Below are 57,671 nucleotides of genomic sequence, written 5' to 3' on the forward strand. Positions count from 1 at the left end.
GGATACGGTTTACGAAGGCTTATTTTGAATCGAAGGGGTCTTGATTTACCAATTTATTGAAAATTATCATAGCGGCTTCTTCCATAAAGAAGGATTCACGCGATTTTTGTCGAATGCTATCTTTAAAATATAAGACATTTTAAGTGAAGAGCTTATAGATGAGCTTATAAATGGACTTATATTTCTACGCGATGAAGGAGGCGACAGGCTATGGCTGGACCTTATATCTTCATTTTCACCGGTACTAGCGGATCTGGAAGAAAAACGATGGCTCACCGGATTGGCAAGGAACTTGGCATCAAGCATGTCAGCTCTTACACAACACGCCCTCCACGAGATTCTGAGCCGCCTGACCGCGACTATCACTATATTGAGCAAGAACGATTTGACCGGATGAACGCAAGCGGCGATTTTATTGAAACCGCCGTTATCCATAAGCATCATTATGGAATCCGCACTCATGAGCTTACTGACTTACTGAGCGAGGGCAAGCATGTGTATATGATTCTCAACAGCGATGGCGCTTCGCTGATCAAGAAGCTGTACGGCGAGCAAGTCGTCCGCATCTTCCTGTACGTAGAGAAACGCACCGTCATTGAGCGGCTGGAGGCGAAGGGGCTTCCTGCGGAGGTTATCAACAGCTACATGTCGATTTACACCGAAGAGGTCGTCTACCGCAAGCAATGTGAGCATGTGCTGGAAAATCTCGACCTGAATCGCACGATGATGAAAATTCGCGAGGCGATTCAATCGCATTTATAATTACAAAAACGGGTACTGCTCTACAATCAGAGCAGTACCCGTTATTTATTTTACTAAAAGCTGCTTCCTTCTCGATTAGTCTCCGCCCTCATGCCACAGCTCCAGCGGCAGACCGACTAGCGCTTTGCCGATCCACTCTCTTGCAATATTGTTGGAAGGCCCCATCGCAATGCCAGCTCTGGCATCTCGAAACAAACGCTCGAATACGCCTTTTTTGTAGCCATAACCTCCTGTTACATCCAATGCCGCTTTAGTCGCTTTGTTCGCCACCTCGGCCGCATGCACCTTAAATTCCACCAGCGGCAGCAGCAACTCTACCTGCGGCCTGCCCTGCGCTTGGAGCTCATCCAGCTGCTTCGCCAATGCTTGCTGCCACGGCTTAAGGCTTTCGATTAAAATTTTCACTTCGGCCAGCTGCTGGCGAATAATTTGATAATCGGCCAGCCGTTTATTGAAATCCCGGTGAACCATGCCTTTCACATAAGCGGTCGCCGCCTCCAGAGCAGCCTCTGCAACGCCCAGCCAGGTTGATCCTAGCCCAATCAGGTATACCGGAGATACGCCGCTCTCCAAAATCTCCCGGCCTTGTCCTTCGATTCCTAATTTGTCCTGAGCCTCAACCCGTACACCCTCATAAGTAATCGGGCCGCTATGGTTGCCTCGCACACCTAATGCATCCCATACGCCAGGTGTAATGCCCGGCAGCTTGCTATCTACAAGGAAAAAGCTAACATCGGTAGGGGTCTGCGCACCAGGCGTCCTCGTCTGGAACACATAAAAATCCGCCTGGCCCGAGCTGGTTGTAAACGACTTCTCGGCATTCAGTATATAATCGTCCCCATCGCGGGAAGCTTCGCTGAAGTTGAACCACCAATGACCGCCCGATGCTTTCTCGCTTGTTGAATAGGTGCCTACAAGCCCCTCGCTTACCGGCACAAGCCAGCGCTCCTTCTGATCGTCGTTACCGTACAGCGCAATCGTCTGGACGGCGCCCACATGCATCACATATACGAGCGAGGTAGAAGGGCAGCCCTTGCCGATTTCCTCAGCCGCAATCGCGAAGGCGACATGATCCAATCCGCGCCCCTTCCATTGCTCAGGGATCAGCACGCCATTCCAGCCAGCTTCAGCCAGTGCTTGCAGATTTTCTTTAGGAAAGCGGCCTTCTCTATCCGTGGTCTCCGCTCTTGGCTTAATCTCCGCTTCTACCAAGCTGCGAATTTCTTCCCTTAGCTGCTCATAGTCAGGCTTAACATGGTCTGCAGTCGATGCTATTTGTACACTCATCTTCATCTCTCCTTAAGTTTCTTATTATTGGGATGCTACGCTCAGCAACGCTGCTTCCTTCTCCCGAACGAGAGGAATCACTTTTTCGCCGAATGCTTGAATGTCTTCATCGTAATGCAGAAAGGCGGTCAGAATGAGGTCCACCCCAATGGCCTTTAGCGCGATGATCTTGTCAGCCACCTGCTCAGCCGTGCCAATGAGACCCGTCTTAAAGCCATCGTTGTACTGCACCAGATCGTTGTAATCCGAGTTCGCCCACATCCCCTCCTTCTCAGGCGAGGCTTTCCCGGCGAACTGCACTTGACTGCGGAAACCTTCTACAGCCTCGGGGTCCGAATACGCAATAATGTCCCTCAGCACCTGCCTGGCCTCTTCTTCCGTATCCCGCACGATGACAAATGCATTTGCCCCTACCCGCAGCTCACGATTATTAGCCGCCGCAGCCGCCTTAACCTCATCAATTTGCGCCTTGAAGCCGTCGATCGTATTGCCATTCATAAAATACCAATCCGATACTAGAGAGGCCATCTTTCGTGCTGCCGAGGAATTGCCACCTTGAAATACGGGTGGAATGACGCTCGGCTTCGGCTTCAGGGGTGCGGAGTTAAGGCGGTAGAAATCGCCGCGGAAGGAAGCTTCATCCTGCGACCACAGCTCTTGCAGCACGCGGATAAATTCCTCCGACCTGCGGTAGCGCTCGTCGTGATCCAGCCATGGCTCGCCATAGCCATGAAACTCTCCCTTAAACCAGCCGCTGACGATGTTAACGGCAGCCCTTCCATGGCTGATATGATCAATAGTTGAAATCATTTTGGCTACTGTCCCCGGATGCCATAAACCCGGCAATACAGCCGCAATCAATTTAATCTTTGAGGTCACTGCCGCCAGCGCAGAAGCCAGACTAATCGCCTCCAACTGATTGTCTGCTCCATAACTGGCAATGAAACGGGTCTGGAGCAGCGCAAATTCGAAGCCCGCTTCTTCTGCAATCTGCGCATATCTCGCATTATCATCGAACGACCATCCGGTTTTTTGCGGAATTTTGGAGATGACCAAGCCTCCGCTTACATTTGGCACCCAATAAGCAAATTTCAAAGTCATTTTACTCACCTCTACTGATTTTTTAGTCAAGAGGATAGCCTGCGCTATCCCTCCTTGCGGCCCAATTTTTGCGCACGAAAAAGACACCTGAAGCTTTACTTAAATCAGGTGCCTTTAGTGGTCTAATCGGCAGTTTTTGATAATGAAACGTTTTAAAAAAAAGAAAGCATTTAATTCCGATAAAATTAATCGTATTTGATATTTATAATAGCTAATCACGCTAGCAATGCAACCGCCATTTATAGCGAATTTGTTGGATATCCTACATTTAGCGTATGGAATAGCAGGGATCAAAACAATAATCCACTTTGCAGCTGAATCTGTAGTGAGCTTATTTTTGCAGCCCCATTGCCGCATACGTTCCCGAAAGGGAGAGGCGTGTAAGCTGGAGGGCAATGTAACGCGGGGAATAAATCATCCGCTGGTCAAGCCAGCTTTGGATGATGCCCATAATGGATGCGCTCATATAATCGAGCAGCAAGTCCATAGGAACCATCATCTTCTTCTCCAGGCTCATCGCTGATATTTGGGCATAGCAGCTTTCCCGAATGACATCCGCCATTTTCACCCCGAAAGCTTCGCTCGGCTTTTTAGCAAACATCGCGCTATAGAAGCTTTCATTGTCCGCAATATGCTCGAATAAAGCGAGAAAATAAGGATCAGGCGCTTCAAAACCCGGCTGCTCGCGCTCCGGCTTCGCGAGCTCATGCTCCATAAGAATGCGCAGGGCAGAAAACTTTTGTTCCACGATTTTATCCAGCAAATCATACTTATCTAAATAGTGGGCATAGAACGTTGAGCGATTCACATTGGCTTTCTCCGTAATATCCTTAATGATAATGCTTGAAAACTCCTTCTCCATCATGAGCTTCACAAATGCATCGATAATCGTCTGGCGCGTGCGTTGAATACGGCGATCAACAGAATGAGCGTTTGAATGTTCCATCTGATGAACTTCAGTCCTCCTCCGCTTAGTCCGACACATGAATTGAATATGTTGGAAAAATAGGCTATGGGCAAAGCACGGCAACATATGGCCGCTTAATGTTGGTTTAGCAATAAAACCAGGCAGATTGTTTGTTGCTGCCTTCAGGTTACTAGCTATAATAATAAATAAATCAAACTAAATCAATTGGTTTTTGCGAGATTAAAAAAGCAAGGGTTTACCCATGAAAGGAGACCAGCTTCAGTGCGGGGAGGACATTTTCTTCAAAGCTTGAATGATGGGAGAAGCGTATGGCTTGGAGGAGAGAAACTAAGTGATTTGCCTGCCCATCCAGCCTTCAAAGGCACGCTTGAGACAATCAAAACCTTATTTAATCAACTCGACGACCCGGAAGTGCGGGATAAAATCGGCTTTCAAGTTTCAGGGACCGACCGCTATGCCCACAGCTCCTTCCTTGTGCCCTATACTTCCGAGCAGCTTGCGAAACGCAGCGAGTCGTTTGCTTTCTGGTCACAGGAGACGCACGGCATGATGAGCAGGCTGTCCGACTATGCACGGTCGATGGTAACCGGCTGGTATGCGGCAAGATCCGATCTGGGTCAGCTTGATCCCCATTTCGAATCCAAAATCACCGCCTATTATGAGAAAGCGCGGGATCAGGATTTATTTTTGACTACCGCCATTATCGACCCGCAGATTGACCGATCCAGCAGTTTGGAAGACAGCCGCATCTCTGAACGTTTTCTGCATGTGGTGAAGGAGACGAGCGAAGGCATCGTCGTACGGGGTGCCAAAATGATTGCGACAGGCGCGCCCTATACCCATGATTTCCTCATTTTCTCCTTTCTTAAATTCAAGTCTGAGGAGCGCAAGCACGCTCATGTGCTGATCGTACCGGCTAACTCGCCAGGGCTGCATATTGTTTGCCGGGAATCCTTCGCGGACGGCAGAGAGCAGAATCATATTTTGAGCTCCCGTTATGACGAGATGGATGCGGTGCTATTTTTCGATGATGTGCTCATTCCTTGGGAAAGGGTGCTGCTGCACGGTGATTCCGAGAAGGTGCTCGCGCTCAGAGCGAACAAGACAGCCAATGCGCTGGCTTTCCATCAAAATGTTGTGCGCTATGTCGCCAAGCTCGAATTTGTAACCGGCATTGCATTCGCGATTGCGGAGGCGATTGGCGCCAATGGCTTTCTGCATGTGCAGGAAAAGCTCGGGGAGCTGCTGACACAAATTTCGGTCATGAAGGCGCTTGTCATCGCCTCCGAGACACAGGCCCGGCCCGATGCTGCCGGCGTGCTCGTTCCGGATATTTCCTACATTGATGCAGCTCGCAATATTGGAACGAAGTTTTACCCGCGAGCCATTGAAATTGTCCAGCAGGTCGGTGGCGGCGGGTTTGTGCAGGCACCCGCAGGCGTCGAGGACTTTTATGGCCCCATCTCGAAGCTGATGCATCTTTATTTTGAGGGTGCCTCCGTCAGCGCCGAGAAGAAGGTCCAGTTGTTCAAGCTGGCCTGGGATTTGGTCGGAAGTCCGCTCGGGTCACGGCATGAGCTGTATGAGCGTTTCTATGCCGGCGATCCCGTCCGGGCTTATGCCAACCAATATCTCGGCTTTGATAAGGAAAGCCTGACAGACCCCGTCTGGCGGCTGCTTAAGGAAAGCAGCAAGCGCTGAATGACAAGCTTGCGATAAAGCAACGATTTTAATAAAGGAGGCCACTACGGCATGGAAATATTCTGGTTTATTCCCACACATGGCGACGGGCGATATTTAGGAACACGCGAGGGAGCGCGGGCCGTCAGCTACTCCTATTGCAAGCAAATTGCCCAAGCAGCGGATGAGCTCGGCTACAGCGGCGTTTTGCTGCCGACGGGCAAATCCTGTGAGGACGCCTGGGTCGTCGCCTCCAGCCTCATCCCCGTTACAGAACGGTTGAAATTTCTGGTGGCGGTCAGGCCCGGGCTCGTATCGCCTACCCTTGCCGCACGCATGTCCGCGACGCTAGACCGCTTCTCCAACGGTCGATTGTTGATTAATGTCGTAGCGGGCGGCGATCCCGTAGAGCTGGCTGGAGACGGCCTTTTCCTCAGCCACGATGATCGGTATGCGTTGACGGACGAGTTTTTGGAGGTGTGGCGCAAGGAGCTCGAAGGGGAATCGGTGGATTTTGCAGGCGAGCATATCCGGATCGAAGGAGGCAAGGCGCTGTACCCATCGATTCAAAAGCCCTACCCTCCGCTCTATTTCGGCGGCTCCTCGGAAGCAGCCATGGAGGTCGCAGCCGAGCATGTCGATGTGTATTTAACATGGGGCGAGCCGCCTCAGCAGGTCGAGGAAAAAATCACCCGGATGCGGAAGCTCGCAGCCGCACAGGGCCGAACACTGCGGTTCGGCATTCGCCTGCATGTCATTGTCCGTTCTACTGATGAAGAAGCATGGAAGGCTGCAAATGAATTGATTCAGCATTTAGATGAAGATACGATTGCTTCTGCCCAGCAAATTTTCGCCAGAATGGACTCTGAGGGCCAGAAGAGGATGGCGCAGCTGCACGCCGGCGACCGCTCCAAGCTGGAGATCAGCCCTAATCTGTGGGCGGGCATCGGACTTGTTCGCGGCGGCGCAGGTACGGCCCTGGTCGGAAGCCCGGACAGCGTAGCTGCACGCATGAAAGAATACGCGGAGCTGGGCATTGAAACGTTTATTTTGTCAGGCTATCCGCATCTGGAGGAAGCTTACCGAACAGCCGAGCTGCTCTTTCCGAAGCTGCCCTTAAACCTTAGGGATACCGAAAGCAACCCTTCCTTCATCAGCCCGTTCGGCGAAATGATCGCCAACAATGAAATACCGGGCGGGGAGAAGCTGTCGGCGAAGCGATGAAATGACGAAATAGCCTTCGTTTCAGAAGTAGAAATCCTGAGTCTGAATGAAAAAGAAGCTTGCCCCGGCAATCTATGCCAGAGCAAGCTTCTTTCTGATTTCAAGTGCTGCTTATATTCAAGTTCTACTTAATAAAACCAAGCAGCATTTCGCGAATGACCTTCGCCGCAACGATTTGCGTTTGCTCCGTCGGGTCGTAAGCTGGCGCTACCTCGACAAGGTCGCAGCCCACAACGTTCACACCGGAAGCCGCGATAGCGTGAACCGCTTCGATCAGCTCTTTCGATGTGATGCCGCCTGCTTCTGCTGTGCCCGTGCCCGGCGCTGCCGAAGGATCAAGCACATCGATGTCGATCGTCAAGTAAACCGGACGTCCTGCCAGCTCCGGAAGCACTTTTTTCAAAGGCTCCAGCACCTCGAACGGGTGGAAATTAATGTTCTCGCGAGCATATTGGAACTCCTCGCGCGAGCCCGAACGAATACCGAATTGGTAAATGTTTTTGCCGCCAAGCAGTCCTGCTGCTTTGCGCAGCGGCGTGGAGTGCGACAAAGGCTCGCCTTCGTAGCTTTCACGCAGATCCGCATGCGCATCAAAATGAATGATCGCAAGATCCGGATATTTCGCATACACCTCTTGGAAAATCGGCCAAGATACGAGATGCTCGCCGCCCATTCCGACTGGCATTTTGCCATCGTTCAGTACGCCGCGCACAAATTCGCCGATGATTTCAAGGCTGCGTGCCGCGTTGCCGAATGGCAGCAGCAGGTCGCCTGCATCGAAGTATTCAATCTCTTCGAGGCTGCGGTCAAGATACGGGCTGTATTCTTCCAGGCCAATCGATACTTCGCGAATGCGCGGAGGGCCGAAGCGCGAGCCTGGACGGAAGCTGACGGTGAAATCCATCGGCATGCCGTAGATGACTGCTTTGGAAGCCGCATAATCCTCAGAGCTCAGGATGAAGACGTTGCCGGAATATTTTTGATCGAGTTTCATGAGGGCTTGTCCTCGCTTTCTGTACGTTTGCTTATTTAATCAGGTCTTCCACAAATTTAGGCAGCACGAATGCCGCTTTGTGAAGGCGCGGAGTGTAATATTTCGTTTCGATCTCGGCGATTGACGCTTCGTCAACCTCAAGCGGATCGTATTTTTTGCTGCCCAGCGTAAATGTCCACAGGCCGCTTGGATACGTAGGAATGTTCGCACCGTATACACGCACGATTGGGAACACTTCTTTCACATCCTTGTTGACGCTTTGGATCAGGTCCGCTTTAAACCAAGGGTTGTCCGTCTGAGCAACGAAAATGCCATCTTCCTTCAGCGCTTCGTAAATGCCTTGATAGAAGCCGCGTGTGAACAGGTTGGCTGCAGGGCCAACTGGCTCTGTGGAGTCAACCATAATGACATCATACGTGTTTTTGTGATCGTGGATATGCATGAAGCCATCATTCACGATTACTTCTACGCGCGGGTTGTCCAGCTCGCCAGCAATAGTCGGCAAATATTTTTTCGAATATTCGATAACTTTGCCGTCGATGTCAACGAGGACTGCTTTTTTCACCTTAGGGTGTTTCATGATTTCGCGAATAACGCCGCCGTCGCCGCCGCCCACGACGAGCACATGCTCAGGGTTCGGGTGCGTGAACAGGATCGGGTGAGCAACCATCTCGTGGTAAACGAACTCATCCTTCACTGTCGTCATAACCATGCCATCCAATACGAGCATCGTTCCGAATTCTTCCGTCTCAATCATATCGAGCTTTTGAAAGTCTGTTTGTTCCGTAACATAAGTTTCTTTAATCTTCGCCGTAATGCCGAAGCTGTCAGTTTGTTTCTCCGTGTACCACAATTCCATAGCGTGATATCCCTTCTTTCCGTCAATGGTTCAATCTGTATTATAGTAGAACGAGGTCAAAAAGCAACCTTTTAAACCATATCCGCCCAAAAAATTAACACTCCGCTAACATAGGATGAATATAGCCTCCCTGCTTTTTCCATACTAATGAGGAATGATCGTTCATCCGAAGGGAGCACGCTCCATGAACAAGCACAAAATCAAGCCCGCCAAGCCGTCCTTAAGACGCAAGCTTTCTGCGTTTTCTGAACGGTTTTTCCCTAGACTCCACCAGCGTCCAAACTTGAACCGAAACCGGCGCACACAAGCGGCCCCAGCATCCGCACAGCAAGCATCCCGGCATCAGACGCCCCAGCATCAGGTACCCGGAATGGTCCAGCAGCCTACAGCCTTTTATCGATTTAAAAAATGGGCGGGGCGGCTCGCCGCGCTGTTTCTGCTGCTGACCGCCTGCTTTGTCGGTGCACTGCTGTATTTAAGCATGCAGTCGCTGCCTGCGGCATCCATAAGCCAAACTTCCCAAATGCTCGACCTGCATGGCCAGGTTATCGATACATTCCATACGGGCGAAAATCGCCGTTCCGTCCCGCTCGATCAAATATCCCCCAATCTGGTGAAGGCGACCATTGCAATTGAAGACAGGCGCTTCTACGACCACCCTGGCTTCGACATCAAAGGGCTGGGACGCGCCATCGTGGCGAATACCGTTTCGTTATCAGCCAAGCAAGGCGCCAGCACGCTGACGCAGCAGCTCGCCCGCAATTTGTATTTAACGCATGAGAAAACGTGGCAGCGCAAATTCAAAGAAGCGATCTATACGATTCAGCTGGAGATGCATTATTCCAAGGACGAAATTTTGGGCCTCTATTTGAACCAAATCTATTACGGGCATGGCGCGTATGGCATTGAGGCGGCAGCGTCGTTGTATTTTAATAAGAAAGCATCGGAATTGACGCTCGCCGAAAGCGCCATGCTGGCCGGCATTCCGAAGGGTCCCAAATACTATTCCCCATACATGGATATGAAAAACGCCAAGGACAGGCAGCTTACCATTTTGTCCATTATGGCCGAGGATGGTGTGATTTCGAAGATGGAAGCGGGTAAGGCTTATAAAGAGGTGCTGCAATTCCAGCCGCTCGGAGCCGGCAACCAGACCGGATTCGCACCGTATTTTCGCGATTATGTGAAATATTTAGCCGTAGACAAGCTCGGCATCAACGAGCAGCTGCTGAACGAAGGCGGCATTACGATTTATACAACCCTTGATCCTGTGGCGCAAAATGCTGCCGAAGCCGCCGTCGACAAGGAGCTGGCGGACAGTGACGGTCAGCAAGCAGCGCTCATCTCGCTTGATCCGCGCAATGGCTACATTAAAGCCATGGTTGGCGGGAGGGATTACAAGAACAATCAATTTAACCGCGTATTTGCGGATACACGCCAGCCCGGCTCTTCTTTCAAGCCGATTGTTTATTTAACCGCGCTCCAAAACGGGCTGTTGACGCCCATTTCACGCTTCAAAAGCGAGCCGACCTCCTTCATCTATGATGAGGGACGCAAAGTGTATAAGCCGAGCAATTACAATGACAAGTACACCAATGACTTTATTACGATGCGGCAGGCGATTGCCAGCTCCGATAACATTTACGCTGTAGATACGATTATGGCGGTCGGCGCGGACAAAGTCATTGAGACGGCGCGCAAGCTGGGCATAACCAGCCCGATGAGCCCGCTGCCATCGCTCGCGCTGGGCACCTTCCCGGTCAGCCCCTACCAGATGGCTTCGGCTTTCGCTGTGCTGGCTAACGGCGGCAAACGGGTAGAACCGATCGCTATTACAAGAATAGAGGATCGCAGCGGACACATCTTATATGAAGCGAAGCAACAAGCCGAGCAGGTTGTCGATCCCGCAAATGCGTTCGTATTGACCAGCCTGATGGAGAGTGTCTTCGATACCGGAGGTACAGGAAATCGGGTAGCGGCCATGATTAAACGGCCTGTCGCTGGCAAAACAGGCACGACCGCTAATGATGCTTGGCTCGTTGGCTATACGCCAGAGCTGGCTACAGCAGTCTGGACGGGCTTTGACAAAGGCCGCAAGCTGACCGTTGCCGAGGCGCACCGCGCAGCGCCGATTTTCGCCGCCTATACCGAACAGGCGCTGTCGGCGGTTCCGCCGAAAATTTTTCCGATACCGGAGGATGTCGTCAGCGTCTACGTCGATCCCGCCAGCGGCAAGCTGGCAGAAGCCACCTGCTCGGCGAAGCAGCTCGAATATTTCGTCAAAGGCACAGAACCTGTCGAAGTATGCGGCGAAGCATCGGGAGAGCCCGGGGACACCTCCGTTCAGGGAACAGGAGAGAGCAAAGCTGCCGAGGAGCGAAAATCCTGGTGGAATGATTTGAAGCGCTGGTGGCAGCACGACTAATACAAAAACCTAAAAGTAAAGGCACTTCCCCTAATTTTGTCGGAAATTTGATCAAATCGTGAATTTTCTTTGAACATTTCGCATAAAGTGTGTTATAATGAGTGCAAGAAAGCACTTACAAGTAAACGGGGTGTTTATAATGACAACGAAAACAGCAACAATCAGCGACGTTAAATCTGCAACTGCAGCTAGTGTGAAACGTTTAGTAACCGCAATGACCATCATCGCTTGGACCGTTCTCTCAGTAGGCGTAGTCCTTTGCTTAATAAATCTCAGCCACTTCAGCGATAAGAACGTATGGCTTATGGTCGGGCTCGGATTTATGGTAGGCAGCGTATTTATCTACACCATTGGCACTGCCATTGGCCTTGTGCATGCAAGACGGGCCCAGCAGGCTGAAGAAGAACAGAAGTAACCGTGCTGAAGCAGCACAGCCATTGAGAACGTACAATTTAAAGCCTCACCGTCGATTTGACAGTGAGGCTTTTTATTTTTTTCAACCTATTTAATGCAGCCATAATTATGACGATAGGATTCATGCAGCAGGACAAGCCTTAGCCCGCGCAAACCGCCAAAGGACGGAGATATCCGTTTCACCTTAGATAAAGCCGGAGCTTTTTAGAGAGCCCGACAAAGACAATTGTCGAACTGGTGAACTTTCTATTACAAAAAAAAGACGAATTGTTGACGTAATTGTTAAGTCAGCAGTTATTCTCCGTAACTTCTGCTAATGTTAAGGCTAAGAGTATATCCAAGGAGTTGAACCATTTGAGACGTTATATTCGTGTATTGACACCCCTGCTCATCATGCTGATGGCCGTTCTTCTCTCTGGCTGCGGCGAGCAGTATCTGGTGCTCGATCCAAAAGGGCCAATTGGCGAGAGCCAGAAGGATTTGATTTATTTTTCAACGATCCTCTGTCTGGTTATTGTCGTGCCCGTTCTGATCTTGACCGGCTACATCGTATGGCGCTACCGTGACAAAAAAGGCAACAACGCTCCCTACCAGCCGAACTGGAATCACAGCACGAAGCTGGAGATTATTTGGTGGAGTATTCCAATTGTAGTTATCGCTATTCTGGCAATCGTAACGGTCAAGTATTCGTATGAGCTGGAGCCATCCAAGCCGATTGCTTCCGCGAAAGCACCGATAACGATTGAAGTGACCTCGCTGGATTGGAAATGGCTGTTCACGTACCCGGAAGAGGGCATATCTACAGTCAACTACCTTCAAATTCCAGAGGGCACTCCGATTCAGTTCAGACTGACTTCGGATACGGCGATGAATTCGTTCTGGATTCCGCAGCTGGGCGGCCAAATTTATACGATGTCCGGCATGGCTATGACGCTTTATCTGCAAGCAGATGAGATTGGCAATTATTATGGCTCGGGCGCCAACTTCACTGGGGAGCATTTTGCCCAAATGACCTTTAATGTGAAGGCAACTTCCGAGGATGATTATAAAGCGTGGGTTCAAGAGGTGAAGACAACCGCTCCAGCGCTGACACAAGAAGGCTTTGAGAAGCTTACTGAGCCAAGCGTTGAGACGGTGCAATCGTTCTCCTCCTTCCCTGAAGGACTGTTCCAGAAAGTCGTGATGCAATACATTGGCGAAGGCGGCTCTGCCCATCATCATGGCGGCTCCACAGCTACAGAAGAAGACACCAACAAGGATCACGACATGGATATGAGTGATATGGACATGAAAGATATGGACGGCATGGATATGAATCATGACCAAGAATCTTCAACGAACGAGCATTCACACTAAACACAAGACGAAAGGAGACGCCGCATGTTTCAGAATCTAATCGATTTCTTGCTCAATGATTTTTTCATCACTGGCGACCCGCTCATACTTGGAGCACAGGTATCCATCGGCTTGTCCATGGTTGCCGTCGTTTTCGCCCTATCGTATTTCAAAAAATGGCGCTGGCTATGGACGGAATGGCTGACCACCGTCGATCATAAACGGATCGGCATTATGTATATTATCGCGTCGATTCTCATGCTTTTCCGTGGTGGCGTCGATGCCCTGCTGATGCGGGTGCAGCTCGCTGTGCCGCAGGTAGAGTTCCTCCACGCCGATCACTATAATGCGATCTTTACAACGCACGGCGTTATTATGATTTTATTTATGGCGATGCCACTTATGTTCGGCTTATTCAATATCGTTGTGCCGCTGCAAATCGGCGCGCGCGACGTCGCCTACCCGTTCCTGAACTCGCTCAGCTTTTGGATGTTTTTCTTTGGCGCCATGCTGTTTAACGTTTCCTTCGTTATCGGCGGTTCGCCGGATGCAGGCTGGCTGGCCTATCCACCGCTTTCCGAGCTGTCAGGAAGCCCGGGTCTAGGACAGGATTTCTATATTTGGGGCATTCAGATTTCCGGTATTGGCTCCTTAGCCACCGGTATTAACTTTGTCGTAACGATTTTGAAAATGCGCGCACCAGGCATGAAGCTGATGAAAATGCCGATGTTTGTCTGGTCCGTACTTTCCTCGTGTATTACAATTATGTTTGCTTTCCCAATCTTGACCGTTACTTTGTTCCTGCTGTTTATTGACCGCTACTTCGGCGCTCACTTCTTTACGCTCGATGGCGGCGGCAACCCGATGATGTATATCAACCTCATCTGGATGTGGGGACATCCCGAAGTATATATCGTTATTTTGCCGGCGTTCGGTATTTTCTCCGAAGTCGTATCGGCTTTCTCGAAGAAAAAGCTGTTCGGTTACAAATCCATGGTATTCGCCCTGATGTCGATTAGCTTCTTCTCGTTCTTTACATGGGCGCATCACTTCTTCACCATGGGTTCCGGCGCGAACGTCAATGCTTTCTTCGCCGTAACGACGATGCTGATTGCCATTCCTACAGGGGTTAAAGTATTTAACTGGCTGTTTACGATGTACCGAGGCAAGCTGACGTTCCCAACGCCGATGCTTTGGACGATCGCCTTTATTCCTTGCTTTATCGTCGGCGGTATGACCGGGGTTATGCTCTCTGTCGCGCCTGCTGACTTCCAGTTCCACAACAGTTACTTCCTGATTGCCCACTTCCACCAAGTGCTGATCGGGGGCGTCGTATTCGGTTACTTCGCCGGACTTTACTACTGGTGGCCTAAGATGTTCGGCTTCAAGCTGCATGAAGGCCTTGGAAAATGGGCATTCTGGCTGTGGAACATCGGTTTCTACGTTTGTTTCATGCCGCAGTACGCGCTTGGCTTGATGGGGATGACCCGTCGTTTCAACGAATACAACTTTGATATGGGCTGGCAGCCGCTTAACATCGTCTCTACTGTCGGCGCGTTTATTATGGGTCTGGCGTTCCTGTTCCAAGTATGGCAAATCGCGCACAGCATCAAGTTTTACAAAAAAGAGCCAACCGGCGATTCATGGGATGGCCGTACGCTGGAATGGTCGATTCCATCTCCTGCACCGCTTTATAACTTTGCAAGAGTTCCGGTTGTAGACAGCGAGGATGCTTGGTGGGAAGAGAAGCAGCGTTTGGCAAATGGCGGAAAGCCTAAGCCGCTTGCTCCACTTGAACCGATTCATATGCCGAAAAACTCTGCCATTCCATTTTTGATTTCCGTTTCCTTCTTCGTTATGGGCTTCGGGTTCGTCTGGGATTGGAAATGGATGATTATACCTGGCGCAATCGGCGTTGCCATTTGCATGCTGGCGCGTTCCTTCAGCTACGATACCGACTACTACATTCCTGTAGATGAGATCGAGCGGACGGAAGCCGCATTAGGAGGGACAAAATAATGGCACAAGCAGTAACCGGTCATGATAAGCACGGCCATGGCGGCCACGGTCATCATGACGAGCACCATGAGCATGAACATGAATCACTCAAAACATTCGGCTTCTGGATGTTTCTAATTACCGACGTTATTTTGTTCGGTACGTTATTTGCAACATTTGTCGTACTTCGACTCAGCACGGATGGCGGCCCTACGGCCGACGAAATGTTCAAGATGCCTGGCGTTATCGCCGAAACGTTCATCTTGCTTACAAGCAGCTTTACAAGCGGTATCGCAGTGCTTCAAATGCACAGAGGCAATAAGAAAGGCCTTATTGGCTGGCTCGCCGTTACCGCAGTTCTCGGTCTTGCCTTCATCTATTTGGAGGTCAGCGAGTTTATTGAGCTGGTACACGAAGGCGTAACAATTGGCACTAGCGCTTACTGGTCTGCTTTCTTCACACTTGTCGGTACGCACGGTCTTCACGTTTCGGTCGGTATCGTATGGATGACCGCGCTGATGATTCAATTGTACCGTCGCGGCATTACGCCAGTAACACAGCGCAAGGTTAATATTATTAGCTTGTACTGGCACTTTTTGGACGTCGTTTGGATTTTCGTCCTTACGGTCGTCTATCTGATGGGGGTGATGTAGCATGGATAACCACAACTCGCATTCCCCGTCTCATGAATCACATGGTTCCATGAGGTCCTATGTCATCGGGTTTGTATTGTCGATTATTTTGACGATTATCCCGATTGTCATCGTCATGAACGATATGCTGAGCAAGAAGCTTACGATAATCGTCATTCTGATTATGGCAGCCTTGCAATTCGTCGTTCAATTGTTCTTCTTCATGCATTTAAGAGACGAGGAAAAGCCGCGTTACAACACGATGGCACTTATATTCGGGCTCGTCATCTTGCTCACCATCGTTGCAGGCTCTATCTGGATTATGTCCTACAACGTTGTAGGTTAGCTTACGCATAACAACAAGAACCCCCGATGGCGCTCCCTGAGTGCCGGCGGGGGTTCTTGTTGTTTCGCTTTATTTTCCAATAGGGCTATAGTACACTTGGAATAGCTTTTAGCCTGATTAGACAGCTGCTACGCTGTGTCTCTACAATCATTTTAGGAGGAACCCTTTACATGTTGAAAATGAAAAGCACCAAAAAAGCTTTTTCGCTGCTTCTGCTTCTGGCAGCCATGATGCTTGTTATATCCGCTTGCGGCGCAGGAAGCGGTACAGGCAGCAATTCCAGCTCAGGAGCCGCTGGATCGGCAGCTAACGTGTCCAGCGAGTCTTCGGCACCTGCTGCATCGGCTGAGCCTTCATCCAGCCCATCAGCCAATCTGCTTGACTCGGACAAGCATCCGGTCGTAACGATTCAGATGAGCAATGACACCTACATTAAAGTTGAGCTGTATCCGGAAATTGCACCGAATACAGTTGACAATTTTATATCGCTCGTCCAAAAAGGCTATTATGACGGGTTGATTTTTCACCGTGTCATTCAAGGTTTTATGATTCAAGGCGGCGATCCGGATGGAACAGGCGCCGGCGGCCCTGGCTATTCGATTCCAGGGGAATTCACGTCAAACGGCTTTCAAAATGATTTGAAGCACACGCGCGGCGTGATCTCCATGGCGAGAACGGGCGAACCGAACTCCGCTGGCTCCCAATTTTTCATTATGGTAGCGGATGCGCCAACGCTTGATAACGAATATGCTTCCTTCGGCGCCGTTATTGAAGGCATGGATGCGGTTGATCAAATCGTCAACCAGCCGACCAACAGCCAGGATCGTCCGAACGAGCCGCTTTCGATGACGAAAGTGACCGTTGACTTGAAAGGCATGACGTTCGAGGAGCCGGAAAAAACGAAATAGTTTTTGATAGGTGCATTGTATATTGTATCTGCCTTGCAACAAGGAAAGAGGCTAGCGCTGGGCGCTAGCCTCTTTATTTGTGCCAACAGAGTCGCCTTCAACCAGCGTCACATAAATCCGCTCGTTCTCGACCGGCTCTCCGGCTATGATTTTCAGCAGCTGCTCCGATGCAAGCGCTCCCCATTTATGTTTGGAATAATCAATCGTGGCCAGCTTTGGCTGCATATACGAGGCCAGCTCCACATTGTCAAAACCGATAATATGAATATGCTCGCCTACGACATAGTCTGTCTGGGATACATAGTTGTGCACGCCAATCGCCATTTCATCGTTCATGCAAAAAACAGCAGCAGGCCCCGTGTATTCAGCTAATATTTTTTTAGCTGCTTCCTCGCCGGATTCCTTGCGGAAGCTGCCTTCAATGGCTTCAAACGTCAAGTCATCGCAGCGCTCCACCGCCTGCTTGACCGCTTGCAGCCGCTGACCTGCGTCATAAGACTCTTCCGGCCCCATAATCGCATAGATTTTGCGAAAGCCCCGATCCAGCAAATGCTCCATCGCAAGTGTAGCTCCTGCCTTGTTATCAAGCAGTACCTGATTAATATTCGGGTGGTTCAGCTCGCGGTCGAGCACAACTACTTTATGCCCCAGCTCCGCGTACCGCAGCAGCTCTGTGCTATCGAACGTGGCATCGAGCACAATTGCACCGTCAATCATCCGCTCTGGAAGCATGCGATGCGAACGCTTGCCGCTGCATACAATCGTATCATAGCCTTTGCGGTGCAGCATTTCATTCACCCCTTGCAGCAAATCCCCATAAAAGGCCCCACTGAAGTCGGTCAAATATACGCCAATAATTTTAGTCTCGCGCGTCTTAAGCGTACGGGCAGCCGCGTTCGGCACGTAGTTCAACTCTTTGGCTATAGCTAAAATTTTGGCACATGTCTCCGACGTCACCTTCGGGCTGCCGTTCAGCGCGTAGGAAACCGTCGATATCGAGACACCAGCTTTCTTAGCGATATCTTTAATACTGACCACTGCACTCTCTCCAATCTGTTGCTTCAAGCGTAAACGGCTTTAGCTACCTATGGTAGCAAAGCTCGTTTCGCGTAGAAATATAAGCCTAATAATAAGAGGTTCCCCTTATTATCCTTAGATTTCAAGCGTAAACGGCTTTAGCTACCTATGGTAGCAAAGCTCGTTTCGCGTAGAAATATAAGCCTGATAATAAGAGTTCTCCTTATTACCCTTAGATTTCAAGCGTAAACGGCATACGATACCTTCGGTAATTTTTGCTCGTTTCGCGTAAAAATATAAACCGAGATTATATAAAAGCCTATTAAAGGCATTTAAACTTATAAACACTTATATTTTAAAATATTCCTGATTAATTAACTATATCATAACAGATTAAAGTTGCCTCGACTTATGTGCATACGGCGATCCGAAACGAATCGCCGTACACTTAGTCCTTACATGAAAATGTCGATAATCGTCGTTTCACCTGTTTGATGCTGCTTCAGTAGCTGCGGAGAAATTTCCAAACCGCCCGCACGATAACGATTGGAGCCGAGTACAGCTGCCATTTCATTACCATTTATTTTCACACTTTTCACAGTCGCATCGCTATCGGCATTCAAATGGTAAACGAAGGTAATCGGAGCGCCCTGATATTCGAAATCGAATTGCAGGCCATCCAACGACTGTGGCAGCACCGGATCAACGATCAGCTTATTTTCCACTTGGCGGATACCAAGCACGTTTGCTATAAGCTGGTTCATATAAATCCCCGGTCCGCTGGAATAAATTCTCCATCCGCCTTTAACCGGAGCAGAGCCATCACGCAGCTGTGCAAAACGATCCTGCGCCTCATAACGCGTATTAAATTTGCCATCCGAGCTGCTGAAATAAGAATTGCTTTGGCGAAGCTCCGCATTAGGCACAGCATCCTTCAAACCAATCGGGTTGATGATTGTAAGTCCATTCCATGCTTCATCTACCTTGCCGAGCTTAGCCATTGCTTCTACATACCGGATATGGGCATGTACATATTGCAGCCCTACCTCGCGTCCAAAGTTCGCCGCCTGCTCAGCGCGCTTGAAATGCGTGCTTACACCACCGGTATATTTCGCCGGACGGTTCATCAGCCGGACGCCATCCGGGCAGTAAAGCTCGCGCTTGATAAGCGCATAATGCGACTCGGCCTGCTCAGCTGTAAGCAGCTCAGCAATCATGCTGCGGGTCATCGGAAGCAGGCGGTATTGTATGCCTGTTACCGCATCCGATGGATGCAGCATCAGTTCCGCTTTATCTGGCTGCTCCATGTACAAGAAGCCAGGAATAACATCGGTTTGCAGCATATAACGATTGAAATCTGCTTCAATGCCCGCACTCAATGCTCCGAGCTCTGCCGCCCACTCTTTATTGTGCGTCTGCATGGCCGCAGACAGGTGCGTAAACACCTGGTACGTCAGCGCTACTGTCCAGCTGCTCACCATATACTGCTTAAGCTGGGCGTTGGCAGGCTGCAGCGTGTCATCCCAATCGCCATCGCCGTAGGAGGACAAATGGGTGTCATGCAGGAAATGTCCCTTAATATAGGCGATTTCCTTCTGCGCATGTTCAAGCAGCGATGCCGTATGCGATGTGAAAGCAAAACCTTCTTTCGTCGTATAAGGGATCTGCTCCTCCAGCACGGAATAATCCTGCGTCGCAGTCAAATAGTCGCTCAGTACCTTGAGCGGCCATACGATAATATCGCCGTGGCTTTCTTCCTGCTGTATATTCACGTAGTTGTCGAACATAAACCATTGCGGCCAATTGCCGTCTTCCTCATACTGATGGGAAAATACCGTCAGCAATATTTCGCGAACTGCGCCGTAATTTTGCATCGCCATAAAATATTCGGTCGGCCCTTGGCAAACATCTCGTGTTCCCCATGCAGCGCCGCCATATTGCTCTAGCCCGTGCGGTACCGAATAATGGACGAGCATATTGTGTGTGTACCACCATGCCAGCGTATTGAACTTGTCTACTTCAGCGGTATTGCCGCCTTTTTGCGTCAGCTCAAATCCATTCATCACCCGCTTGTAAAAAGCACGGTAAGCCTGTGCCTGCACTTCTGCATCCTCTACGCTAACGGTTGCCGCTGGAAGCTCTTCGCCTTGCAGCAAGCCCTGCACCGTAGCCGTCCATTCGCTGCTTGCGCCTAGCTCCAGAACGACTAGCGATGCGCCGCCAGACTCCATTCCCGTTACGAGCTTTTGCTCATCCGCAACAGTCATCTCCGCTCCATCCACACGCAGACGGTAGCGAAGCTTCGGATATACACTTGCGCTCAGCGCCGCCGAATCGGCCGTAAATTCAAGCCAATCCTGATTTTTGTTCATTTGATACGGCAAAATATATTCATTATCATTCATCAACACTTGGTTCGTGACCAGATAACGGTACTTTCTTCCGCTTGTCGAGCGAACATGCATCCGAACTTCCGGCGTGTCTACGGTTGTATAGTTCGTAATGATGATGAGATCATCGGACGTTTTGTAATACCATTTTGCAAAGTTAAAGCCCATTTCAAACATCGAAGGCATCGTAAGCAGACGATATACGCCATCCAGCTCTACATAAATGCGCTGTCCCGACGTTTTCGGCACATTCAGCGCGTTGCGGGCATTCGTCACCCATTTGTGGAACGTCGTGTTGCCTACAACCAGCTGCGAATTGAACAGGCCGTACATATACGAGGTCGTCGTCAGCACATGCGTGTGCAAGTGGTCATTGCCGCCCGTCATTAGAATATGGCCATGCGGACGCTCAACGAGCAGCTCTTTTTCCTTTAATACAACATGCTCATGGGTCGCAGTGAAAAAAGAAAGCAGAGACTCTCCCACATACTCCTCCTGCGAGCGTTCAGGGAACAAGCCGTTAATCTCTTCCGCCGTCATCGATACCGTTTGTAAAGGGGAACCAATAGCCTCCGCTTTGCGTACCGGATTCGCATCTTGCGATTGTAAAGCAGGCGCAGCACAAACTTGCTCCCACGCTTGCTGCACTTCCGCCGTAAAGGCTAGCGACGTTACAGCCTCAGGATGATTGGCTTTAAACAAGCCGTAAAAAACAACATTCTGCTCGCCGTCCACCTTAACAAGCGGTGTTTGCAAAGCTGTATATGCAAATTCATATTGGTAAACTTCATTAGCCAATGATGGCTTGGTCAATGCTTCAGCAATATCCGTTTCCTTATAGCTCAAGCCATAGAACTGGAAGCCGTCTGTCGAATAGCCAGCCACCCCTGTCCATGCCCCTTGCTGCAAATAAGGGAAGCTGCCGCTTTGCGGCATATTTTGGCGGGAACAGACGACATAACCGCGCTGCCCGTCCTCAAATACGGAGTGGTCAATGTATTGCGATTGATAAGCTTCATTGCTGCGAACAGCAGCTTGGTCAGCCAGCCCGATATCTTGACCGTAGATCACATCCACCGTCTCGCCATTGCCAACTACATTTACATCCCAGAACCATACGCCTGCTTCCGACAGTAGGAAACGAACTTGGTAACGAACGCCCTCCGCTTCTCCTGCCCATACGACTTGATTTGCACTATAGGAGACACGGCTATTCGATCGCACACCAAGCAGTGGAAAGGCTGCAATGCCCGATTCACGATGCAAACGCAAATATATATTATTGAGTGAACCGTCTACCGCATTGGATAGAAGCTGATTAATCATCGTGTTGTTGTGGGTAATTTGATAAAGATCGCCGCTGCTGAGAAAGGTGAATGCTAATGGCCCGGCCTCTACTCGAAAGCTGCTTGTGCTTGCTGCTGTCATGTTCATCACTCACTTTCCTGACTTTTTTAAAATATAAGAATTTATAAGTTTCACCCTTATAATCAGCTTATATTTCACCGCGAAACGGTAGCATTGCCGCCAGAGGACGGCTTCAGTCGTTTACGCTTGCTTATTTGTATACATAGGCTTTCATCAATAAACGCATAATAAACAGCTGATACCAGCGAAGTTGATGCAGATTGACGGCATTTGCCGAAATCAATCGAAACGTTTCTATTTTACAACTAAAAGGATTATAGAACGTTTTCAACTTCCCGTCAATTGCTCCCATTACCCGAATTTTATATAAGTGAAACGTTTCTATTATCATTTTAACGCCCCAGAAGTAAATTTCAATAGCCAAAAAAAATGTGTTGAATACGATTACATTCTGTTTTATAATGACATCGAAACGTTTCTATAGTCACTAGCATCTTCTGATGCAATCGCGTATAATCTAAAATCGAAACGTTTCTATGTTTCATAAGGCTTATATATTAAGGGGAGCTTTTCAGGAATATGAGAGGGGGGGCATGTCGCTTAAGGGATATGTTCAGAAGGAAGCCAGCTGCTTTAATGACAACACCATTGCATAAACCGACAACAATAGAGTCATCATTTACTTAAGCTACTGCACCTTAAATTACTGCTTCTTAAAGAGAGGAAGATTGGAATGTTTAATAAATCCGTTAAAACTGCACTTATCAGCACCATGCTGCTTTCAGGTATTTTGACAGCGTGCTCATCCAATAATACAAATACAACTGGCGAAGCCGCTACTGGCGATCAGCCTGTCACCATTAAAGTTTGGGGCATGGGCGACCAAGAGCAGACGCTCAAAACGATTTCCGAGCAATTCGAAACAGACAATCCGAACATTAAAGTAGATGTGCAAGTTATTCCTTGGGGCTCGGCGCATGACAAGCTGCTGACAGCTGTTGCTTCCAAATCCGGTCCTGACGTGCTGCAAATGGGTACTTCCTGGATGCCGGAATTTGCAAATGCGGGCGCTTTGCTTGATTTGACGCCTTACATCGACCAATATCCTGAATTTAAACCGGAGAACTTTTTCGACGGTATCGTAAATACAACGCAATTTGACGGCAAAACGTTCGGTATTCCTTGGTATGCTGAAACTCGCGTCCTGTTCTACCGTACTGACCTGCTGAAAGAAGTAGGCTATGACAAAGCGCCTGCTACTTGGGATGAGCTGAAGGATGCAGCAACGAAGCTGACTGCACGCGGCGAAGGCAAATACGGCATTGACCTCGTTCCAGGCGAGCCGACGCTGGGTATTATGTTTGCCCGCCAGAACGGTTCCAAGATTTTTGATGAGCAAAATAAACCTTTGTTCAATCAACCGGAATTCGTTGACGCTGTAAAATATGTAGGCAGCTTCTATCAAGAGAAGCTTTCTCCTGTAGATCTTGGCATTGATGCCGTTCAAGGCTTTGCTGGCGACGGTGTTATCCCGATGTTCATCAGCGGACCTTGGATGATCAAGCCAATTAAAGAGCAAGCGCCTGATATCGAGGGCAAATGGGCAACAGCCGTTCTTCCATCCGGTTCTGCGAACAACAACTCGATTCTTGGCGGTTCTGATCTGACTGTATTCAAATACAGCAAAAACCAAGAAGCGGCAGTTAAGTTTATTGCCTACATGAGCAAACCAGAAGTTCAGTTGAAATGGAAAGAGCTGTCCGACGCGCTTCCAGCTGTACAAAGCGTATGGCAGGATGCTTCCATGACTGCTGATCCTAACCTTCAAGTTATCGGGGAGCAGCTCAAGCATGCTGAAGCAACGCCAGCTCTCACCGCTTATGACCAAATTTCGCAAAAATATGTATCACACTTTGAGCAAATTTATCGCGCTAACGCTGACGTGCAGACGGAAATGGACGCTTTGAACGTTGAAGCCGAAAAATTAATTAAATAATCTTTTAGCCGGCAGCTGCTTTTGGGTAGGGTTGCCGGTTATCCCTATTATTGTCCATTTGCGCTCAAGCGTAAATTTAAAGGATGTGACTTAGCCGATGAAAGGCATATTGAATAATAAAACCCCTTATTTCTTTATTGCGCCAACTTTGATTTTGCTTGCTATGTTCTCCCTGCTGCCCATTGTTATTGCGCTGGTCATCAGCTTCACAGATATGGATCTCGCCGGCCTTGCCGATGTATCCAACATTTCATTTGTGGGCATGCAAAACTACTTGGACGTATTGACTGATCCCTTATTTCTCCAAGCGATTACCAACACGCTTTATTATGTCATTATTGGCGTTCCGTCCGTTATCGCCCTATCGCTAGCGATTGCGCTGCTGATTAACTTCGGCAAATCAAAAGTATTTACAACGTTCCGCGTTATTTACTATTTGCCGTCCGTAACCAACGTCGTTGCCGTTGCGGTCGTATGGACTTATTTGTACAACCCATCGCTTGGCTTGTTCAACTATTTGCTGAACCTTGTGCATCTTCCAGATGTCCAGTGGCTCCAGCATCCGATTATCGCTAAAATCTCGCTGATCATTCTTGCCTTATGGCGGGCGATCGGTCTGAATATGCTTATTTTTATCGCGGCTATCAAGGGCATTCCACGCTCTTATTATGAAGCTGCACAAATTGACGGAGCTAGCAACTGGCAGCAAATGCGGACGATTACGCTTCCGCTGTTGCGTTATGCTATTTTCTTCGTTTCCATCACCACAATGATTGGCTGGATTCAATTTTTCGAAGAGCCGCTCATTATGACCAAAGGCGGGCCGCTTAACGGCACGATGTCCGTAGCCTTGTTCATTTACAACAACGGCTTCCAATACAGCAAATTCGGATATGCTGCGGCAGGATCCTTTATACTATTTATTTCCATAATCGTCATTACGCTCATTCAATTTAAGTTCCAGAACAAGGAAACAGATGTTTAAGGAAAGGAGAGGGGAATAATTATGGCACCGAAAACAAAAAGCGGCACAGCCCTTCAATGGCTGCTCGGCATTTTGCTGACTGGCGGCGGGATAGTAATGATGCTTCCGTTCGTATGGATGATTATGTCGGCATTCAAAACGGAAAGCGAGGTAAAGCAGCTGCCTCCAACACTGTGGCCGAAAAATATTACGTTCGAAAACTTTAGCAATCTGTTCGTCAATATGCATTTTGGCACGTATTTGAGCAATACGCTGCTGATTGTCTTTTTCTCCTTTATCGGCTTGTTCCTGAACGCAATGGCTGGTTATGCATTCGCCAAGTTCAAGTTCAAAGGCAAAGATAAGCTGTTCTATCTCGTACTCGCTACGATGATGATTCCCGGCCAGGTGACGATGATTCCTGTTTACCTGCTGCTCAATGAAATGCATCTGACGAATACGATGGTCGGCATCGTGCTTCCGGGCTTTGTCGGCGCATTTGGCATCTTCCTGTTTCGCCAGTTTATGTCCACGATTCCCGACGAGCTGCTGGAGGCGACCCGGTTGGATGGGGCAAGCGAAGTGCGCACCTTCTTTCAAATCGTGCTTCCGATCTCCAAAGCCATTCTTGCGATTCAAGGCATTCTGACGTTTATCGGCGGCTGGAACAGCTTCCTATGGCCGCTCATTATCGCCAATGACGAGAAGCTTTACACGCTATCCGTCGGGCTGGCTTTGCTTAAGGGAGAGCATGGCAGCAACTATGCTTTGCAAATGGCAGGCTCCACATTTATGGTACTGCCAGTCGTTATCGTATTTATTTTCTTCCAGAAGCAAATTATTGAGAATTATTCGATTTCCGGCATTAAATAAACGCAGCAGCTTTCACGATGTGAATAGGCTATCAAGAGTGCTAACAAGGAGGTTCCATTGCAATGGCCTTGTTTCAATGTGATTTTTACTCAGAAAAGCTGGGCTTCTCGACCGGGATGTCGGTTATTTTGCCGCAGCCGTCATTAGCTGAACTTTCTTCCCGCAAGGAAGGAACGGATTACAAATATCCGGTGCTGTATTTGCTGCACGGGCTGTCCGACGACCATACCGCCTGGACGCGTTATACGTCAATTGAACGTTATGCTTCCAGCAAAGGGATCGCTGTCGTCATGCCTGGCGTGCATCGCAGCTTTTATGCAGACATGGAGCAGGGCGGCCGCTACTGGAGCTTTGTCAGCGAGGAGCTGCCGCGTGTGGCCCGCTCCTTCTTCCCGCTGTCAGCTCGCAGAGAAGACAATTTTGTCGCCGGCCTCTCGATGGGCGGCTATGGCGCGTTCAAGCTGGGACTGCATCATCCTGAGCGCTTTGCAGCTGCAGCGAGCCTTTCTGGCGCGCTTGATGTTGTCAGCCGGCTCCAGCATCCCGACTTCTCTTATACGGATGAAGGCGAGTTTGGACGGTTGTACGGCAGCATAGAGAAGCTGGAGGCTGGGCCAAGCAATTTGTTTAACCTTTTAGCCTCTGCAGCTGAACTCGCCCCTGAACAGCAGCCGAAGTTTTACCAATGCTGCGGGACAGAAGATTTTCTATATGAAGATAATCTTCGCTTCAAGGCAGCGATGGAGGAGTATGGGCTGACTCTCGCCTATGACGAGGAGCCGGGCATGCATGAGTGGGGCTACTGGGATCGCAATATCCAGCGCGTCCTTGATTGGCTGCCGCTTTCCCGCTAGAACGATAAAACGCTTGCTCCGGATGTTATCTGGAGCAAGCGTTTTATCGTTCTTTTTTATATAATCAATGAGTTCTTAAAAACCGCGCTGCTCGATTTTGATAGACTTCGGCAATACCAGCGTCATTTGAGCGTTATACATATTCGACTGAATCGGTCCGTTATGCCGATCAAATTCGCCGACCATCACATACATGACCGATCCCACTACGCTTGTGCTAACGAGCTGCTCTGAAGTGTCGATCGGCTCTGCAGCCCAGTACTGCACCTGCCCGAGCAATTGCACCTTTCCACCGTCTACTTGATCTACACTTACCGGACGGAGCGCTTGCACGACGATTTTATCGACCTTCTCTGGCACGGAAATAGGCGCCGTCTCAATAAGTGCCGTCCGTTCCATTTGGCGCATCGCCCCGCGGAATTCATCCAAAATCCCAGTTGAAATCAGGCCCGCCATCGCAAGGCTGAAGCTTCCGATCATCCCTACTATAAATAGGCTGATCCAATCGTAACGAAGCGTCGTCCGTTCGCTGCCCGCAAACCAAATGTACAATAAAATTTCTGCTCCGAGCAAAATAAAAACAAGCGGTGCCACCCACAGCAGCATATCGTATGCCCCCGTGCCGCTCCAGATGGAAACCGCCACAGCGATTCCCATCAATAATAAGGCAACGCCCATCGAAAGCGTGCCTACACGCCACTGCTTCATTCGCTTTTCCCCTTCCGCAGCGATTCCGTTGGTGTCCAATCTTTAGGGGGAAGCCCCTTATTTCGTTGGAATCCTCTGCCAAATGCCATGCGCAGCCCAGCGGCGATCATGACAAAGGCGATAAGGGCGGTTGGCAAATTATATTTTATATTTTGATACTGGGCATACCATCTTGGAAAATAATTCGCAGCGTATTCGGCCAGAACACGATCACCCATAAAATACAGCCCGATCAGCAGCAGACCGATGCCGATCCAGCGCTGATAAGGAGCAAACTGCGTAATAATCGCTTGATCCTTTAAGCCTTCCTGCGGTTCAGTCGACAGCTGCCGCATGACATCGAAGAAAGCGAAAAACCAGAATAGCGGCATAAGGAATAGAAACATCGACAGCCGCATCGCATCCATTAAATAGACGGAGGCGAGAAAGCCTGCCATAATTTGCAGGCCGCGTGTTTGAAGCCCGAGATATAGATGCCCTGCACCGGGAAAGAGCGACAGCGTTGCAGCGAGCGCTTTATTTTTGCGCCCCTTGTTCATGTACTCCTCCATCTCTTCGAAAAACGGCCGATCCTCCAAGGGCTCGCCCCGTTTCTTGCGATGCAGCTGCTGTGAAGCATCAAAAATGCTGTAAATCCAGATGACGGGCACGCCTAGCAGGAAAATAAGAAACTCTCCTGTTCCCGTTACCATCGATATAAAAATAACAACTGCGAATAAGCCGATGGATGCAACGAGAAAGGCAATGCCCCGCTGCATCAGCCCAAGCGCCATATGGCCCAAACCGGGAACGATGGAGAGCAGCAGCGTGTTCGTACGCTCTTTCTGCTCGCTGTAGGTTAAAATGTCTGCTTGTGCGCGCATCGCTCCCGGCGGCAGGTTGCTGTACATCTGATCTGGACTTGGAGGTGCGCCCACACCATAGGCGGCCTCATTCGGATGCGGCTGCCGCCTGCCAATGAGCGTTACAATCATATCAAGCATATTGATGCCCCAGAAGAGAAACGACAGCAAGCATAGAACAAAGGCCGTATCGTCATTAATATGATCCGCGATTGCTATTAGAATCAGAAGCGCAAGAGGTCCAAATCCTCCTGCCGCATATAGCACAAACCTTATCGGACGCCCCATATATGCATGGCCGAAACCGGGAAGCATGGACAGCAGCAGCGCAACAAGGGGCTTTTTCTCCCTATTCATTCCTTGATCTCTCCTTCATCATTCGTTATTTAAACCGTTTGGAGGCGATGCCGTCCAGCCAGAGGGAAGTGCGGTTCATCATTTGCTGCGACCAGGTGGACTCGCGCTGCTCCTTGTCTCGGATGAGCTGCTCCTCTTTATGCTGCAGCCTGCTATGGTCTATTTTTTCAAGCTCCTGCGAAATGTTGTTCAGTACGCCTGTACCGAGCAGCAGCAGGGTAATGACCGCCGCAGCGGTATAGTGGGTTGCCGGATGCTGGAGCCAGGATCTGCGGCGGTATGATTTCTCTTGAAGGAACGGACCCGGCACGGACAGCAGATCCTGTTTTTCGGATTCCGACGCTCCGAACAGCTGCTTGCTGAGCTTGTGGCCCATCTGCTCAAAATCCGGAAGCTCAATCGCCTGATTTAACGGACTGGCTCCTGGAACGGCTCCTGCTATATGAGGCTCAGACGTAGGGGGACTCCCCGCCATATCCGCCTCCAACACCAGCATAAATTGCTCTAAGCATTCGTCGCATTCTGCAAGCTGCCGCTCGATCTGCTCGCGTTCAGGCTCGGAAAGCACATTCGCCACGTATTGCTCCAGAAGGGAAGCCTCCACATGATTCAAATGATTCACAGGATTGCATGCTGAGGATGCTTCATCCGTCACTGGCATGATCGGCTGTTCTATCGGTTGTTCTATGGGCTGCTCTACCTGCTTGCCCTGCTGTTTCGTCCTTGAACTCTCGCTATGCTTGTGTTCCTCATGATGACTCATTCAAAGTCCTCCCTTCTCCAGTGCCGCTTAATCCAGTTTCTTGCCCGGTATAGGCGCGATTCTACACTTTTGCGCTCCAGTCCGGTTGAGGACGAAATTTCCTCGTATGATTTCTGTTCTATATAATAGGCGTTTACGACTTCACGATAATTGTCCGGGAGTTGCTCGACCTGTTCTCTTATGTAGCGTTTTTCCTCGCGCTCGATCGCAGCGCGCTCCGCAGGCATCGCAGTTCCTTGCCCATCGGTGCCGGGTCCCAGATTGTCCACATATTCGCTCAGTTCTTCCGGCTTGCGTGCCTTGCTCCTCTTCCAATCAATCGCACGGTTTACAGCAATGCGGGTCACCCAGGTTTTAAAGCCTTCCAGCCTGCACTCGGGGAGAGAGCGGTGAATTTGCAGCAGCACTTCCTGGGTAACATCCTCCGCATCATGCGGCGAATGAAGCACAGCATAAACCGTTTTATAAATATGAGCGCCATATTCCTGCACGAATGACTGGAATTCTGCAGGCCCGCCGTCGCGGAGCGCTATTAACCATGCTTCATCTTGAATCTCTCTCTCCCCCTTCCCTTTATATTAGACGCCAAAACGATGGCTATCCCCTGCACCTGCAGCAATATTTTTTATAAAAAAGTAAAAAGGCTCCGCTCCAGCGCAGCAATCGCTGCTGCATTGGGGCGGAACCCGTCACTTATAAGCTTCCCAGTTAGAAGCTGCCTTGGTCATTCTTCTGTCATTCTTTCTGTCATTCTATGCCTCCAAAGCCTGCTTCAGCTCATCGGAGGAGTTGGTCCACCATTCTTCATTATGCTCGATTAACAGCTTGCGGAACGCAGCCTTTTCTTCCGCACCCAGCTCGCCCAAGTTGTAGCGGCGCTTAATCGCATGATCAAGCTTGTTTACATGGTCAGCGAGAATTTTCCAGCCGCGGCGTGCTTCCGTGTCGATCCACATTTCGCAAGCCGTTGCGCCAGCGTAGTTCGTGCCGTTCTCTCCACGTTCTACCGCAACCCATACAATCCAGCATTGGCGGCCATTAGGCGTGTCCTCTTTATTAGGAGAAAACTTGATGCCGCGCTCTACTTTGCTTTTGGCATGCATCGCGCCGTCGTCGATATAAGCGACGCCCGCATCAATAATAACGCAGGATACTTGGCTTAGGTCGATGGTGCCTGCACCAAAGCCTTTATGCTGTTTGTTGCTCACGACGTTAAGCGCGAGTGATTTCTTTTCTTTTTTCTCCGGTTGTCCTTGCTGTTCCATCCGTTCGTACACGTCCTCTCGTCACATTTCATCTATTGTACTGCCGCAGCAGCTTGCAGCCAATCTCTCCTTTCCATTTTGAACGTTTTTTCGCAATAACACAAGCGCACACGGCACAATTTCCTGCCGAATCCGCAAGCGGCTGCCGCTTTACACGCCTTCATCAGCGCCGCTGCAAAAATCCACAAGACTATTCCGGTACAAGCCGACATATACATGCTGTAGATGCTTGTCAACGGGAGGGAAACGTTCAATGACTCCAGGACCTTTCAAACGAATCGCGCTCATTATGCTCTCGGCCGTCCTGCTCGGACTGTCGCTGCATCATGGCTTCGGCAACGCTTGGCTATCCCAGTATACGTACGCCTCTGGCGCCACAGACCCGATTGGCATTGCCGATCTCACGACAGCAGCAGTAGAGCAAGCTGCTCCGCAAACGGCCAAGCCGCCTGCCCCGGCACCGCCAGCACAGCCCGACCCTGCCCAGATCGAAACGGTACAGACGCTTAGCAAAAGAGTCGTCCAATACAACATGCAAGTGGCGCTTCGGGAGGATATCCGATATTTAGATGGCTCCCAGACCGTAACTTGGACGAACCCAGGCAAAAAAACGGTGTCCGAGCTGTATTTTCATCTGTATCCCAATGCCTTTCAGTCCGAAAAGTCGACGTTCATGCGCGAGTCTGGCGGTCAGCTGCGGGGTGATAAGGCCACGGTCGACAGCCAAGGTTATATGAAGCTGCTTACCTTGCAAACGCTGGAGGGCGAGAGCTTGCTTCCCCGTCTGCATTATGTTCAGCCCGATGACGGAAATACGGACGACTTTACGCTGACGAAGCTCAATCTTCCGGTTCCAGTCGCACCGGGCAAATCAGTAACACTCTCCATGACCTATGAGGTCAAGCTGCCCGAGGTGTTCGCTCGCATGGGCTATTCCGGGAGCTTTGTTATGGCGGGCCAGTGGTTTCCGAAGCTTGCTGTTTATGAACTGGCTGGCACACGCGGCCGAACGAATGAAGGCTGGAACGTCCACCAGTATCATGGCGATTCGGAGTTTTACAGCGATTTTGGCTTGTACAGCGCCCAGATTACAGTGCCAGAAAACTTTGCGGTCGCTGCTACCGGCATTCAGACCAGGGAAGCTGTGACGCAAAATGGCACAAGCACCTATCAGTTCTATGCCGAAGACGTGCATGACTTTGCTTGGTCAGCCTCGCCGGACTTCATATATGCGGAGGACACATTGTCAGGAACGGGTATTCCGGGTGTTCGCATTAAGCTTTATTTGGACCCTGCCCACGAAGGGCTGAAAGACCGCTATATGCATGCAGCAAAATCAGCACTGTCCAAATACGCGGAGTGGTACGGCGATTATCCGTATTCGACGCTGTCCATTATCGTCCCTCCGAAGGGTGCGAATGGTGCAGGCGGCATGGAGTATCCAACGCTCGTAACCGCTTTAGCTGCTGAATCCGATAACCCTGGCTACAGCCTCGAGCGCACCGTTGTACATGAAATTGGCCATCAGTATTGGTACGGGATGGTTGCATCGAACGAGTTCGAAGAAGCGTGGCTCGACGAAGGCTTTACTTCTTATGCGGAGGATAAGGTGATGGAGAACGCCTATGGCGTTGAGCCTAACTTGGCTATGGAAGCCAGCTATATTACGGCCCCTGCCCCGCTGAAGCAGCCTTCATGGGCTTATCACAACAGCGATGAGTACGCGGAAAATGTATACATGCGCGCCAAGCTTGTGCTGGTCGGCATTGAGAAGCAGGTCGGAGCAAAGACGATGTCAAAAATTATGCGCACATATTTTCAAAAATACAAATTCAAGCATCCCACCACGTCTGATTTCCAGCGTGTCGTTGAGCAGATTACGAAGGAAAAATGGCAGGACTACTTCCACCAGTATGTATACGGCAGCCTGATGGCGGATTTTTCAGTAGAGGCTATTCGAGTGAATGAAGTGGAGCAGGATGGCCAAACGGAGTACGAGTCTACCGTGCTGATTAAGCGCAATGGCGGGCAAAATGGGCCAATCCCGCTCGTATTCTCCTTTACCGACGGCGAAAAGATTTCGAAAACATGGGATGCCGCCGAGTCGCATATCCAGTACAAGGTTGTGCATGCTGCTCCGCTTGCCTGGGTGGCGGTTGACCCGAAAAACAGCAATGTGCTGGACAACAAGCATATTAACAATTTTATGCGCGCAGAAGTGCCCGAGCAGTCGCGCATTCGATGGAGCCTCGGCCTGACGAAGCTCATCGAAGGCTTGCTCGGATCCGTAGGCTGGTAGAGAGGAGGTTGAAAAATGAAGCAGCATATGAAGCAAGGCTGGCGGCTCGCTATCCGCCATTTCTATATCGTCATTCTGTTATTCCTTTACCAGCTATTATGGGGACTTTTCCTTTACCGTTTTGTTGATATGACTGTACTGCCGCTGCTGCGGCGCTTTCCGCTCCAGCATCCGTCTGACTCGGCCGTGTCGCTGTTCTTCAGCGAGGCCCAGTTTCAATTGACGAAGACGGATTTGATCAATCCTTATTTGTGGCTTCTGGGCGGCTTGTTCGCTGCCCGCATGCTGCTGACGCCGCTGTTCAATGCGGGGCTGCTCTACTCGCTGCATCATATGGGCGAAACAGGTGAAACACAGTTTCTTCAAGGCATTCGCAAAGCTTGGAAGCCCGTGACGCTGCTCTATTGGCTGCGCACGCTGCTTATTTTCGCACCCGGCTGGTTCCTGCTGCCTCGCGCCTTCAAGCTGCTTATGGAGGGCCATTCGCTGGGCGAGCTGCTGCAAGGCACGCTGCCGGGCTTTGGCGGCTGGCTGCTATGGAGCTTCCTCGTTCACCTGCTGCTGCTCGCTATGCAGTTCGGCGCCGCCTCCGGCACGGGCTCCTTGCGCTGGCTCAGCCATGCGCTCCGAAATCTTTTCCCTTATGCCGGCCTCTCTCTGCTGATGTGGCTGCTGGCTGTTGCCGCTTCGCTCGCTGTGTCTGGGCTTTCCTATGCTTGGGCAGGCATGCTGGCACTCATCATGCATCAAGCCTATCATCTGCCGCGCACCTTGTTAAAAGTATGGACGCTCGCTGCCCAATACGATTGCCTGCAATCAAAGCAGAGCTGAGACCCTTAGAAAAATGAGGGCAACCCCACCTAATTCTCATTTAGTATTCTCATTTTTCTAAAGCCCTTCTCATAAAAAAACCGATTGCGGCCAAAAGGCCGAAATCGGTTTTTTGCCGTTATCCTGCACCTGCAGGTAAAGCCTCCATTTACTTCCCAGCCTATATGGCGACCTAGCTCAAACTCTCTAAATCTTCATTTTACGCTATAATTCTTGCCTATTCACACGATTCATAGCATATTAGCTGCCTATTTCTCATATAAACTGACAAAATGTTTTTTTGCCCAAGAACGGCGATAGATCGAACATTTATTAGGCAAGAAACTTGTTTTAACGCAAAATTGAGCCAAAAGGTTACATGAGAATTATTAGAAATTCATTCATATAGAAGGAAATCACATGAAAAAAACGAATTATTAGCGCAGAGCAAAATTAAACCAGCCTAATTTTTTATACCGCAAAGGTATAGAAATACGGGGGAACCACTTTGGGTGAATTGATTTCGATGCTTGGACGGCTTGATTCAAGTGTCTTGGAAATCATAGGGAACCTTCACAACCGAACCCCACAGCTAACCTCGTCGGCACCGGAAGGAGTTTCAAATTTTGAAGAAGGTTACTGCACTACTCGTTGGTCTTGTATTAATGCTTGCTTTCCAAGCAGGCAGCGTGTTCGCGAGTTCGAAGATGGATGGTGTTATCGCTGATCTGATCGGCACACCGTACCAAAGCGGCGGAACGACTACGAAAGGCTTCGACTGCTCCGGTTTTACGAAGTATGTTTTCGACAAAATGGGCATCGATCTTTCCCGTACTTCCCAAGCCCAATCGAACGATGGCAGTGAAGTGAAGAAGAGTGACCTGATCGCTGGCGATCTCGTATTCTTCAACACGAGCGGCAAAGGCATCTCCCACGTTGGTATTTACGTAGGCGATGGAAAGTTTGCACATGCTTCCTCGAGCAGAGGCGTTATTATTAGCAAACTTAGCGAGTCTTATTATGCTGATCGTTACGTATCAGCTACACGCGTTATGAGCCAAGACGCTTACGACAAGTACGCAAGCGAGCAATAGAGCCAGGCCACGCTTTTTTCGCTTACATAACGAAAAGCTGCTGTCTCAATCAGCAAAGCCGCAGTTGTTTGTCTTCGGACAAATAGCTTGCGGCTTTGCTGTTTTCTGGCAACGCCTTATGCAAGGGCACGCGACCACGCTATGCAGCAGGTTGTACGCGCAGCGGGACGCCGCTGGATGACGCTCGACGATGCGCCGCTGGCCGATTTGGAGGAGCTCCATACGTTTTCTCGGCGCAGTGAGCCTTACAAGGTATTTACGCCGTTTTACCGCATATGGCATCCTTTATGCAGAGCCACTATTCCCCTGCGGGCGAGACAACACTGCAGCAGCTTAATACGCTGAAAAATATAGATGCCAGCATGGCAGAGCGCTTCAGTCTTCCGCGGGAGCATCTGGCTGCGGCAGCCTTTCGGCAGATAGATGACTCAGCCGGGCGCGGCCAATCCCACGCGAGCCATGCAGCCGAGGTGTTGGAGCAATTTCTAAATCAACGCCTGTCTGGCTATGAAGGCGGCCGCGACCAGTTTGCGGACGACCATACGAGCCATTTGGCGCGTTATTTGAATACGGGAGCGCTGTCAGCACGGCAAGCCTACGAAGCGGCGCAGCAGCAGTTTGGAGCCGAGGCGTGGATTAGACAGCTGGCATGGCGGGATTTTTTTCTATATCAAGGAAAATACAATGAGGACTTCTACCGATATGAGCAGAAGCTTGATTTATCTGCGCTAAGCGATCAGCATTTCGAGGCATGGAGCGAAGGAAAAACGGGCATTCCTGTTATTGACGCCGCTATGAAGCAGCTAAATGAAACGGGGGAAATGCCGAATCGGCTGCGGATGGTTACCGCCATGTTTTTGACGAAAAATCTGTTATGCCCATTTACGCTGGGCGAGCAGTATTTCCGCCGCCAGCTGGCCGATTATGATCATACACTGAACCGAGGCGGCTGGCTTTGGAGCTCGTCGCTCGGCTACGACGCCGCGCCATATTTTCGCATTATGAATCCGGCCACGCAGTCCGCAACACATGATCCGAGCGGCACTTACATTAGACGCTGGCTGCCGGAGCTTGCCCATCTGCCTGATAAGCAAATCCACCTACCGCAGCCGCATGCCATCGTTGATTTGAAAGCTTCACGCGCCCGCGCGATTGAGATTTATAAGGAGATTGTATAATGATGACAAAAGCAAATGCTGCTCCTGCTGGCGCCCAGCCGCCATTTGGCTGGAAGATTGCCGCTATGGATGAATCCCATGCCCGGCAGTTGTGCGATTGGCGGTATGAGCCGCCTTACGGCATCTATCAATGGCCCGCATGGGAGGTTATGGAGCAAGCCGAAATGGAGTTCGGTGATCCCGAGCTGCGCCAGAGGCAATATGCTGCTATTTTAGACGATCGCGGGGAGCTCGCTGGTTTTGCACAGTTTTTCCCGCTGGGGGATGAAGTGCTGCGGCTTGGATTGGGTCTGCACCCACAGCTTTGCAGCAGGGGCTCAGGCACCGCCTTTGTGGCGCTGCTGGTAGAGGAGGCTTGCCGCCGCGCTCCTAATAGCGAGCTGGATTTGGAGGTGCTGACCTGGAATGCACGTGCTATTCGTGTATACGAGAAGGCAGGCTTCCGCATTACCGACACGTATATCCGCCCGACCCCGCAAGGCGCGGCGGAATTTCATTGCATGGTTTACGGAGGAGGGGAAGAAGCCTAGCGTCTCTCTTACCCCTCCACTTCCTTTCCGCTTCCTTTTCTAGCCCTTTCCTTACCCTCTCCGCTCCCATCAACCGCCGACCCGCTCCAACTGCTGCAATTGCAACGGTTCAGCCTGCCTCGTCTGGCTCATGTAACAGCCCATTCGCTCCAAAGCCTCCGACAGCTTTGCTGATGATACCGAATAGGAACAGCGGATGCGCCCTTCACCGCCCGGGCCAAAAACATGGCCTGGCACGACGGCCACGCCCGCTTCCTTCATGAGCTTGAAGGCGAACTGCTCCGAGCTTAGTCCCGTATGGGCGATGGATGGAAAAGCATAAAACGCCCCTTCCGGCATATGGCAGGAAAGCCCAAGCTGCTGCAAGCCGCCCACGAACATCGCCCTGCGCTGCTTGTAAGCCTCCTTCATTAGATCCTTGTCTGCCAATCCGCTGCGCAGCGATTCCAGAGCAGCAATCTGTCCCATAATAGGCGCGCACATTGCTGTGTATTGATGAATTTTCAGCATTTGCGAAATAATTTCCACAGGGCCGCTGGCATAACCAATACGCCAGCCTGTCATGGCAAAAGCTTTCGAGAAGCCATTTATGACGATCGTCCGCTCCTGCATGCCAGGCAGCGATGCGATGCTCACATGCTGGCTTTCATAAGTCAGCTCCGCGTATACCTCATCGGATACGACGATTAGATTATGCTCTTTCACCAGCTCAGCAATGGGGCGCCAGTCCTCATAGGACATGACCGCACCCGTTGGATTGTTCGGATAGTTGATCAGCAGCACCTTGGAGCGCGGAGTGATTTTTTCCCGCAGCGATTGTGCCGTTAGTTTGAATTGCTCCTGCTCATGCGTCTCAACGTTTACAATACTGCCGCCCTGCAGCGCTACAATGGGCGAATATGCGATATAGCTTGGAACCGGGATCAGCACCTCGTCGCCCGGACAAATCAAGGTTCTCATCGCCAGATCAATCGCCTCGCTGCTGCCCACCGTCACGAGAATCTCATCCTTCGGCTCATAATTTAATTCAAAGCTGCTCGCCAAATAACGGGCGATTTCCTCGCGCAGCTCCATGAGTCCGGCATTCGGCGTGTACATCGTCTGACCGCTTTCCAACGCTCGTATGCACGCGGCGCGCACGCGCTCCGGTGTTGCAAAATCCGGCTCGCCCACGCCCAGCGAAATCATATTTTCATCCTGCCCGGCCATATCGAAAAACTTGCGAATGCCCGAAGCGGGCAAGCTCTTTACAAGCGGTGAAACGTTATACTGCACCATAATGCCTGCATCCCCTTTTCAAAATAATCAAATGTATAGTTGTCGCTCTATTCCTTATGAAAGGCCCCACAGCTGTTTTGCCGTATCGCCGATAATTCGAATACCATGCACAATATCCTCATCCGCCACGCGGGAAAACCCTAGTCGCAGCGTATTGTTGCCCCGTCCATCCGTAAAAAAATGATGGCCTAAAGTAAAAATAACGCCTTGCTGTGAGCACGCCTCCAGAAGCTCCCGCACCTTGCATGCTTCCCGAAAGGTCACGAACAGATGCAGCCCGCCATCCCCCGACAGCGTCTCATAGGGAACATAGGCTTTGCAGGCTTGCAGCGTCAGCTCGTATTTACGCTTGTATTCCGCCCGCGCCCGCTTCAAATACTTATGCAGATTGCCATTATGCAAATATTGATAGAGCAGCGATTGGTCAAGCGTCGAGGTATGAATGTTGCGGGCCCGCTTCATGCTTTCCAAATAATCAATCAGCTCTCGGTCTGCCAGCACCCACCCCACCCGCAGGCCGGGGAACAGCACCTTCGAGAAGCTTCCAATATAAATGACGCTGTTGCCGCTGCCCGCCGATGCGATGAGCGGCGGCACATGCGCTCCGGAATAACGCAGCTCCTCATTAAATCCGTCTTCAATGACGGGAATTTCATAACGGCTCATGAGCTGCATGAGCGCCAGCCGTTTCTCCATCGACATCACGATGCCTGTCGGATTGTGATAGGAGGGGACAAAATAGGCACAATCGTAGGGGCGCTCCTCCAAAGCCCGTTCAAGCTCCCCCAAATGGATGCCATCCGGCTCCATCGTAACGCCCTTAATGTCAAAGCCATGCAGCTTGAGATTTTTTATCGCGGTATGATGGGTCGGATTTTCGCAGAGGACTGCGCCGTGCTTTTGCCTGAGCGCAGCCAGTACAAGGTCAAATCCTTCCGTAAATCCGGCAGTGATGAGCATATCCTTGCCCTGCACATCCACGCCCTTGTTCTCCATATAGGTCATCAAATACTGAATCAGCGGCTTATAGCCTTTGGCATAACCATAGTTCAGCAGCACATGGCCCTCCACCGACATACGGCCCAGAAACGCCTGCTTCACATGATCCAGATCAAACAGCTTCTCATCCGGGGCAATGCTCGTAAAAGAAATCGTACTCTTACCTGCGCGAATGCCGCGCTTCATGAGGTCCAGCTCCTCCGCAAGCAAAGCCTGCCTGCTCAGACGCTCCTTCCATGGCAACTGCCAAGACAAGGACGACGGGGCGGCGCTGCCCGCCGAATCCTCTGACACATAATTGCCTTTGCCTTGCAAGGCATATACGCGGCCCTCGTCCGCCAGCTCCGCATAAGCGGCAATGACCGTATTGCGGCTCACGCCGAGCAATACGCTAAGCTCGCGTGTCGAAGGCAGCTTCTGATGGGGCTGCAGCGCGCCTTTTATCATTAAACGCTTCATATAATCTTTCACTTGAATCGATACTGGACGGCCTTCTATGAGCTTGAAATCATGATACACTTCTCAACGCCCCCACCTTTATCATGGCATATGGTCCCGCCCGAGCGTAAACGGCTGTCGCCATCCTTTGGCGGCAAAGCTGTCGTTTCGCGGAGAAATATAGAGAAAGGATTGAAAAATCATATACTTTCCTATATTTCGAGCGTAAACGGCTGTCGCCGTCCTTTGGCGGCTCGGCGCGTTTCAGTCCGAGAAATATAGAGAAGGGCTGAAACCATCATATCCTTTCCTATATCCTAACAAAAGAACCACGACGCCGGATTTTTCATCCTGTCGTGGTTCTGCAAGCAGCGTCCTCTCGTTGCCGATCCGTCTGCTGTTCATCATCCTTCATATCTGCAAATAAAATAAGGCCGGGACCTGCAAGGACCGATACGGTCCGAATCCATTCACATGTATCCAAATCGACGTAGGCACGCGACACTAGGGTGCTCTGCGTCTCGCTTAACTGCGCAATGGTAGGAATGAAGTAGGGGCGCCAGCTCCAATTCGCCCCATAATATTCCTCCTGCCGCTCCCACTCGCCAGCCTCCACCCTGCAATAGTTGGCCGATAGCTGAATGCCGTCCTCCCGGCACAAATAAATGCGAACGCAGCTCGGCGGCAGCTCCTCCAACAGTCCGGCAATCCATCCATTGCCTGCTCCGGGTTCGTCCTCTCGACCGAAAGCGAAAGCTTGCTCCTTGTCGATGAACGCAGCAAGCTGCGCCGCTTCCTTCTGCCAATTCCTCTCGGTGCGCAAGCGCTGCTGGACATATTCCGCAAGCTCGGCCTCCAGTGCTGCGGCGAAACGATCCGCTCGCTGAAATTCCGGCTCGGCCTTGGAGAAGAAGAAGCCCTGCACATAACGGGTACCCGCTTCAATCGCACGCACCAAATCCTGGCGCGTCTCCACTCCTTCAGCGAGCAGCGACGCCCCGATCTGCTCTGCCAGCGCGGAGAAGGAACGAAGGGCGCCTAGATAGCCATTGTGCGTCGCGCTCTTTTTGATCATATGAATGTCGATTTTCAGTATATTCGGCTGAATATGGGCGATACGATCCGTACTGCTGAATCCGCTTCCTACATCATCGATCGCAATGAGGCACCCTCTCGAACGGTACAGATCCACAATGGAGCGCAGCTCATCCATCGGGCCATTAAAGCTTTCCTCGGTAATCTCGATGACGATGCGGCGCGGATCAATCCGGTATTTATCGATCAGCTGCAGCGTAAACAGCTCGCCGGATTGCTGATAGCGATGAATCCAGTTCGGCTTTAAATTAATAAACAGCAGCGACTCGGAATTTTCCGCACCCAGCTTGCGCATCGCCTGCTCCCGCAAAATCCGATCGACCGCAATATGATCCTCTACCGAAATGGCGGCGTCTCCAAAAAAAGGGCCCAAGCTTCGCACGCGCTCGCCTGCATAGGCTCTGCCCAGCACCTCATACCCCATAATGGTTCTGGTGTCCATCGCCAGAATAGGCTGATAGAAGGCAGCAAGCTGCTCGCCCTTAAGGCCTAGCGATTCCGGTATCTTTCGCATCGTTTGTCGGTCCTTCATCGCGTGCTCCTCTACATAAAAACGATGTCATATATTCTTCCATTGTTAAAGTTAGACCCTATTGTAGCGGAATCGACATTCGTTGTAAAGAAGCGACAGCGTTCGCTAAGACCGATTTTTCCCCAGCTGTTCGGGCTCCGAATGCCCTGCTCGCCCTATGCTCTAAATCAACCGCACCATATGCGTGACATTATCGCCCTGCGCGACCTCAATGACATGATGCTTCGCGTGATAGGAAACTTTGCCTGCGCCCACCTCGATCAGCGCTTGCTCGCCCAATCCGAAAAACACATCATCGGCCAACGCCTCCATCACCTCGTGCTTTTCTTCTTCTCCCAATGCCTCCCACTCTTCCTTTTCCATTTCAAAAAAAGAGTAGCTTCCCTCAATCGCGCTAACCGCTGTTGTCAGTTCCTTCAATATATCCGCATATTCCCTTGCATGCTTTACGCCCATAATAAGGTTCCACCTTTTCACTGATTTATATGATTCATTTTACCTCATTTTCACAATTTTTAATGCCTTTCTGTTTAAATCCTTTTCAGGTCTAATCTCACCGCCCCCTTCTGTCGATAATATAAATAGAGAACTTTCGAAATTGTATTGGACGGGGTGTATAATGAAAAATTCAACTATTATCGGTATTGTTCTAGCTATCATAGGTATCTTTGGCGGGATGGTCGTCAAGGGAGCTCCAATTTCCAGTCTCTTGAATCCTGCTGCCTACATGATTATCATCTTGGGTACCGTCGCAGCCGTAATGATCGCTTTCCCCATGTCAGAGCTAACAAAAATCGGCAAGCTGTTTAAAATGGTATTTGGCACTCAGAACTTGACTTCACGTGAACAACTCATTACTCAATTTATGGAATGGGCCGGCATTACACGCCGCGAAGGCCTGCTCGCTCTTGAAGCTAAAGTAGATGAAATCGAAGATAATTTCCTGCGTAACGGCATGCGGATGATTATTGACGGCAACGATCAGGAATTCGTTCGTGACGTTCTGCTTGAGGATATTGCCGCTACAGAAGACCGCCATAAAGTCGGCGCGCTTATTTTCACCCAAGCAGGTACATACGCTCCTACACTCGGGGTACTCGGCGCCGTGGTCGGCCTGATTGCCGCCCTGTCGGATATGAGTGACATTGAGAAGCTGTCCCATGCTATCGCCGGCGCGTTTATCGCAACGCTGCTCGGTATTTTCACAGGTTATGTGTTATGGCATCCATTTGCCAACAAACTCAAGAGGCTTTCTAAAGCCGAGGTTCAAATTCGTCTAATGATGGTAGAAGGCTTGCTCTCTATCCAATCAGGCGTATCCACCATCGCAATCAACCAAAAGCTGTCGGTATTCCTGACTCCGACTGAGCGTGAGAAGATGAGGGAGAAGGAGGAAGGGGCCGTTGAGCAAAAAGCATAGGCACGAAGAACATGAGGAGCATGTTGACGAATCCTGGCTCATTCCTTATGCCGACTTGCTCACTCTGCTGCTGGCACTGTTTATCGTATTGTATTCAATGAACTCGGTAGACGTAAAAAAATTCGAGGAAATGAGCAACGCCTTCAATATCGCCTTCACCGGCGGTACAGGCCTGCTTACCGATCCAGCTGCGGTCACTACGGGTGATCAAAGAGACAAGCAGGAGCCGTCACCTAACGATTCAACGCAAAACCCAGCTGCTGGTGATGACGAGAAGGACGATGCGCAGAAGCGCCGTGAAGAGCTGATGAAGCAGGAGCAAGAGGATCTGGAGAAGCTGAAGAAGCAAATCGATGACTATATTAAGAAAAATGGTCTCACCTCCGACCTTGAGACGAAGCTCAACCAGTCCCAGCTGATGATTACTATTAGCGACGAGGCACTGTTCGCATCTGGCAGCGCTGAAGTGAAGGAAGATTCGCGCGAGCTCGCCATTTCCATCGGCACGATGCTCCAGCAGTACCCGGACTACGAAATTATCGTATCGGGACATACGGACAACAAACCGATTAACACCTATCTCTTCAGATCGAACTGGGATTTAAGCACCTCCCGTGCTGTACGTTTTATGGACATTTTGCTTGAAAACCAACAGCTCTCACCGACCAGATTTACCGCAAGCGGCTACGGAGAAAATCGCCCGCTTGCCAGCAACGACACCGAGGAAGGCCGAGCGAAAAATCGCCGCGTTGAAGTATCCATTATCCGCAACTATGTAGATTTGGAGAAAGCGCAGGAGCTTAAAATCAAACCAAAAGAATAACCGGCTTGGCAGCACGAATGGGTAATAGAAAAGCCGTCGCCCCTATGCTTATGCATCGGAAGCGACGGCTTTTTTTGCTATTAATGAAAGTAATCGCATTAGTGCTTTTATTTCGACAGAACATTTTCACTAAACCACTTTCTAAGCTGGTTGATTTGGGCTTGGTGGTAGCGGCTATGGTCAGCCATATGCCACAACCCCCAGCGTATAGTTGCTTGCTTTTCATTTTCATGACCGAAAGTGACAACTTTATCTAGATCAGCATCTATTAATTGTGCACATATGTCTTTCAACATATTTAAAACATCCTCATAGCTGGAAATAAGCGTGTTCAAGGGCATGCCTTGGACCATGGGAAGCCGGTTATTTTCATCTATCATAGGGCCATATTGTTCTTTCAATAACTGCGGAAGCGGCTGTCCTTTTATTCTATAAACCCAGTTCAGATCAACATAGAGGATATGTTTGATTAACTGAGCCGTACTATTTGAATGATGGCTAGGCCCCTTGCTGTCTACTTCCTCTTGCGACATGCCGCTTGTGATGAATTTTAGTCGCTCACTGTTCTCTTTTACAGCGGAATATAGCATCCCCACAATCGGCGACATATTCGCTTCACCTTTTAAATCATGCAGCATCCTAGCTCAGCCCCTCGTCGTTATTTGCTAGTGTTATAAAAAAAGAAAGCTCCCGAGCCTTCGCTCGAGCTGCTTCCTCCACATGATACGACCATTTCTAACTATTGATTCGATTCTGATTTAGACCCTGCTTGTGCAGACGATGACGGCGACGGCGAAGCTGGCGTATAATCCAGCAGATCAAACAGCTGCGCCTTCTCCAGCTCCGTCAAGTCTCTCCATTCGCCGTTAGGCAGCTCGCCCAGCTGAATGTTCATAATGCGTACCCGCTGAAGCTTACGCACATGGTAGCCAAAAGCTTCGCACATTCTGCGAATTTGGCGGTTGCGCCCCTCGGTCAATACGATGCGGAACACGCGGTCCGCACTGCGCGTCACTTTGCAGGGCAGCGTCATGCTGCCCAAAATTTTGACACCCTCCGACATGCCAATAACAAATGATTCGCTGATCGGACGATCCACGGTCACAATATATTCCTTCTCATGCTTGCCCTCCGAACGCAAAATCGGATTCACGACATCGCCGTCATTCGTCATGAGAATAAGCCCTTCCGAATCTTTATCGAGTCTGCCAATCGGAAAAATCCGCTCCTGATGGTGCACATAATCAACGATGTTGCCCTCAATATGCAGCTCAGTCGTACAAGTGATGCCAGCTGGCTTGTTTAAAGCGATATACACATGCCCCTTATGTTCACCAATACGGTTGCCGTCAATGCGCACATCATCGCCGTGCTCGGCTTGGCTGCCTAGAAGCGCCGTGTGACCATTAATGGTCACACGTCCGTTCTCAACAAGCTTGTCCGCTTCCCTTCGCGAGCAATAACCGGTTTCACTAATAAATTTATTAATTCTCACTTGCGCTCACCTCATTCAAGTATGCCGCTCATTCTGCTGTTCATATTAACCTGCAGCGCTTGCTTTTTCTACTAGTATACCTCCGTCTCCCTCGTCTTTCAAAGCAGGGAGCGTAATCGTCACCGTTGTTCCGGCGTTCACTTGGCTTTGAATATCAATCATGCCTTGATGGCTCTGGATAATACGCTGGCTGACCATCATGCCAAGTCCGGTACCGCTCTCCTTGCCCGTCACGAATGGACTGCCGATTTGCGAAATCAGTTCCTCTGGTATGCCGATGCCTTCATCTGCTATTTCTATCGTAATGTGGCCCGTATTTCGTTTCAAGCGTATGTAAATGGGCCCTCCAGCCGGCATCGCTTCAATCGCATTTTTCAGCACATTAATGAACACTTGCTTGAGCTGATTTTCCTCACAGGAAATCAGGCAGGGCTCTTCGGCGAAAACGGTCAGAAATTCCGCATTATGCAGATGAGCCTCGCTATCGAGAAACAGCAGTACGTCGCGCAGCACCTGCTTAACATCCTTTAAGGTAAACTGTGTCGCCTGCGGCTTGGCCAAAATCAAAAATTCGCTGACAATCAGGTTAATGCGATCCAGCTCCGACAGCATCAAGCTTGTATGCTCGGTATTGCCCGTACGATTTTTCAGTTGAAGCTGGAGAAAGCCTCGCAGCGTCGTCAGCGGATTGCGTATTTCATGGGCGACACCAGCCGCCAGCTGACCAACTGTCGTCAGCTTCTCGGAGCGGCGCAGCAGCTCCTCCATCTTGTTGCGGCTCCTCATGTCGCGAGTAATGCTCGCGAACGCCTTCACCTCGCCCGCGCTATCGCGAATAGGGGATATCGTGACGCTAACGGGGATAATCTCGCCCAACTTCGTTAAACGCTTCGTCTCCTGTGCAGGGAGCACCTTGCCCGCTAGAAGCGAGGCAAGGATCAGCTTCATTTCGCCCCGGTGGCTTTCTGGTATGAGCGTAAGTTGGCTGCCAAGCGCCTCTTCCGCTGTATAGCCATAAAGCTGCTCGAAGGCTTGATTCACTTGAATAATGATTCCCTGCAGATCGACAACATGGATCGCATCACTCGTATGATTAATGAAGGATTGCAGAAAATTTTTCATCCGGCGGTTTTCTTCAAAAGCTTTGCGCAGCTTGTCCATGTAAATGCTGAGATTTTGCGACATCGCGTTTATTTTCACAGCAAGCAGGCCAAACTCATCCCTGCTTCTCACTTTAATGAACGAATCAAAGCGGCCGTGAGACACCTCATTGACCTTCCATAAAATCGATTTAAGTGGACGGAGCAGCATCCCCGACAGCAAATAGCTGCCAAATAAAATAAATAACATAAAGATGCCGGCATATTTCAGCCAATCCTTCACCTTGTACGCAGCCCGATCCTGAAAGTATTCGTAGCTATAGACGATGCGGATAACAGCGGGCTGCATATTTTTATTGCTGTAGTAGCTCTTTAAATAAGCGGCCCCGTCCGTTTCGATTTCATTAACCCGATAAAGACGATCCTTGGCTGTCAGATTAATCAGCTCTTGTTCAAACTCGGCGTCATAGAGGCTCTGTTTGCCGTAAATAATATCATAGCTAGCTACGCTCGTAATCTGCTCCTCATGTTCCTGAGGCCGTAATATGGTTATATCCAAAATGCGTGCGTCCCAACGCTTCCAGTCTTCAATCAGCTTATTAAGCTGCTCCTCCGTCTCTGCATCAAGAGGCATGCCCGCCGCCAGCTCGTTATTTGATAAAGCCAGCGTCTCGTAGAGCTGTACAGATGCTTTGCTCAGCATGCTGCCAAGATTTTTGTGCATATTGCGAAACATCGAATATTGGTCCACAATAAGTAGGGTAACAAACATGGAGAAGAATGCTATCGCAATCAGTAAGCAGAGCTTGAGTTTGAATGGCACTACGAAGACCACCTTTATCGTCGTAAATTCGAACGACTTATCCACATTTTATAAACAATATACGCTACTTATACACATACTGGTCGAATATTTTGTGTATAAAAAAGTGTATAACCAGAAAGTTATCCCCAATGTTATCCACCACATGTTAACAACAGAATATTTGTTCGCTGAATAAACGCAATTGATTTTACATATATAGGAGGGATTGCATCATGCTGCAAGAGCAGGAAGACGAATTTTGGATGCAACAGGCTATTGAGGAAGCCAAAAAAGCTGAGCAAATTGGTGAGGTTCCCATAGGAGCAATTGTTGTTAAAAATCATCAAATCATTGGGAGAGGTTACAATCTTCGAGAAACGCAGCATGATCCTACTGCCCACGCCGAAATGGTCGCCATTCGCGATGCATGCAAGGAATTGGACGCTTGGCGGCTGCTCGATTGTACCTTGTATGTAACATTGGAGCCATGTCCAATGTGTGCTGGAGCTATCGTCCAATCCAGAGTGAAGCGTGTCGTTTATGGTACCGGCGATCCCAAAGCAGGATGCGCAGGCACGCTAATGAATTTGCTGCAGGAGCCGCGTTTCAACCACGAAACGGAACTGACTAGCGGCGTATTGCAACAAGAATGCGCCACAATGCTTACCCAGTTCTTCAGGAAGCTGCGACGGAAAAATATATAGTTGACTAGTCGTGTTTACGACGCATGGAAGAACCAATCATCTCATCACGCTGCATCTGTTGAAGGGCAACGATTAGTTGATCTGCTTCCTCGCTAATCGCAAGAACGTCAGGGTCTGTCAGACTACCTCGTGCTTCGGCTATCTCATGGAGCTTTAGCCTTAGCGATTGCAATTGATCGAGTAGAATTATTTTGTCCATAGCTCGCTTCGTGGCCCACTCCTTAAATATAGCGCTCGTGTGGCAATTTTATTTTATTATACGCTTATTCCGGTGGGCTGTTTGTAAAAACGTGTCGACAATCACCTATAATTTTCAGGCAACTTTCGACAAAATCAGGATTAGCTTCCAAAATAGTAGTCCATTATACCCATTTTTAAAGTTTTAATGATTAACCAAATCAGCAACATATTGGTAAACCTGACATTCATGAATGGTTGCTGCTGTTCATTTCTTCATTTGGGAAAGTCATTTTTATTTTCCCGACATGCGATGTCGATTTATCCACCACGATTTTGTCGTAATACATCTTTTTTTGTAAATGAAAGCTGACATTATCATGGAAGGCGCGGCTATCTGTGCCGTATCTTTATGCATTTTGCATAGCATAGAAGTACACCCCTAGGAGAAACCTTGATATAGCTGACATTTTGAAAAAAAGCCCTGCCTCCTGACGGTTATCGCCAAGGGGCAAGGCTTCTCTCGCTTGCAAAATGCTGAAAGCGTTTGTCCCAAACAGATCTTTCATTCTGGAACTATGATTCCGTAAGATTGTAGGAAATCATCTGATCAGCTATGTCCTTCATCGATTGGCTTGAGCTTTGCAGACGCTCGATCACGCTCGTAAAAGCGCTAACCATGGAAGCCTGCTCCTCGGATGAGGCCACAATTTGCGAAATTTCGCGTTCCATGCCTTTTATCGACGTCTGAATATCACCAAGCGCCTTCTCAATTTCTACAGTCGCTTTTTTGGAATCGACGGACAGCTTGCGCACCTCGGTGGCCACGACGCCAAAGCCTGCTTCACCTGCGCGCGCCGCTTCAATTGCTGCGTTCAGCCCGAGCATATTCGTCTGCTCAGATACCTCTTTAATAAAGCCCGCTACTTTGTTGATTTGCTTCGAGTTTTCCGCTGTTGTTTTCGAATTTTCCGAAATTTGTTCACTTGCCGCTTGCAATTCCTCGGAGTGGGCTGCCATTTGCTGTACCATCTGCACCAAATGCTCTGTAATGGAATGACTTTCGCGCACAAGATGCTCCAGCTGATTCTGGTTCGTTAAATTATAAGCAACGCAAAAAACAGCCTCCACCTCGCCATTCTCGTTCTTAAGCGGTATATTTACAACATCCATTGCAATTCCAAACGTTTCCTGGGGAATATGGGTGATGCTTTCCTCCCTGCCATTTTTGAGCGCGGCAAAATTCATAAAACCCTCAGAAAGCGTATCGCCTGTTTTGAAGCCCATATCGACTCCCGGCATAGGCAAATAATAAAGCATATGAGTGCGGTCATATAGAGACAGGCTTGCACTCTCCCGCATCATCTTCCGGATGTAAGGCATGGCGTGGAGCATAGCTTGGACTGAATTCATATTGGTATCCCTCACTGTCTAATTCAAGTTGTTTAATTATATTTCGGTAAAAAAGAACTGATTTTTTAGGTCTTTTGAATTATTTTTTATTAAATTTTTAGTAAAAACTCTTTAATCCGTTCGACAATATGTTCCACATGGAACATTATCCTTCGCGAATGCTGTTGAATTCATGATTTGAAAGAAAGCCAAAAGCCGCTTGTTTCGGGAGCTTGCTGCAAGGAGCAAACGCTCAAAACAAGCGGCTTTATGCGACTTCTTACCCCATCATATACCTTCATACAGCTTCAAGCTGGAAATAACGTTTTATTAGCAAACGAATGAACGGCTTTTTCTTTGCGCACCCTTCGACAATGGCTGCTAAAATAAAATGATACCCGCTGCCCCTGCTCCGGCAATGATAATAAACGGATGCAGCTTATAGCGCATTAGTAAAAACAAGCTGCCTGCAACGATGAGCAGCATTCCCGCGAACGACCAGCTCAGAATCGCGCCATCATTCGGATAACCGAAATGAATGGCCGCATAGACCATTAGGCCGGTAATCATCGGCTTCAAGCCGTAAAAGGAGGCCGACAGCCATTTATTATTTTGAAGGCGGAGGATAAACGCTGACAGCACAATCATGAGCACCAGCGACGGCAGCACCATGCCAGCAGTCGATATGATCGCTCCCGTGATGCCGGCTGTCTGATAACCGATTAACGTCGCCGAATTTGTTGCAATGGAGCCCGGCGCCATCCCGGCAAGGGAGACGGCCTGCTCAAATTCCCCTTGCGTCATCCAGCCTCGGGATAGAGCCTCATATTGAATAATCGGAATAACCGCGTAGCCCCCTCCAAACGACACACAGCCTATTTTCAAAAAAACAATAAACAGCTCTCCGAGCATGCTCCGTCCCCCCTCCCCATTTCCCGTCTAAATGTAGTATTCAATTTCGCTGCTGCTTCTGCTGACAGAAGCTTTCTCCGTCAATACCTTCATCCCCAGCAGCTGCTTGCCCTTCGTGAATATGATGCCTCCAAGCAGCCCCGCCATGACGACGTAAATCGGATTAATCGCAGTAAACAGCAGCACAGCGAGCGTCACAACCGCTACGAATGTCGTCGCAACATCAAACAATGCCGTCCGCGCCATGCGGTAAGCGGCCATCACCATTAAGGCGATGACCGCCCCATGTATCCCTTTAAGCGCCGCCACCAGCTTCGGATGATCGCCAAAGGCGCGTATAAACAAGCCCAGCAGCAAAACGAGCAGCAGCGTAGGGAGCGTTATGCCAACGATGGCGATAATAGCTCCTGCGGCACCGGCCTGGCGATAGCCAACCATCGCTGCAGCATTGACGCCTACACCGCCTGGCGCTGACCCTGCTAGCGAAATGAGCTGCGTCCATTCTTTTTCATCCAGCCACTGCCGCTTCTGTACGGCCTCCCGCTCGATCATTGGCATCATCGCATAGCCGCCGCCAAACGTTGTAGGTCCAATTCGAAAAAATATCCAAAACAGCTGCAGCAGCATGCCCAGCCGTTTATTTTGTCCATTTGCCATGAGGTTCCCTCCATTGATGGGGTGATGCTTTCTCTCTATTATACCACCTTTATTCCATATTGAATTTAAGTAATTGAAAAAAGGCTCGTAATTTCGTTTTATCGAAGCTATTCGATTGAATTATGAGTGATTTGGGTTGAGTTTATTTCTTTTCGAATAAATGTTCGAAGCAGACATGAACATAGCGACTGTCCATGAATTACGATATAATGAGGAGTGGCACTTTCATTTTTTTCATCCTACCTACAGTAAGCAGGGATTAGTTATGTACAAAGCGGAACGGAGCGTTCCCTCTCATAAAGAGCTTATTTATACACAAATCGCCGAGCAAGGCACCGTATCGAAAGCGGAGCTGCTGGACAGGCACAAGCTGACGAGCAGTACGCTAACGCGTGTATTGGAGGAGCTTGTGATGGACGGGCTGATTCAGGAGACGGGTCTTGGTCCCTCCAGCGGCGGCAGACGGCCGATTTTGTATCAGATTCATGCGGAGTACCGGTACATCTTTGGACTCGAAATTTCGCGTTTCTCTTCGACATTAGGCTTATTCGATATGCAGCTGAATCAGAAATCACTCGTTCGCTGGCGGATGGATGAAGCGATGACACCGCAGGCGCTGGTCGACTACGCGTCGCAGCTGATGCGTACCCTTCTTCGGGATCACCGGATTGAGCGGGAGCAGATTCTCGGCATTGGCATTGGGGCGGTTGGGCCGCTTGACCGGAGCAGCGGGATGATTTTGGACCCGCTGTATTTTGCGGCCAGGGGCTGGACGCAGGTTCCGATTTGCCAGATGTTTGAGGAAGCGACCGGATTCACAGCGTTTCTCGAAAATGGCGCCAACACCGCGCTGCTCGGCGAGCGCTGGGCGCTGCGCCATGAAGACATCGAGCATGCGCTGTATGTGCATGCCGGCGTCAGCCTGCGCTCCGCGATCATGTCGTATGGCCGTATCGTCCATGGCACGATGGATATGGAAGGCTCGATCGGACAGATGATTATTCACACTGATGGGCCACGGCTGTCTTCGGCAGGAAATTACGGAGCGCTGGAGGCGTACGCTTCGATTCAGGCGCTGGAGCATCAGGCACGCTCCCATGCGAAGATGGGGCAGGATTCGCTGCTCAAAGCGTATTCCGTCACGCCCGAGCAGCTGAACTATGAAGTGCTGCTGCAAGCTCTGTCGGCCGATGATCCGTATGTGCGGGAGCTGTTCCAGCAGTCCGCCGTCTATTTCGGCGTCGGTCTGGCGAATTTGATTAATATTTTTCATCCGGAGCTTGTTATTCTGGGCGGCGCTTTAATTAATTCAAAGCCTATGTATTTTCAGACCGCTACAGATACTGCGAAGAAAAACACCTACTACTCCCCCGCCTATGAGCCGAGATTTTCCAAAGGCCAGCTCAAAGAGGATGCCGTCGTAACCGGCGCGGCGCTGACTGTGCGTAATAAAATGCGGATTTAAAGAGCGTGGTGCAAATCGTGCAACCGTGCGGTAGTACAGCAAAAAAGTGAAGCATACTGACGATTCCTAAGCTGGATAGGCTGACCAAGCGGTTAGACAGGCAAGTATTGTTGCTTGATCCCGCCTTCCATGGTAAAATAATCAATGCCGCGCGCCCGTAGCTCAGCAGGATAGAGCGACAGTTTCCTAAACTGCAGGTCGTACGTTCGAATCGTATCGGGCGCGCCATAATAAAGACTTCAAGCCCTTATTCTCTAAGGTTTTTTCTTTTTTACACACTAAACAAATTGGACTCTAGTCTGATTGGTTACCAGTTAGGCAAGAGTTGGGAATAATTTAAGAACATTTGGGGGCCATTTTTTCAACTGGCGTGCACACCCTGCAACAGCAAAGAAGCCCCATTAACCATACGGTTTCTGGGGCTTCTGAACTTTCGTAAATAGCAAATCAAATACAGGTTAGATCCTCATTTTAAGCTTACTTCCTATTGAGCAGTTCATTCAGGCATACAGCCCCATGCTCACGCACATTTACGACCAGCACCGGCGTCTCCAGCATTCCGCCAATCCATGACATGTAGGCATCTGCATGCTCGTTAGGAATAATCGTCAAAATCACTCCTGCGAAGCCTCCGCCATGAATACGGCATGCGCCAGCGCCGATTTTCTTCAAATAATTTTCGGTAAGGGACAGCGCAATCGCAATCTCTTGATGTTGAACAGCTCCGCTTTGATATACGTTCTGAAGCCACTTCCACGAAGAATTCCCCGAATCCGTAATGAGCGTCAAGAAATCATTGAACCTGCCATCCTCAAGTGCCAGCACCTGCTCATCGACGCGCTGATTTTCCGCAAAGAAATGCAAGGCGCGCAGTACAGCCCGGTCTCCAGCCGCTTCTCTAACCGCCTTCAAATTAGCGTAAATATCCTCTGGCGCTAAATCACGGCAGACCGAAGCTCCTAGCGATTTGGCTACCGCATACATCTCATTAGGTACCGCCGCATAATCCTCTGTTAAGTCCGCATGATTCCCGCCTGTATTTACAATGACCAGCGAGAAGCCATTTTTCTGAAAATCCCATTGAACGGGTTTGATTACAGGCTCTTTGGGCGTCTCGAAATCAATCGCGATTAATCCGCCATAGGCGCAGGCCATTTGGTCCAGCAGGCCGGACGGCTTATTCCAATAGCGATTTTCAGCAAATTGGCCGACTTTAGAGAGCGACACAGCATCAAGCTTTCCATCATTATAATAATGATTTAGAATCGTGCCGATTAGCATTTCGAAAGACGCAGAAGAGCTTAATCCCGATGCAGCAAATACGTTGCTCGATATATAAGCATGGAAGCCGCCTACTTGAAAGCCCGCATTAATGAATCCGGCTGCAATGCCGCGAACCAACGAGGTCGTGCCATCGTCTCCAGACCGAGGCTGTATATCCTGAAGATCAATCACATATTTCGTTGCATAGCCTTCCGAGAAAAAGGTAATAACAGGCTCGTCCACCTTCACCGCCGCCCCAATCGTATCCAGCGTAATGCTTCCCGCTAGAACCTTGCCGTGATTATGATCCGTATGGTTGCCGCCAATCTCACATCTTCCAGGGGAGCTAAACAGTCCAATCTCCTGCTCTCCGAAATACGTCTGAAATTGCTCAACAAGCGATTGATACCGGTTAGTTTGCTCTACAAGCTGCTGCTTGCCATACATTTGGACAAGCAGCTCCTGTCCCTCGGCCGTTTGCAGCCTTTTTAGCATTTGATTACTCATCTTAATTCCTCCTATATGTCACCTTTAATTGACTTAATAGACTTGATTAACTCGATAAACTTGAACCATACTCTTATCTACAGCCGCTTCATCACAATTATCTCAAATTATGTCCCTATATAGTAGGGCACGAATGCAAGATATACGCTCTTCTTAAACGCCTAGTCCATCCTCCCCAATTCACGCCTCACATAGGAATATTTAACTATTTTTTACAAATTCATATCACTATAGCAGATGTTCACATGCTAGAATATGGACGAACGCTAAGATTAATGATTCATGGGAGGAATGGAATTGATGAAGCTTACACAACGGAAGTCATCCTTGTCACAAAAATGGATCAAGTCGCTCATCGCTCTATCTGTCGCTATTCCGCTGCAAGCTGGTTTATGGGGCGGTACGACTGCGGTTCACGCCGAAGGCCCTGCAGATCCGGCCCCTTTTATCCAGCCTAAAGTCGTGAACGAAAACGCTGGAAAAAAGATTTTGTTCGACAATACCCACGCCCAGACTGCTGGAGCAGCAGATTGGGTCATTGACGGCGGCTTCTCTGATTTCGGCGACGCACTCGCTAATGATGGCTATTATGTTCAAGAGCTTCGCAAAACAACCCCATTTACCTACAATGATTTGAAAGATTACAGCGTATTCGTCATCGCAGAACCCAACATCCCTTTCAAAGCAACAGAACAAGCTGCTATGACGCAGTATGTAGAAGGCGGCGGCAGCATTTTCTTCGTTGGCGACCACTACAACGCCGATCGCAACAAAAACCGCTGGGACGGCTCCGAAGCGATCAACGGCTACCGCCGTGGTGCATGGACAGATCCGGCAAAAGGCATGAGCGCTGAAGAGCGCAGCTCAGAGGCCATGCAAGGCGTAACCAGCTCAGACTGGCTGTCCGACCATTTTGGCGTTCGCTTTCGCTACAACGCGCTTGGCGACATAAGCGCTAATCAAATTGTACCGCAAGAGCAGGCCTTTGGCATCACCGCTGGCGTATCCGCAGTTGCGATGCATGCGGGCTCCACGCTTGCGATTACCGACCCAACCAAAGCCAAAGGCATTGTATATTTGCCACAAACGAATCAAGCTTGGGGCAGCGCCGTAGACCAGGGCGTATACAACGGAGGCGGTGTCGCTGAAGGGCCTTATGTCGCTGTCTCCAAGCTGGGAGCAGGCAAGGCCGCTTTTATCGGGGACTCCTCTCCGGTTGAAGATGCTTCTCCAAAATATTTGCGCGAGGAAACCGGAGCGCGCAAAACGACCTACGACGGCTTTAAAGAGGAAGATGACGGCGTATTGCTTGTGAATTTGGTTAATTGGCTCGCTGAGCAGGAAAGCTACACGAGTCTAACTGAGGTTGACGGGCTGCAATTGGACAGCGCTACGGCACTGCTGCCTTTTGAGGACCCTACCGCTTCGACGGAGCCGCAGCCGGAACCATGGTCCGCGCCAAGCGCAGGCTACAAATGGTACGACCGTTCTACGTTTAAGCCTGGCTCGTACGGCGGCCCAACAGCGAGCGCCAATGCCGCTTACAGCTTCGTCAAGCAGGCGACGCTTCCGAACGCGCAGGATTTTCAAATTCGTGTTGTCGCCGACAATTTGCCTGCCAATACGACCATATCCGGCTTTAGCGCCGGCATTTATTTGACCGGAGGCACGCAGGTCGCCATGGTTCAAAATGAAAATGGCACCTGGCCGACTGCCTACGGCTACAGCTCAGCTTTTAGTGTCACATCGGACAGCAAAGGACATGCCTTTAAAGATTTGACCGTCCGCATTAAATCTGGAACGTCCGGTGCAGCCAGCTTGCGCCTGCGCTTGAACGGAAGCAATCTGATTACGAACGCAGTAACCGTAGGCAATGTACCGGCAGAGCCGCTTCCTGAAGAGGAAGGTCCGATCCCTGCTCTGGTTCCCATTACGGAAGCTCGTAATAAGCCAGTCGGCTCGACCGTAACGGTTGAAGGAATCGTGACGACGGAGCCGGGCGCATTTGGCGGACAAGCTTTTTATTTGCAGGATGACTCAGGCGGCCTTTATGTGTTCCAAAGCGCAAGCGGCTTCCATCAAGGCGACCGCATTAAAGTGACAGCCGCTACAGCTCTATACAATTCGGAGCTTGAGTTGACCGATGTTATCGCTATCGAAAAAACCGGCACAGCGCCACTGCCAGCCCCCCTTGCAGCAGACCGCGTCTCGGCAAATAACCAGGGTCAGCTTGTTCAGCTTTCAGAAGTAACGATTCAAAATTTGACGAGTGCAACGCCAGTCGGTTCTTTCGAGTTTGACGCCGTCGATGCTGCCGGAATCAGCAACCATATCCGCGTAGACACACGCACTGGCTTATCGCTAGCTTCCTTCCCTTATGTCGAAGGCCAGCAGGTTAGCATTACAGGCGTTGCCGCTATTTTCAGAGATGTCTTTCAATTGAAGCCACGCGGGCTTAGCGATTTCACCCTGCAAGGCGATACAGCCACTCCGGAGACAACGGCTTCCCTTTCCGCTTCGCCTAATGAGGCGGGATGGCTGAACCAAGACGTTTCCGTAACCTTGACAGCAACCGATGACGCAAGCAGCACCTCCCCTCTTCGCACAGAATACGCCGTGAACGGGAGTGTCTACCAAGCCTATGAAGCACCATTTCTTATTAATGAGGAAGGAAGCTCTGTTATTTCTTTCTTCTCTACAGATGCGGCTGGCAATAAAGAAGCGGTGAAATCTGTAACGGTCAAGCTGGATAAATCAGCACCCGACGTGATTTTAACGCAGTCCGGAGGCGCGATAGCTGATGCTTCCGAGACGGATACGCTTATTTTTGCGCTGAGCAGCTCGGATGCCTTGTCTGGTATTGCTAGCGAGCAGCTGCTGCTGGACGGCCAGCCTGTTAACAGCCCTTATTCCATTAAAGGCTCTGAGCTTGGCATTGGCACTCATAACGTTGCTTACTCGGTAACGGATTTTGCCGGCAATCAAGCTTCCCTGCAAGCTTCTTTCCGCATTACCGGGCAGCCGCTTGCGGTAGGTGCTCCTGGAATGCCTGTGCTTTCGAGCAACAACGGCTATGATACAGGCTTGCAAGACGGTGACTATACGATTTCCTTGAATATGTGGTGGGGCAACAATGGGACGAGCTACAAGCTTTATGAAAATGGCGAGCTGATTGACAGCCAGACGCTGCCTGATGTCTCCCCCTCTGCCCAATTTGCCCAAACCCATGTAAGCGGCAAGGCCAATGGAACGTACACGTATACCGCTGAGCTTACGAATGCCAAGGGGACAACCCGCAGCGAGGTCTTAACGGTACGGGTGACCGATGCGTCTCCGGGCAAGCCTGTGCTGTCGCAAGACAACTGGGACGGTGACGGCCAATACAGCATTACCATGAATATGTGGTGGGGAACGAACGCGACGGAATACCGTTTGTACGAAAATAACGAGCTCATCGATACCCAGTCGCTGAAAGCAGCTGCTCCTGCCGCTCAACATGCCGTAACAGCACTGTCTGGCCGCCAGCTTGGGTCTTACGAATATCGGGCCGAGCTTGTGAATGCAGCAGGAGTGACAACGAGCGAAACGATAACCGTTCAAGCAAGCGTAAACGGCTGAAGCCGTCCTTTGGCGGCAAAGCTATCGTTTCGCGGAGAAATATAGAGAAAGAGGATAAAATAATCATATAATTTCCTATATTTCAAGGTGAAACGGCTGTCGTCGTCCTTGGCGACGCGGCGCGTTTCATTCCGGGAAAAATAGAGATAGGATAACGAAAGAATATCCTTTCCTATATTTTTAAAAAATAGTTCTGCCTATTCTGGCGACAAGCTCCCAGTACCGGACAGCAGCGCTTGCTCATCCATTCTTGCTCACAAATTCAGCTCTCGCGATTCCTTTATGGAAACACGAGAGCTTTTTTATTTAGCAACGGTATTTGACGCACACAAACCTTTACCCTGCTGTAACCTTCCAATTCCCCGCGCGAGGGGCATCCAGCGGCTGATGCTTGCGGATGTAATTTTCTGCGAGCATCGCCATATCCGTATCACCGGCAAAAAGAACAGGCTTTCCTGCATACATCGCATAATTGCCGCCGCCAGCCGCACGATAGCTGTTCATTACAACCGAATACTGAGCATCCATCTGCAAGGGCTCTCCATCGCGATCAAGCTTGACCACCCGGCTTCCCTCCGGCCGTGAAATATCCAGCTCATAGTCGATGCCTGCCCACATGTCGTAGTTATAATGCTGCGCCTTCGGCTCCATGTACAATGGATTTACAATAATCTCCCCCTGAACGTCCAATGAAAAATAACACGCGGCCTGCTCCAACGCAGCCCGAATGTCCTGTCCGCTTAGCCCCAGCACCGTCAGCGTGTTCGGATAGATGAAATTCGTTAATACA

Annotated in this window: 51 protein-coding genes, 1 tRNA gene and 1 riboswitch (2 of these 53 cut by a window edge); of the genes, 27 read left to right on the plus strand and 25 right to left on the minus strand. The window is 50.0% G+C overall.

The window, feature by feature from the left end; translation table 11 throughout:
• Both AC50Y5_RS29220 and AC50Y5_RS29225 read left to right on the plus strand, forming a co-directional pair.
• Positions 1–44, plus strand: the end of a protein-coding gene (locus AC50Y5_RS29220) for a LysR family transcriptional regulator (RefSeq protein ID WP_494864962.1). The gene continues 850 nt to the left of window position 1, outside the view; the window shows 44 of its 894 coding nt (coding positions 851–894); the start codon falls outside the window, past its left edge; it ends in the stop codon at positions 42–44.
• 166 nt (positions 45–210) lie between these two features.
• The gene (locus AC50Y5_RS29225; protein WP_056035029.1) at positions 211–762 is read left to right on the plus strand and encodes a guanylate kinase; all 552 of its coding nucleotides are present in this window, start codon (positions 211–213) and stop codon (positions 760–762) included.
• A gap of 75 nt (positions 763–837) precedes the next feature.
• On the opposite strand, the gene AC50Y5_RS29230 is transcribed toward AC50Y5_RS29225, so the two are convergent.
• The 3 genes from AC50Y5_RS29230 to AC50Y5_RS29240 form a co-directional block, all read right to left on the minus strand.
• Positions 838–2,049 carry an acyl-CoA dehydrogenase family protein gene (locus AC50Y5_RS29230; RefSeq protein WP_056035031.1) on the minus strand — a complete coding sequence of 404 codons (1,212 nt, stop codon included), beginning with the start codon at positions 2,047–2,049 and terminating at the stop codon, positions 838–840.
• Positions 2,050–2,073: 24 nt separating this feature from the next.
• Positions 2,074–3,150, minus strand: a complete 1,077-nt coding sequence (gene sfnG / locus AC50Y5_RS29235; protein ID WP_056035034.1) for a dimethylsulfone monooxygenase SfnG — start codon at positions 3,148–3,150, stop codon at positions 2,074–2,076.
• A 331-nt stretch (positions 3,151–3,481) separates the two neighbouring features.
• Positions 3,482–4,096: a TetR/AcrR family transcriptional regulator gene (locus AC50Y5_RS29240; protein ID WP_056035037.1), complete on the minus strand. Its 615-nt coding sequence runs from the start codon at positions 4,094–4,096 to the stop codon at positions 3,482–3,484.
• Between the two features lie 243 nt (positions 4,097–4,339).
• Between AC50Y5_RS29240 and AC50Y5_RS29245 the strand changes: the two genes are divergently transcribed.
• Together AC50Y5_RS29245 and ssuD are read left to right on the plus strand one after the other, a co-directional pair.
• Positions 4,340–5,779, plus strand: a complete 1,440-nt coding sequence (locus AC50Y5_RS29245; protein ID WP_494864965.1) for a 4-hydroxyphenylacetate 3-hydroxylase family protein — start codon at positions 4,340–4,342, stop codon at positions 5,777–5,779.
• Between the two features lie 51 nt (positions 5,780–5,830).
• Positions 5,831–6,982 (plus strand): FMNH2-dependent alkanesulfonate monooxygenase, encoded by a 1,152-nt coding sequence (ssuD, locus tag AC50Y5_RS29250; RefSeq protein WP_494864967.1) that lies wholly within the window; start codon positions 5,831–5,833, stop codon positions 6,980–6,982.
• A gap of 124 nt (positions 6,983–7,106) precedes the next feature.
• Here the strand turns inward: ssuD and speB are convergent, their stop codons facing one another.
• Both speB and speE read right to left on the minus strand, forming a co-directional pair.
• Positions 7,107–7,976 (minus strand): agmatinase, encoded by an 870-nt coding sequence (gene speB / locus AC50Y5_RS29255; RefSeq protein WP_046229589.1) that lies wholly within the window; start codon positions 7,974–7,976, stop codon positions 7,107–7,109.
• A gap of 31 nt (positions 7,977–8,007) precedes the next feature.
• Positions 8,008–8,835: a polyamine aminopropyltransferase gene (speE, locus tag AC50Y5_RS29260; RefSeq protein ID WP_099517729.1), complete on the minus strand. Its 828-nt coding sequence runs from the start codon at positions 8,833–8,835 to the stop codon at positions 8,008–8,010.
• Between the two features lie 370 nt (positions 8,836–9,205).
• Here speE and AC50Y5_RS29265 point away from each other — a divergent pair, with 370 nt between their 5' ends.
• From AC50Y5_RS29265 to AC50Y5_RS29295, 7 genes are all read left to right on the plus strand, one after another.
• A complete protein-coding gene (locus AC50Y5_RS29265; protein ID WP_056035222.1) occupies positions 9,206–11,260 on the plus strand; it encodes a transglycosylase domain-containing protein in 2,055 nt (684 codons plus the stop codon).
• 139 nt (positions 11,261–11,399) lie between these two features.
• Positions 11,400–11,675: a hypothetical protein gene (locus tag AC50Y5_RS29270; RefSeq protein ID WP_056035225.1), complete on the plus strand. Its 276-nt coding sequence runs from the start codon at positions 11,400–11,402 to the stop codon at positions 11,673–11,675.
• Between the two features lie 392 nt (positions 11,676–12,067).
• Positions 12,068–13,030, plus strand: coding sequence for a ubiquinol oxidase subunit II (cyoA, locus tag AC50Y5_RS29275; RefSeq protein ID WP_494865037.1), 963 nt, complete (start codon positions 12,068–12,070; stop codon positions 13,028–13,030).
• A 24-nt stretch (positions 13,031–13,054) separates the two neighbouring features.
• Entirely contained in the window at positions 13,055–15,028 is a 1,974-nt protein-coding gene (locus tag AC50Y5_RS29280) for a cbb3-type cytochrome c oxidase subunit I (protein WP_056035045.1), read from the plus strand.
• Entirely contained in the window at positions 15,028–15,660 is a 633-nt protein-coding gene (gene cyoC, locus AC50Y5_RS29285) for a cytochrome o ubiquinol oxidase subunit III (protein ID WP_056035047.1), read from the plus strand. The genes AC50Y5_RS29280 and cyoC overlap by 1 nt, the downstream gene beginning before the upstream one ends.
• A 1-nt stretch (position 15,661) precedes the next feature.
• Positions 15,662–15,985: a cytochrome o ubiquinol oxidase subunit IV gene (cyoD, locus tag AC50Y5_RS29290; protein WP_056035051.1), complete on the plus strand. Its 324-nt coding sequence runs from the start codon at positions 15,662–15,664 to the stop codon at positions 15,983–15,985.
• Positions 15,986–16,164: 179 nt separating this feature from the next.
• A complete protein-coding gene (locus AC50Y5_RS29295) occupies positions 16,165–16,893 on the plus strand; it encodes a peptidylprolyl isomerase (protein WP_056035227.1) in 729 nt (242 codons plus the stop codon).
• Positions 16,894–16,944: 51 nt separating this feature from the next.
• Here the strand turns inward: AC50Y5_RS29295 and AC50Y5_RS29300 are convergent, their stop codons facing one another.
• Both AC50Y5_RS29300 and AC50Y5_RS29305 read right to left on the minus strand, forming a co-directional pair.
• Positions 16,945–17,931 (minus strand): LacI family DNA-binding transcriptional regulator, encoded by a 987-nt coding sequence (locus AC50Y5_RS29300; RefSeq protein ID WP_056035053.1) that lies wholly within the window; start codon positions 17,929–17,931, stop codon positions 16,945–16,947.
• Between the two features lie 434 nt (positions 17,932–18,365).
• On the minus strand, positions 18,366–21,728 hold the full coding sequence (locus AC50Y5_RS29305; RefSeq protein WP_494865040.1) for a GH36-type glycosyl hydrolase domain-containing protein: 3,363 nt from the start codon (positions 21,726–21,728) through the stop codon (positions 18,366–18,368).
• Between the two features lie 673 nt (positions 21,729–22,401).
• Between AC50Y5_RS29305 and AC50Y5_RS29310 the strand changes: the two genes are divergently transcribed.
• From AC50Y5_RS29310 to AC50Y5_RS29325, 4 genes are all read left to right on the plus strand, one after another.
• Positions 22,402–23,664, plus strand: coding sequence for a sugar ABC transporter substrate-binding protein (locus tag AC50Y5_RS29310; RefSeq protein WP_056035058.1), 1,263 nt, complete (start codon positions 22,402–22,404; stop codon positions 23,662–23,664).
• A 97-nt stretch (positions 23,665–23,761) separates the two neighbouring features.
• The gene (locus AC50Y5_RS29315; RefSeq protein ID WP_056035061.1) at positions 23,762–24,649 is read left to right on the plus strand and encodes a carbohydrate ABC transporter permease; all 888 of its coding nucleotides are present in this window, start codon (positions 23,762–23,764) and stop codon (positions 24,647–24,649) included.
• A 21-nt stretch (positions 24,650–24,670) separates the two neighbouring features.
• Positions 24,671–25,501: a carbohydrate ABC transporter permease gene (locus tag AC50Y5_RS29320; RefSeq protein WP_056035064.1), complete on the plus strand. Its 831-nt coding sequence runs from the start codon at positions 24,671–24,673 to the stop codon at positions 25,499–25,501.
• A 62-nt stretch (positions 25,502–25,563) separates the two neighbouring features.
• Positions 25,564–26,355 (plus strand): alpha/beta hydrolase, encoded by a 792-nt coding sequence (locus AC50Y5_RS29325; protein ID WP_056035067.1) that lies wholly within the window; start codon positions 25,564–25,566, stop codon positions 26,353–26,355.
• A 75-nt stretch (positions 26,356–26,430) separates the two neighbouring features.
• Here AC50Y5_RS29325 and AC50Y5_RS29330 read toward each other — a convergent pair whose 3' ends face one another.
• The 5 genes from AC50Y5_RS29330 to AC50Y5_RS29350 form a co-directional block, all read right to left on the minus strand.
• Positions 26,431–27,063, minus strand: a complete 633-nt coding sequence (locus AC50Y5_RS29330) for a hypothetical protein (protein WP_056035070.1) — start codon at positions 27,061–27,063, stop codon at positions 26,431–26,433.
• Positions 27,060–28,262 carry a hypothetical protein gene (locus AC50Y5_RS29335; RefSeq protein WP_056035073.1) on the minus strand — a complete coding sequence of 401 codons (1,203 nt, stop codon included), beginning with the start codon at positions 28,260–28,262 and terminating at the stop codon, positions 27,060–27,062. The genes AC50Y5_RS29330 and AC50Y5_RS29335 overlap by 4 nt, the downstream gene beginning before the upstream one ends.
• Before the next feature lie 25 nt (positions 28,263–28,287).
• Positions 28,288–29,025, minus strand: a complete 738-nt coding sequence (locus tag AC50Y5_RS29340; RefSeq protein WP_494864973.1) for a zf-HC2 domain-containing protein — start codon at positions 29,023–29,025, stop codon at positions 28,288–28,290.
• On the minus strand, positions 29,022–29,516 hold the full coding sequence (locus AC50Y5_RS29345) for an RNA polymerase sigma factor (RefSeq protein ID WP_063892555.1): 495 nt from the start codon (positions 29,514–29,516) through the stop codon (positions 29,022–29,024). Before AC50Y5_RS29345 ends, AC50Y5_RS29340 begins: the two co-directional genes overlap by 4 nt.
• A gap of 261 nt (positions 29,517–29,777) precedes the next feature.
• Positions 29,778–30,290, minus strand: coding sequence for a YwhD family protein (locus AC50Y5_RS29350; protein WP_056035079.1), 513 nt, complete (start codon positions 30,288–30,290; stop codon positions 29,778–29,780).
• Positions 30,291–30,543: 253 nt separating this feature from the next.
• Between AC50Y5_RS29350 and AC50Y5_RS29355 the strand changes: the two genes are divergently transcribed.
• From AC50Y5_RS29355 to AC50Y5_RS29380, 6 genes are all read left to right on the plus strand, one after another.
• On the plus strand, positions 30,544–32,589 hold the full coding sequence (locus AC50Y5_RS29355; protein WP_494864976.1) for a M1 family metallopeptidase: 2,046 nt from the start codon (positions 30,544–30,546) through the stop codon (positions 32,587–32,589).
• Positions 32,590–32,604: 15 nt separating this feature from the next.
• Entirely contained in the window at positions 32,605–33,420 is an 816-nt protein-coding gene (locus AC50Y5_RS29360; RefSeq protein WP_494864978.1) for a hypothetical protein, read from the plus strand.
• A 429-nt stretch (positions 33,421–33,849) separates the two neighbouring features.
• Positions 33,850–34,021: riboswitch (cyclic di-AMP (ydaO/yuaA leader) on the plus strand.
• Between the two features lies 1 nt (position 34,022).
• Positions 34,023–34,493 (plus strand): C40 family peptidase, encoded by a 471-nt coding sequence (locus AC50Y5_RS29365; protein WP_056035094.1) that lies wholly within the window; start codon positions 34,023–34,025, stop codon positions 34,491–34,493.
• 141 nt (positions 34,494–34,634) lie between these two features.
• Positions 34,635–34,838: a cryptochrome/DNA photolyase family protein gene (locus AC50Y5_RS29370; protein ID WP_081418793.1), complete on the plus strand. Its 204-nt coding sequence runs from the start codon at positions 34,635–34,637 to the stop codon at positions 34,836–34,838.
• Complete coding sequence (locus AC50Y5_RS29375; protein ID WP_235533147.1) at positions 34,781–35,671, plus strand: FAD-binding domain-containing protein; 891 nt, start codon at positions 34,781–34,783, stop codon at positions 35,669–35,671. Before AC50Y5_RS29370 ends, AC50Y5_RS29375 begins: the two co-directional genes overlap by 58 nt.
• Positions 35,671–36,201, plus strand: coding sequence for a GNAT family N-acetyltransferase (locus AC50Y5_RS29380; RefSeq protein WP_235533148.1), 531 nt, complete (start codon positions 35,671–35,673; stop codon positions 36,199–36,201). Before AC50Y5_RS29375 ends, AC50Y5_RS29380 begins: the two co-directional genes overlap by 1 nt.
• A 69-nt stretch (positions 36,202–36,270) precedes the next feature.
• Here AC50Y5_RS29380 and AC50Y5_RS29385 read toward each other — a convergent pair whose 3' ends face one another.
• The 4 genes from AC50Y5_RS29385 to AC50Y5_RS29400 all read right to left on the minus strand — a co-directional run bounded on the left by AC50Y5_RS29385 (position 36,271) and on the right by AC50Y5_RS29400 (position 40,999).
• The gene (locus AC50Y5_RS29385; RefSeq protein ID WP_056035099.1) at positions 36,271–37,479 is read right to left on the minus strand and encodes an aminotransferase class I/II-fold pyridoxal phosphate-dependent enzyme; all 1,209 of its coding nucleotides are present in this window, start codon (positions 37,477–37,479) and stop codon (positions 36,271–36,273) included.
• A 54-nt stretch (positions 37,480–37,533) separates the two neighbouring features.
• The gene (locus AC50Y5_RS29390) at positions 37,534–38,997 is read right to left on the minus strand and encodes an aminotransferase-like domain-containing protein (protein WP_494864981.1); all 1,464 of its coding nucleotides are present in this window, start codon (positions 38,995–38,997) and stop codon (positions 37,534–37,536) included.
• A 265-nt stretch (positions 38,998–39,262) separates the two neighbouring features.
• The gene (locus AC50Y5_RS29395) at positions 39,263–40,543 is read right to left on the minus strand and encodes an EAL domain-containing protein (protein ID WP_494864982.1); all 1,281 of its coding nucleotides are present in this window, start codon (positions 40,541–40,543) and stop codon (positions 39,263–39,265) included.
• A 162-nt stretch (positions 40,544–40,705) separates the two neighbouring features.
• Positions 40,706–40,999 (minus strand): hypothetical protein, encoded by a 294-nt coding sequence (locus tag AC50Y5_RS29400; protein ID WP_056035103.1) that lies wholly within the window; start codon positions 40,997–40,999, stop codon positions 40,706–40,708.
• 163 nt (positions 41,000–41,162) lie between these two features.
• On the opposite strand from AC50Y5_RS29400, the gene motA reads away from it, so the two are divergent.
• Positions 41,163–41,963, plus strand: coding sequence for a flagellar motor stator protein MotA (motA, locus tag AC50Y5_RS29405; protein ID WP_056035104.1), 801 nt, complete (start codon positions 41,163–41,165; stop codon positions 41,961–41,963).
• Positions 41,947–42,786, plus strand: a complete 840-nt coding sequence (gene motB / locus AC50Y5_RS29410; protein ID WP_056035107.1) for a flagellar motor protein MotB — start codon at positions 41,947–41,949, stop codon at positions 42,784–42,786. Before motA ends, motB begins: the two co-directional genes overlap by 17 nt.
• A gap of 107 nt (positions 42,787–42,893) precedes the next feature.
• On the opposite strand, the gene AC50Y5_RS29415 is transcribed toward motB, so the two are convergent.
• The 3 genes from AC50Y5_RS29415 to AC50Y5_RS29425 all read right to left on the minus strand — a co-directional run bounded on the left by AC50Y5_RS29415 (position 42,894) and on the right by AC50Y5_RS29425 (position 46,204).
• Positions 42,894–43,424 carry a DinB family protein gene (locus AC50Y5_RS29415; protein ID WP_056035110.1) on the minus strand — a complete coding sequence of 177 codons (531 nt, stop codon included), beginning with the start codon at positions 43,422–43,424 and terminating at the stop codon, positions 42,894–42,896.
• A 101-nt stretch (positions 43,425–43,525) separates the two neighbouring features.
• On the minus strand, positions 43,526–44,281 hold the full coding sequence (gene rluF / locus AC50Y5_RS29420; protein WP_494864986.1) for a 23S rRNA pseudouridine(2604) synthase RluF: 756 nt from the start codon (positions 44,279–44,281) through the stop codon (positions 43,526–43,528).
• A gap of 45 nt (positions 44,282–44,326) precedes the next feature.
• Complete coding sequence (locus AC50Y5_RS29425) at positions 44,327–46,204, minus strand: ATP-binding protein (protein ID WP_494864987.1); 1,878 nt, start codon at positions 46,202–46,204, stop codon at positions 44,327–44,329.
• 215 nt (positions 46,205–46,419) lie between these two features.
• Between AC50Y5_RS29425 and tadA the strand changes: the two genes are divergently transcribed.
• Complete coding sequence (gene tadA, locus AC50Y5_RS29430; RefSeq protein WP_056035119.1) at positions 46,420–46,890, plus strand: tRNA adenosine(34) deaminase TadA; 471 nt, start codon at positions 46,420–46,422, stop codon at positions 46,888–46,890.
• A gap of 4 nt (positions 46,891–46,894) precedes the next feature.
• On the opposite strand, the gene AC50Y5_RS29435 is transcribed toward tadA, so the two are convergent.
• From AC50Y5_RS29435 to AC50Y5_RS29450, 4 genes are all read right to left on the minus strand, one after another.
• Positions 46,895–47,089 carry an aspartyl-phosphate phosphatase Spo0E family protein gene (locus tag AC50Y5_RS29435; protein WP_056035122.1) on the minus strand — a complete coding sequence of 65 codons (195 nt, stop codon included), beginning with the start codon at positions 47,087–47,089 and terminating at the stop codon, positions 46,895–46,897.
• Between the two features lie 554 nt (positions 47,090–47,643).
• On the minus strand, positions 47,644–48,480 hold the full coding sequence (locus tag AC50Y5_RS29440) for a methyl-accepting chemotaxis protein (protein ID WP_494864990.1): 837 nt from the start codon (positions 48,478–48,480) through the stop codon (positions 47,644–47,646).
• A gap of 360 nt (positions 48,481–48,840) precedes the next feature.
• The gene (locus tag AC50Y5_RS29445; protein ID WP_494864992.1) at positions 48,841–49,371 is read right to left on the minus strand and encodes a chromate transporter; all 531 of its coding nucleotides are present in this window, start codon (positions 49,369–49,371) and stop codon (positions 48,841–48,843) included.
• Positions 49,372–49,398: 27 nt separating this feature from the next.
• Complete coding sequence (locus AC50Y5_RS29450) at positions 49,399–50,028, minus strand: chromate transporter (protein WP_056035132.1); 630 nt, start codon at positions 50,026–50,028, stop codon at positions 49,399–49,401.
• Between the two features lie 265 nt (positions 50,029–50,293).
• Between AC50Y5_RS29450 and AC50Y5_RS29455 the strand changes: the two genes are divergently transcribed.
• Together AC50Y5_RS29455 and AC50Y5_RS29460 are read left to right on the plus strand one after the other, a co-directional pair.
• Positions 50,294–51,493, plus strand: a complete 1,200-nt coding sequence (locus tag AC50Y5_RS29455; protein ID WP_494864994.1) for an ROK family protein — start codon at positions 50,294–50,296, stop codon at positions 51,491–51,493.
• A 151-nt stretch (positions 51,494–51,644) separates the two neighbouring features.
• A tRNA-Arg gene (locus AC50Y5_RS29460) sits at positions 51,645–51,721 on the plus strand.
• Positions 51,722–51,970: 249 nt separating this feature from the next.
• Here AC50Y5_RS29460 and AC50Y5_RS29465 read toward each other — a convergent pair.
• On the minus strand, positions 51,971–53,263 hold the full coding sequence (locus AC50Y5_RS29465; protein WP_494864996.1) for a galactokinase: 1,293 nt from the start codon (positions 53,261–53,263) through the stop codon (positions 51,971–51,973).
• 300 nt (positions 53,264–53,563) lie between these two features.
• Between AC50Y5_RS29465 and AC50Y5_RS29470 the strand changes: the two genes are divergently transcribed.
• Positions 53,564–56,881 carry an OmpL47-type beta-barrel domain-containing protein gene (locus tag AC50Y5_RS29470; RefSeq protein ID WP_494864998.1) on the plus strand — a complete coding sequence of 1,106 codons (3,318 nt, stop codon included), beginning with the start codon at positions 53,564–53,566 and terminating at the stop codon, positions 56,879–56,881.
• Between the two features lie 336 nt (positions 56,882–57,217).
• Here the strand turns inward: AC50Y5_RS29470 and AC50Y5_RS29475 are convergent, their stop codons facing one another.
• Positions 57,218–57,671, minus strand: partial view of a bifunctional metallophosphatase/5'-nucleotidase gene (locus tag AC50Y5_RS29475; RefSeq protein WP_494865000.1) — the end only. Its footprint extends 1,142 nt past the window's final position; 454 of the gene's 1,596 nt are visible here — the last part of the coding sequence; its start codon lies beyond the right edge, outside the window; the stop codon is at positions 57,218–57,220.

Source organism: Paenibacillus sp. JT22N7 (assembly GCF_059383875.1).

Coding starts and splice junctions, on each gene's coding strand:
- AC50Y5_RS29375 (WP_235533147.1), top strand. CDS start 34,781: ATGCAGAGCCACTATTCCCCTGCGGGCGAGACAACACTGCAGCAGCTT.
- AC50Y5_RS29225 (WP_056035029.1), top strand. CDS start 211: ATGGCTGGACCTTATATCTTCATTTTCACCGGTACTAGCGGATCTGGA.
- AC50Y5_RS29320 (WP_056035064.1), top strand. CDS start 24,671: ATGGCACCGAAAACAAAAAGCGGCACAGCCCTTCAATGGCTGCTCGGC.
- AC50Y5_RS29380 (WP_235533148.1), top strand. CDS start 35,671: ATGATGACAAAAGCAAATGCTGCTCCTGCTGGCGCCCAGCCGCCATTT.
- AC50Y5_RS29450 (WP_056035132.1), bottom strand. CDS start 50,028: ATGGCAAATGGACAAAATAAACGGCTGGGCATGCTGCTGCAGCTGTTT.
- speE (WP_099517729.1), bottom strand. CDS start 8,835: ATGGAATTGTGGTACACGGAGAAACAAACTGACAGCTTCGGCATTACG.
- AC50Y5_RS29395 (WP_494864982.1), bottom strand. CDS start 40,543: ATGAAGGACCGACAAACGATGCGAAAGATACCGGAATCGCTAGGCCTT.
- AC50Y5_RS29240 (WP_056035037.1), bottom strand. CDS start 4,096: ATGGAACATTCAAACGCTCATTCTGTTGATCGCCGTATTCAACGCACG.
- AC50Y5_RS29415 (WP_056035110.1), bottom strand. CDS start 43,424: ATGCTGCATGATTTAAAAGGTGAAGCGAATATGTCGCCGATTGTGGGG.
- AC50Y5_RS29440 (WP_494864990.1), bottom strand. CDS start 48,480: ATGAATTCAGTCCAAGCTATGCTCCACGCCATGCCTTACATCCGGAAG.
- cyoA (WP_494865037.1), top strand. CDS start 12,068: ATGCTGATGGCCGTTCTTCTCTCTGGCTGCGGCGAGCAGTATCTGGTG.
- AC50Y5_RS29305 (WP_494865040.1), bottom strand. CDS start 21,728: ATGACAGCAGCAAGCACAAGCAGCTTTCGAGTAGAGGCCGGGCCATTA.
- AC50Y5_RS29310 (WP_056035058.1), top strand. CDS start 22,402: ATGTTTAATAAATCCGTTAAAACTGCACTTATCAGCACCATGCTGCTT.
- AC50Y5_RS29350 (WP_056035079.1), bottom strand. CDS start 30,290: ATGGAACAGCAAGGACAACCGGAGAAAAAAGAAAAGAAATCACTCGCG.
- AC50Y5_RS29370 (WP_081418793.1), top strand. CDS start 34,635: ATGCAGCAGGTTGTACGCGCAGCGGGACGCCGCTGGATGACGCTCGAC.
- AC50Y5_RS29280 (WP_056035045.1), top strand. CDS start 13,055: ATGTTTCAGAATCTAATCGATTTCTTGCTCAATGATTTTTTCATCACT.
- AC50Y5_RS29330 (WP_056035070.1), bottom strand. CDS start 27,063: ATGAAGCAGTGGCGTGTAGGCACGCTTTCGATGGGCGTTGCCTTATTA.
- AC50Y5_RS29315 (WP_056035061.1), top strand. CDS start 23,762: ATGAAAGGCATATTGAATAATAAAACCCCTTATTTCTTTATTGCGCCA.
- speB (WP_046229589.1), bottom strand. CDS start 7,976: ATGAAACTCGATCAAAAATATTCCGGCAACGTCTTCATCCTGAGCTCT.
- AC50Y5_RS29265 (WP_056035222.1), top strand. CDS start 9,206: ATGGTCCAGCAGCCTACAGCCTTTTATCGATTTAAAAAATGGGCGGGG.
- AC50Y5_RS29400 (WP_056035103.1), bottom strand. CDS start 40,999: ATGGGCGTAAAGCATGCAAGGGAATATGCGGATATATTGAAGGAACTG.
- AC50Y5_RS29470 (WP_494864998.1), top strand. CDS start 53,564: ATGAAGCTTACACAACGGAAGTCATCCTTGTCACAAAAATGGATCAAG.
- AC50Y5_RS29270 (WP_056035225.1), top strand. CDS start 11,400: ATGACAACGAAAACAGCAACAATCAGCGACGTTAAATCTGCAACTGCA.
- AC50Y5_RS29445 (WP_494864992.1), bottom strand. CDS start 49,371: ATGCTCGGAGAGCTGTTTATTGTTTTTTTGAAAATAGGCTGTGTGTCG.
- AC50Y5_RS29295 (WP_056035227.1), top strand. CDS start 16,165: ATGAAAAGCACCAAAAAAGCTTTTTCGCTGCTTCTGCTTCTGGCAGCC.
- AC50Y5_RS29355 (WP_494864976.1), top strand. CDS start 30,544: ATGACTCCAGGACCTTTCAAACGAATCGCGCTCATTATGCTCTCGGCC.
- AC50Y5_RS29340 (WP_494864973.1), bottom strand. CDS start 29,025: ATGAGTCATCATGAGGAACACAAGCATAGCGAGAGTTCAAGGACGAAA.
- ssuD (WP_494864967.1), top strand. CDS start 5,831: ATGGAAATATTCTGGTTTATTCCCACACATGGCGACGGGCGATATTTA.
- tadA (WP_056035119.1), top strand. CDS start 46,420: ATGCTGCAAGAGCAGGAAGACGAATTTTGGATGCAACAGGCTATTGAG.
- AC50Y5_RS29435 (WP_056035122.1), bottom strand. CDS start 47,089: ATGGACAAAATAATTCTACTCGATCAATTGCAATCGCTAAGGCTAAAG.
- AC50Y5_RS29325 (WP_056035067.1), top strand. CDS start 25,564: ATGGCCTTGTTTCAATGTGATTTTTACTCAGAAAAGCTGGGCTTCTCG.
- cyoD (WP_056035051.1), top strand. CDS start 15,662: ATGGATAACCACAACTCGCATTCCCCGTCTCATGAATCACATGGTTCC.
- cyoC (WP_056035047.1), top strand. CDS start 15,028: ATGGCACAAGCAGTAACCGGTCATGATAAGCACGGCCATGGCGGCCAC.
- AC50Y5_RS29335 (WP_056035073.1), bottom strand. CDS start 28,262: ATGAATAGGGAGAAAAAGCCCCTTGTTGCGCTGCTGCTGTCCATGCTT.
- AC50Y5_RS29230 (WP_056035031.1), bottom strand. CDS start 2,049: ATGAGTGTACAAATAGCATCGACTGCAGACCATGTTAAGCCTGACTAT.
- sfnG (WP_056035034.1), bottom strand. CDS start 3,150: ATGACTTTGAAATTTGCTTATTGGGTGCCAAATGTAAGCGGAGGCTTG.
- AC50Y5_RS29385 (WP_056035099.1), bottom strand. CDS start 37,479: ATGGTGCAGTATAACGTTTCACCGCTTGTAAAGAGCTTGCCCGCTTCG.
- AC50Y5_RS29465 (WP_494864996.1), bottom strand. CDS start 53,263: ATGAGTAATCAAATGCTAAAAAGGCTGCAAACGGCCGAGGGACAGGAG.
- AC50Y5_RS29360 (WP_494864978.1), top strand. CDS start 32,605: ATGAAGCAGCATATGAAGCAAGGCTGGCGGCTCGCTATCCGCCATTTC.
- motA (WP_056035104.1), top strand. CDS start 41,163: ATGAAAAATTCAACTATTATCGGTATTGTTCTAGCTATCATAGGTATC.
- AC50Y5_RS29455 (WP_494864994.1), top strand. CDS start 50,294: ATGTACAAAGCGGAACGGAGCGTTCCCTCTCATAAAGAGCTTATTTAT.